This window comes from Chryseobacterium lathyri (assembly GCF_003290185.1).
Lineage (GTDB): Bacteria > Bacteroidota > Bacteroidia > Flavobacteriales > Weeksellaceae > Chryseobacterium > Chryseobacterium lathyri.
Genome location: NZ_QNFY01000001.1, coordinates 57672 through 115342 on the forward strand (window position 1 = coordinate 57672; position 57671 = coordinate 115342).

Annotated in this window: 58 protein-coding genes (2 of these 58 cut by a window edge); 33 read left to right on the top strand and 25 right to left on the bottom strand. The window is 36.6% G+C overall.

The features are described from left to right. The 4 genes from DRF61_RS00185 to DRF61_RS00200 all read left to right on the top strand — a co-directional run. Positions 1–637, top strand: the 3' portion of a protein-coding gene (locus DRF61_RS00185) for a transketolase family protein (RefSeq protein ID WP_111952835.1). It extends 320 nt beyond the left edge of the window; only the last 637 of its 957 coding nucleotides appear in the window; the start codon falls outside the window, past its left edge; it ends in the stop codon at positions 635–637. A 52-nt stretch (positions 638–689) separates the two neighbouring features. Further along, on the top strand, positions 690–1877 hold the full coding sequence (galK, locus tag DRF61_RS00190) for a galactokinase (protein WP_111952838.1): 1188 nt from the start codon (positions 690–692) through the stop codon (positions 1875–1877). Then, positions 1861–2910: a UDP-glucose--hexose-1-phosphate uridylyltransferase gene (locus DRF61_RS00195; protein WP_228452543.1), complete on the top strand. Its 1050-nt coding sequence runs from the start codon at positions 1861–1863 to the stop codon at positions 2908–2910. The genes galK and DRF61_RS00195 overlap by 17 nt, the downstream gene beginning before the upstream one ends. An 84-nt stretch (positions 2911–2994) precedes the next feature. Beyond that, positions 2995–3792 carry an HAD family hydrolase gene (locus DRF61_RS00200; protein WP_111952844.1) on the top strand — a complete coding sequence of 266 codons (798 nt, stop codon included), beginning with the start codon at positions 2995–2997 and terminating at the stop codon, positions 3790–3792. A 141-nt stretch (positions 3793–3933) separates the two neighbouring features. Here DRF61_RS00200 and arr read toward each other — a convergent pair whose 3' ends face one another. Then, on the bottom strand, positions 3934–4374 hold the full coding sequence (gene arr, locus DRF61_RS23075; protein ID WP_373865958.1) for an NAD(+)--rifampin ADP-ribosyltransferase: 441 nt from the start codon (positions 4372–4374) through the stop codon (positions 3934–3936). A gap of 358 nt (positions 4375–4732) precedes the next feature. Further along, positions 4733–5572: a GLPGLI family protein gene (locus DRF61_RS00210; protein ID WP_111952850.1), complete on the bottom strand. Its 840-nt coding sequence runs from the start codon at positions 5570–5572 to the stop codon at positions 4733–4735. A 419-nt stretch (positions 5573–5991) separates the two neighbouring features. Here DRF61_RS00210 and DRF61_RS00215 point away from each other — a divergent pair, with 419 nt between their 5' ends. From DRF61_RS00215 to DRF61_RS00225, 3 genes are all read left to right on the top strand, one after another. Then, on the top strand, positions 5992–6561 hold the full coding sequence (locus DRF61_RS00215) for a Crp/Fnr family transcriptional regulator (protein ID WP_111952853.1): 570 nt from the start codon (positions 5992–5994) through the stop codon (positions 6559–6561). A gap of 78 nt (positions 6562–6639) precedes the next feature. Continuing rightward, a complete protein-coding gene (locus DRF61_RS00220; protein ID WP_111952856.1) occupies positions 6640–7377 on the top strand; it encodes an SDR family NAD(P)-dependent oxidoreductase in 738 nt (245 codons plus the stop codon). 307 nt (positions 7378–7684) lie between these two features. Next, positions 7685–8242: a sugar O-acetyltransferase gene (locus tag DRF61_RS00225; RefSeq protein WP_111953577.1), complete on the top strand. Its 558-nt coding sequence runs from the start codon at positions 7685–7687 to the stop codon at positions 8240–8242. Between the two features lie 270 nt (positions 8243–8512). Here DRF61_RS00225 and DRF61_RS22765 read toward each other — a convergent pair whose 3' ends face one another. Together DRF61_RS22765 and DRF61_RS22515 are read right to left on the bottom strand one after the other, a co-directional pair. Then, positions 8513–8659, bottom strand: a complete 147-nt coding sequence (locus DRF61_RS22765) for a bacteriocin-like protein (protein ID WP_167409388.1) — start codon at positions 8657–8659, stop codon at positions 8513–8515. Positions 8660–8681: 22 nt separating this feature from the next. Next, positions 8682–8825, bottom strand: coding sequence for a bacteriocin-like protein (locus DRF61_RS22515; RefSeq protein ID WP_157963349.1), 144 nt, complete (start codon positions 8823–8825; stop codon positions 8682–8684). A 286-nt stretch (positions 8826–9111) separates the two neighbouring features. Between DRF61_RS22515 and DRF61_RS00230 the strand changes: the two genes are divergently transcribed. The 3 genes from DRF61_RS00230 to DRF61_RS00240 are packed head-to-tail and all read left to right on the top strand — an operon-like array spanning position 9112 to position 11018. Continuing rightward, positions 9112–9978 (top strand): alpha/beta fold hydrolase, encoded by an 867-nt coding sequence (locus tag DRF61_RS00230; RefSeq protein WP_111952859.1) that lies wholly within the window; start codon positions 9112–9114, stop codon positions 9976–9978. A gap of 30 nt (positions 9979–10008) precedes the next feature. Continuing rightward, positions 10009–10602, top strand: coding sequence for a dihydrofolate reductase family protein (locus DRF61_RS00235; RefSeq protein ID WP_111952862.1), 594 nt, complete (start codon positions 10009–10011; stop codon positions 10600–10602). Between the two features lie 44 nt (positions 10603–10646). Further along, on the top strand, positions 10647–11018 hold the full coding sequence (locus tag DRF61_RS00240; RefSeq protein WP_111952865.1) for a VOC family protein: 372 nt from the start codon (positions 10647–10649) through the stop codon (positions 11016–11018). A gap of 130 nt (positions 11019–11148) precedes the next feature. On the opposite strand, the gene DRF61_RS00245 is transcribed toward DRF61_RS00240, so the two are convergent. Beyond that, on the bottom strand, positions 11149–12645 hold the full coding sequence (locus DRF61_RS00245; RefSeq protein WP_111952868.1) for a hypothetical protein: 1497 nt from the start codon (positions 12643–12645) through the stop codon (positions 11149–11151). A 440-nt stretch (positions 12646–13085) separates the two neighbouring features. Here DRF61_RS00245 and DRF61_RS00250 point away from each other — a divergent pair, with 440 nt between their 5' ends. Beyond that, positions 13086–14555 (top strand): alpha-amylase, encoded by a 1470-nt coding sequence (locus tag DRF61_RS00250; RefSeq protein WP_111952871.1) that lies wholly within the window; start codon positions 13086–13088, stop codon positions 14553–14555. Positions 14556–14581: 26 nt separating this feature from the next. Here the strand turns inward: DRF61_RS00250 and DRF61_RS00255 are convergent, their stop codons facing one another. Further along, on the bottom strand, positions 14582–15205 hold the full coding sequence (locus DRF61_RS00255) for a hypothetical protein (protein ID WP_111952874.1): 624 nt from the start codon (positions 15203–15205) through the stop codon (positions 14582–14584). A gap of 343 nt (positions 15206–15548) precedes the next feature. On the opposite strand from DRF61_RS00255, the gene DRF61_RS00260 reads away from it, so the two are divergent. Then, positions 15549–16154 (top strand): DUF4142 domain-containing protein, encoded by a 606-nt coding sequence (locus DRF61_RS00260; RefSeq protein WP_111952877.1) that lies wholly within the window; start codon positions 15549–15551, stop codon positions 16152–16154. Positions 16155–16244: 90 nt separating this feature from the next. On the opposite strand, the gene DRF61_RS00265 is transcribed toward DRF61_RS00260, so the two are convergent. The 7 genes from DRF61_RS00265 to DRF61_RS00295 all read right to left on the bottom strand — a co-directional run bounded on the left by DRF61_RS00265 (position 16245) and on the right by DRF61_RS00295 (position 24079). Further along, complete coding sequence (locus DRF61_RS00265) at positions 16245–16586, bottom strand: nuclear transport factor 2 family protein (RefSeq protein ID WP_111952880.1); 342 nt, start codon at positions 16584–16586, stop codon at positions 16245–16247. A 74-nt stretch (positions 16587–16660) separates the two neighbouring features. Then, complete coding sequence (locus DRF61_RS00270; protein WP_111952883.1) at positions 16661–17020, bottom strand: prevent-host-death protein; 360 nt, start codon at positions 17018–17020, stop codon at positions 16661–16663. A gap of 370 nt (positions 17021–17390) precedes the next feature. Continuing rightward, positions 17391–18317, bottom strand: a complete 927-nt coding sequence (locus DRF61_RS00275; RefSeq protein ID WP_111952886.1) for a hypothetical protein — start codon at positions 18315–18317, stop codon at positions 17391–17393. Between the two features lie 158 nt (positions 18318–18475). After that, the gene (locus DRF61_RS00280) at positions 18476–19588 is read right to left on the bottom strand and encodes a hypothetical protein (RefSeq protein ID WP_111952889.1); all 1113 of its coding nucleotides are present in this window, start codon (positions 19586–19588) and stop codon (positions 18476–18478) included. Positions 19589–19862: 274 nt separating this feature from the next. Beyond that, positions 19863–20477, bottom strand: coding sequence for a response regulator transcription factor (locus tag DRF61_RS00285; RefSeq protein WP_111952892.1), 615 nt, complete (start codon positions 20475–20477; stop codon positions 19863–19865). Continuing rightward, entirely contained in the window at positions 20470–23481 is a 3012-nt protein-coding gene (locus DRF61_RS00290) for a sensor histidine kinase (RefSeq protein ID WP_111952895.1), read from the bottom strand. Before DRF61_RS00290 ends, DRF61_RS00285 begins: the two co-directional genes overlap by 8 nt. A 181-nt stretch (positions 23482–23662) precedes the next feature. Continuing rightward, positions 23663–24079 carry a hypothetical protein gene (locus DRF61_RS00295; RefSeq protein ID WP_111952898.1) on the bottom strand — a complete coding sequence of 139 codons (417 nt, stop codon included), beginning with the start codon at positions 24077–24079 and terminating at the stop codon, positions 23663–23665. 437 nt (positions 24080–24516) lie between these two features. Here DRF61_RS00295 and DRF61_RS00300 point away from each other — a divergent pair, with 437 nt between their 5' ends. The 3 genes from DRF61_RS00300 to DRF61_RS00310 all read left to right on the top strand — a co-directional run bounded on the left by DRF61_RS00300 (position 24517) and on the right by DRF61_RS00310 (position 28256). Further along, positions 24517–26274, top strand: coding sequence for a sensor histidine kinase (locus DRF61_RS00300; RefSeq protein ID WP_111952901.1), 1758 nt, complete (start codon positions 24517–24519; stop codon positions 26272–26274). After that, entirely contained in the window at positions 26258–26911 is a 654-nt protein-coding gene (locus DRF61_RS00305) for a LuxR C-terminal-related transcriptional regulator (protein WP_111952904.1), read from the top strand. Before DRF61_RS00300 ends, DRF61_RS00305 begins: the two co-directional genes overlap by 17 nt. A 790-nt stretch (positions 26912–27701) precedes the next feature. Further along, the gene (locus tag DRF61_RS00310) at positions 27702–28256 is read left to right on the top strand and encodes a thermonuclease family protein (RefSeq protein ID WP_111952907.1); all 555 of its coding nucleotides are present in this window, start codon (positions 27702–27704) and stop codon (positions 28254–28256) included. A gap of 58 nt (positions 28257–28314) precedes the next feature. On the opposite strand, the gene DRF61_RS00315 is transcribed toward DRF61_RS00310, so the two are convergent. The 4 genes from DRF61_RS00315 to DRF61_RS00330 form a co-directional block, all read right to left on the bottom strand. Then, complete coding sequence (locus DRF61_RS00315; RefSeq protein ID WP_111952910.1) at positions 28315–28731, bottom strand: hypothetical protein; 417 nt, start codon at positions 28729–28731, stop codon at positions 28315–28317. 401 nt (positions 28732–29132) lie between these two features. Then, positions 29133–29744: a response regulator transcription factor gene (locus tag DRF61_RS00320; protein ID WP_111952913.1), complete on the bottom strand. Its 612-nt coding sequence runs from the start codon at positions 29742–29744 to the stop codon at positions 29133–29135. Next, a complete protein-coding gene (locus DRF61_RS00325; protein WP_111952916.1) occupies positions 29741–30061 on the bottom strand; it encodes a hypothetical protein in 321 nt (106 codons plus the stop codon). Before DRF61_RS00325 ends, DRF61_RS00320 begins: the two co-directional genes overlap by 4 nt. A gap of 428 nt (positions 30062–30489) precedes the next feature. Further along, the gene (locus DRF61_RS00330) at positions 30490–31137 is read right to left on the bottom strand and encodes a DUF1349 domain-containing protein (protein ID WP_111952919.1); all 648 of its coding nucleotides are present in this window, start codon (positions 31135–31137) and stop codon (positions 30490–30492) included. Between the two features lie 81 nt (positions 31138–31218). Here DRF61_RS00330 and DRF61_RS00335 point away from each other — a divergent pair, with 81 nt between their 5' ends. The 12 genes from DRF61_RS00335 to chrI all read left to right on the top strand — a co-directional run bounded on the left by DRF61_RS00335 (position 31219) and on the right by chrI (position 42305). Continuing rightward, positions 31219–31962 carry a response regulator transcription factor gene (locus tag DRF61_RS00335; RefSeq protein WP_111952922.1) on the top strand — a complete coding sequence of 248 codons (744 nt, stop codon included), beginning with the start codon at positions 31219–31221 and terminating at the stop codon, positions 31960–31962. Positions 31963–32069: 107 nt separating this feature from the next. Further along, the gene (locus tag DRF61_RS00340) at positions 32070–32426 is read left to right on the top strand and encodes a helix-turn-helix domain-containing protein (RefSeq protein ID WP_111952924.1); all 357 of its coding nucleotides are present in this window, start codon (positions 32070–32072) and stop codon (positions 32424–32426) included. Between the two features lie 424 nt (positions 32427–32850). Next, positions 32851–34107 carry an aminotransferase class I/II-fold pyridoxal phosphate-dependent enzyme gene (locus tag DRF61_RS00345; RefSeq protein ID WP_111952926.1) on the top strand — a complete coding sequence of 419 codons (1257 nt, stop codon included), beginning with the start codon at positions 32851–32853 and terminating at the stop codon, positions 34105–34107. 6 nt (positions 34108–34113) lie between these two features. Further along, positions 34114–34755: a TetR/AcrR family transcriptional regulator gene (locus tag DRF61_RS00350; RefSeq protein ID WP_111952928.1), complete on the top strand. Its 642-nt coding sequence runs from the start codon at positions 34114–34116 to the stop codon at positions 34753–34755. A 97-nt stretch (positions 34756–34852) separates the two neighbouring features. Continuing rightward, positions 34853–35938 (top strand): DNA polymerase III subunit gamma/tau, encoded by a 1086-nt coding sequence (dnaX, locus tag DRF61_RS00355; RefSeq protein ID WP_111952930.1) that lies wholly within the window; start codon positions 34853–34855, stop codon positions 35936–35938. A gap of 2 nt (positions 35939–35940) precedes the next feature. Next, a complete protein-coding gene (locus tag DRF61_RS22845; protein WP_228452541.1) occupies positions 35941–36549 on the top strand; it encodes a hypothetical protein in 609 nt (202 codons plus the stop codon). A gap of 434 nt (positions 36550–36983) precedes the next feature. Then, a complete protein-coding gene (locus DRF61_RS00365) occupies positions 36984–38063 on the top strand; it encodes a chorismate mutase (protein ID WP_111952932.1) in 1080 nt (359 codons plus the stop codon). A gap of 189 nt (positions 38064–38252) precedes the next feature. After that, the gene (rsgA, locus tag DRF61_RS00370; protein WP_111952934.1) at positions 38253–39179 is read left to right on the top strand and encodes a ribosome small subunit-dependent GTPase A; all 927 of its coding nucleotides are present in this window, start codon (positions 38253–38255) and stop codon (positions 39177–39179) included. 597 nt (positions 39180–39776) lie between these two features. Continuing rightward, positions 39777–40193, top strand: a complete 417-nt coding sequence (locus DRF61_RS00375) for a nucleoside-diphosphate kinase (protein WP_034707297.1) — start codon at positions 39777–39779, stop codon at positions 40191–40193. 271 nt (positions 40194–40464) lie between these two features. Next, on the top strand, positions 40465–40677 hold the full coding sequence (gene chrA / locus DRF61_RS00380; RefSeq protein ID WP_111952936.1) for an MNIO class RiPP chryseobasin precursor ChrA: 213 nt from the start codon (positions 40465–40467) through the stop codon (positions 40675–40677). Between the two features lie 3 nt (positions 40678–40680). Next, positions 40681–41775, top strand: a complete 1095-nt coding sequence (chrH, locus tag DRF61_RS00385; protein ID WP_111952938.1) for an MNIO family chryseobactin maturase — start codon at positions 40681–40683, stop codon at positions 41773–41775. After that, positions 41760–42305 (top strand): chryseobasin maturation helper ChrI, encoded by a 546-nt coding sequence (chrI, locus tag DRF61_RS00390; protein ID WP_228452539.1) that lies wholly within the window; start codon positions 41760–41762, stop codon positions 42303–42305. The genes chrH and chrI overlap by 16 nt, the downstream gene beginning before the upstream one ends. A gap of 325 nt (positions 42306–42630) precedes the next feature. Here the strand turns inward: chrI and rpe are convergent, their stop codons facing one another. Together rpe and chrP are read right to left on the bottom strand one after the other, a co-directional pair. After that, on the bottom strand, positions 42631–43281 hold the full coding sequence (gene rpe / locus DRF61_RS00395; RefSeq protein ID WP_111952940.1) for a ribulose-phosphate 3-epimerase: 651 nt from the start codon (positions 43279–43281) through the stop codon (positions 42631–42633). 125 nt (positions 43282–43406) lie between these two features. After that, positions 43407–44480, bottom strand: a complete 1074-nt coding sequence (gene chrP / locus DRF61_RS00400; RefSeq protein WP_111952942.1) for a chryseobasin maturation metalloprotease ChrP — start codon at positions 44478–44480, stop codon at positions 43407–43409. Between the two features lie 51 nt (positions 44481–44531). On the opposite strand from chrP, the gene DRF61_RS00405 reads away from it, so the two are divergent. Next, entirely contained in the window at positions 44532–45236 is a 705-nt protein-coding gene (locus DRF61_RS00405) for a DUF4294 domain-containing protein (RefSeq protein ID WP_111952944.1), read from the top strand. Between the two features lie 66 nt (positions 45237–45302). Here DRF61_RS00405 and DRF61_RS00410 read toward each other — a convergent pair whose 3' ends face one another. Both DRF61_RS00410 and mnmC2 read right to left on the bottom strand, forming a co-directional pair. Then, on the bottom strand, positions 45303–45719 hold the full coding sequence (locus tag DRF61_RS00410) for an NUDIX domain-containing protein (protein ID WP_111952946.1): 417 nt from the start codon (positions 45717–45719) through the stop codon (positions 45303–45305). A 97-nt stretch (positions 45720–45816) separates the two neighbouring features. Continuing rightward, positions 45817–46515, bottom strand: coding sequence for a tRNA (5-methylaminomethyl-2-thiouridine)(34)-methyltransferase MnmC2 (mnmC2, locus tag DRF61_RS00415; RefSeq protein ID WP_111952948.1), 699 nt, complete (start codon positions 46513–46515; stop codon positions 45817–45819). 85 nt (positions 46516–46600) lie between these two features. On the opposite strand from mnmC2, the gene DRF61_RS00420 reads away from it, so the two are divergent. From DRF61_RS00420 to DRF61_RS00440, 5 genes are all read left to right on the top strand, one after another. Further along, positions 46601–47674 (top strand): branched-chain amino acid aminotransferase, encoded by a 1074-nt coding sequence (locus tag DRF61_RS00420; RefSeq protein WP_111952950.1) that lies wholly within the window; start codon positions 46601–46603, stop codon positions 47672–47674. 105 nt (positions 47675–47779) lie between these two features. Further along, positions 47780–49060 carry a spondin domain-containing protein gene (locus tag DRF61_RS00425; RefSeq protein WP_111952952.1) on the top strand — a complete coding sequence of 427 codons (1281 nt, stop codon included), beginning with the start codon at positions 47780–47782 and terminating at the stop codon, positions 49058–49060. A 383-nt stretch (positions 49061–49443) separates the two neighbouring features. Beyond that, positions 49444–49956, top strand: coding sequence for an FKBP-type peptidyl-prolyl cis-trans isomerase (locus tag DRF61_RS00430; RefSeq protein WP_111952954.1), 513 nt, complete (start codon positions 49444–49446; stop codon positions 49954–49956). Positions 49957–50037: 81 nt separating this feature from the next. Continuing rightward, positions 50038–51078, top strand: a complete 1041-nt coding sequence (locus DRF61_RS00435; protein WP_223559865.1) for a peptidylprolyl isomerase — start codon at positions 50038–50040, stop codon at positions 51076–51078. A 146-nt stretch (positions 51079–51224) separates the two neighbouring features. Continuing rightward, entirely contained in the window at positions 51225–52397 is a 1173-nt protein-coding gene (locus tag DRF61_RS00440; RefSeq protein WP_111952956.1) for a retropepsin-like aspartic protease, read from the top strand. A gap of 200 nt (positions 52398–52597) precedes the next feature. On the opposite strand, the gene DRF61_RS00445 is transcribed toward DRF61_RS00440, so the two are convergent. The 4 genes from DRF61_RS00445 to DRF61_RS00460 all read right to left on the bottom strand — a co-directional run. Continuing rightward, positions 52598–52861, bottom strand: coding sequence for a hypothetical protein (locus tag DRF61_RS00445; RefSeq protein ID WP_146896919.1), 264 nt, complete (start codon positions 52859–52861; stop codon positions 52598–52600). Positions 52862–53655: 794 nt separating this feature from the next. Beyond that, positions 53656–55014 carry a M20/M25/M40 family metallo-hydrolase gene (locus DRF61_RS00450; protein ID WP_111952960.1) on the bottom strand — a complete coding sequence of 453 codons (1359 nt, stop codon included), beginning with the start codon at positions 55012–55014 and terminating at the stop codon, positions 53656–53658. Between the two features lie 3 nt (positions 55015–55017). Then, the gene (locus DRF61_RS00455) at positions 55018–56376 is read right to left on the bottom strand and encodes a M20/M25/M40 family metallo-hydrolase (protein WP_111952962.1); all 1359 of its coding nucleotides are present in this window, start codon (positions 56374–56376) and stop codon (positions 55018–55020) included. 1 nt (position 56377) lies between these two features. Then, on the bottom strand, positions 56378–57671 hold the 3' portion of the coding sequence (locus tag DRF61_RS00460; RefSeq protein ID WP_111952964.1) for a M20/M25/M40 family metallo-hydrolase. Its footprint extends 110 nt past the window's final position; 1294 of the gene's 1404 nt are visible here — the last part of the coding sequence; its start codon lies beyond the right edge, outside the window; it ends in the stop codon at positions 56378–56380.

Consider the following 57671-nt stretch of genomic DNA (forward strand, 5'->3'; position numbering starts at 1 on the left):
AATCTGTGCTTCGCATGCGGGTCTTACCTTAGGCGAAGACGGCGCAACACACCAGATTCTGGAAGATATTGGGCTGATGAAAATGCTTCCGGGAATGACTGTTATCAATACCTGCGACTACAACCAGACCAAAGCAGCAACCATTGCTATTGCAGATTATGAAGGTCCGGTTTATCTGCGTTTCGGAAGACCTGTAATTCCTGTTTTTACCGATGAAAATCAAACTTTTGAAATCGGGAAAGCCTGGATGATAAACGAAGGAAAAGATGTGACAGTCATTGCAACAGGACATTTGGTTTGGGAAGCGATAAAAGCCGGAGAAATCCTGGAAGAGCAGGGAATTGATGCTGAAATTATCAATATCCACACCATCAAACCTTTAGATGCTGAGGCCATTCTTAATTCGGTTAAAAAAACAGGATGTGTGGTTACTGCTGAAGAACATAACAGATTAGGAGGTCTGGGCGCCAGCGTTGCACAACTTCTGATCACGGAACATCTTGCGCCACAGGAATATGTTGCCGTAAACGACAGTTTTGGTGAAAGCGGAACACCTGATCAACTGATGGAAAAATATGGGTTAACGGCCAATGATATTGTGGAAGCAGCAAAAAAAGTTATAAAAAGAAAGAATTGAATGCTTTTTAAATTATGCTCAATTCACCTAAAAGTATAAATTGCAGTTATTTATGAAGGAGAAATTAGTTAATGATACAACAGAAGCATTCCAGGCTTTCTTTCATTCAGATCCGGAAAATATTTTTCTGGCTCCGGGAAGAATTAATATTATTGGTGAACATGTTGATTACAGCGATGGTTTCGTACTTCCAGCAGCTATTGACAAATACATTTGCTTTGCTGTAAAAAAAGTTGAGGACTCGGAAACCTGTACCTTTTTTGCTAAAGACTTTGATGATTCTTTTAGTTTTAATATCAACCAAAAGCAAAATCCTGTTTCGCAGACCTGGGTCAATTATTTACTGGGTGTATTTAATGCTGTTCAGGAAAGTGGGAAAAAGACCGGTGGTTTACAAATTGCTTTTAGCAGTACCATTCCGATGGGTTCCGGCTTATCTTCATCAGCAGCGCTGGAATGTGGATTCGCCTTTATTCTGAACCAGATTTTTGATTTAAATTTAAGCAGAAAAGATCTGGCTCTTATAGGTCAGAAATCCGAACATACCTTTGTTGGAGTACAATGCGGAATTATGGACCAGTTTGCCTCTGTTTTCGGTAAAGAACATCAGGTGATCATACTGGACTGCCATTCTCTGGAACACCAGTATTTCGAAGCTAATCTGGAAGGTTACAGCCTGGTGCTTTTCGATAGCTGCGTAAAACATACCCATCTCACTTCCGGCTACAACAACAGAAGAAAAGATGTGGATCAAGGAAAAAGGATATTGTGGGAAAAATTCCCTGAAATCGAGAAGTTCAGAGATTTCAGTTTTTCAATGCTGGATGCAGTCAGATCGGAAATAGGAGAGACCTCATACAAAAGATGCCGGTATCTTTTAAAGGAAATCAAAAGAGTCGAAAAGGCTGCCAAAGCTTTATCAGAAGGCGATGTAGAATATCTTGGTAAACTTCTTACCGAAACCCATTCCGGACTTTCTACTGAGTTTGAAGTGAGCTGCGGAGAGCTCGATTTTCTGGTAGAGAAAACGGTAAAAGAAAATGGCGTTTTAGGTGCAAGAATAATGGGCGGCGGCTTCGGTGGATGCAGCATCAATTTGATTAAAGATAAAAATGTAAATGAAGTAATCAAAAAAATCAGTGCAGCGTACAAAGCCGGTTTTGGCATCGAAATGAAAGTGTACCATGTAAAAATATCGGATGGAATTAAAGAATATAAAAGAAATGAATTCGTCATTTAATCAGAAAAAGCATCCTCACCGAAGGTATAATCCGCTTTTGAATGAATGGATTCTGGTGTCTCCGCAACGGGCAAGCCGGCCTTGGCAGGGACAAACCGAAAAAATAGCCGAAGAAAAACTCCCGGTTCACGACCCTGATTGCTATTTATGTTCCGGAAATCTCCGTGTAAATGGAGAAAGAAACCCCAATTACAAAGGTGTTTATGTTTTTGAAAATGATTTTGGCTCTTTGATGAGAGATGATGTTGAATTCTCTGATGAAAATTCAGATTTCTTTACATTGAAGCCGGAGCTGGGAATTAACAGGGTGATTTGTTTTTCAGAAAATCACAGTCTTACTTTACCGGAAATGGAAGTCGGTGACATCAAAAAAGTAGTTGATGTGTGGCAACAGCAATATGAGGAATTGGGAGCTGAAGATTACATCAATCATGTTCAGATTTTTGAAAATAAAGGAAGTGTGATGGGATGTAGTAATCCGCATCCTCACGGACAAATATGGGCACAATCTTCTATTCCTTCGACGGTCTTGAGAACGCAGGAAAATCTGAAACAATATTTTGAAAAAAATGAAAGTTCTCTGCTGGAAGATTATATCAAAAAAGAATTGGAAATCGAAGAAAGAGTCATTCTTGAAAATGAGGATTTTGTAGCTGTTGTTCCATTCTGGGCAGTATGGCCTTACGAAACAATGATTGTAAGCAAAAGAAAAGCTGAAAATATTCTGCAGTTTTCTGATTCAGAGAAGTATTCATTAGCGTCAATAATAAAGGATTTAACAATTTTATACGACAATCTTTTTGAAATTTCTTTTCCATATTCAGCGGGAATTCATCAAGCACCAACGGATGGAAAACCGCATCCGGAATGGCATTTTCACATGCATTTTTACCCTCCTTTACTCCGAAATGCTGAAGTGAAAAAATTTATGGTAGGCTATGAAATGCTGGCAGAACCACAGCGCGATCTCACACCGGAACAAAGTGCGGAAATATTACAGCATCTTTCAGGGTTACATTACAAAAATGTATAAATAAAAGAGCTTACCTTTGCATTGTAAATTTTAATTGAATTACCATCAAAAAATCCAAATGGAATTTTTGTAAAGAATACTATTATGACAGATATTAAACTGATTGTCACAGATATGGACGGTACTTTTCTCAATTCAGATTATGAAGTAAGTCCCAACTTTCCTTCCGTATTTAAAGAACTGAAAAAAAGGAATATCCTGTTTGTTCCTGCAAGCGGCAGGCAAATGCCGGGTATTACCCAATATTTTGAGGACATTAAAAATGAGATCGGTTTTATTGCAGAAAATGGAGGATATGTTATTTACAAGAATAAAGAGCTTTTTGCAGATAAATTAGACCATCAGTTTATTGTTGATATTACAGCAGCTGTCCGGGAAATTCCCGGTGCCAGAGCAGTTCTGTCTGCAAAAAAGAAAGCGTATTATGAAAGTGATGATCAGCAATTTATTGATTATTTTACAAAATATTATACTGAAAATCAAAAAGTAAATGATTTGGGAGGAGAAGTGGATGATGATGCGTTCAAGATCGCCGTTTATCATCCAGAGGGTTCTGAAAAGAATCTTTACCCTTTCCTGAAAAAATTCCGGGAAAATAATCTGGAAGTCGTTGTATCTGGAAAATACTGGCTTGATATTATGAATAAAGATATTAACAAGGGTAATGCACTGGAAAAATTACAGAATCTTCTGAATATTACGCCGTCCCAAACCATGTCTTTTGGAGATTATATGAATGATATTACGATGCTGGAAAGGTCAAAATATTCTTATGCAATGGAAAATGCTCATCCTTCTGTAAAGGTGGCTGCCAGCTTTTCTACACTTTCAAATGATGATTTTGGTGTCTTAGAAACCATCAGCGAATATTTAAAAATCTAATCCTAAGAATTTAGAAAGATTTTCTTTTAGTTCAATTACTTGGATCAGGTTTTATTTAATAGAATACTTGAATTTAGCTAAATTGAAATTGTGAACGAACTATTTGCTTTTTATGCTGTCATTTTAGAAAATGGTCATGATTTAATTAATAATCTCTCCTTTATTATTAGCTAATTTTTCCCGCCATTGCTGTAATTGCTCAGGTGTTAGTCTTTGCCAGTCTCTTATTTCACCAACTATTTTTAACGGTTCGCTGGTGCGGTAAGAACGTGTCGGATTGCCGGGAAATTTTTTGTTGGTGACATTGGGATCATCCTCAAAACGACCACTGGGCTCAACAATATATACATGTTCAGTACCATCGCCTTTGGCCAAAGCTGCAGCAAGACCCGCCCCGTTAACCAGTGCAGTAAAATAAATATGATTCATGACTAGTTCCGACTGATAATTGGAAGTACGCCCGCCGGTCAATAGATCACCTGCTTTTAGGTCCGCTTTTGTACCATGGTAAAAGGGACCTTTATCCGAAGGCTGGCTTACGGATGCTAACGCTAGTTCATGATATCTTTTTGCATTATTCATGTCGCCAACATTTTCATAGCATTCAGCAATGTTTGTGTAAAGAGCAATAAAAGCTCCTTTTACCGCTTCATTATCAGCTTTTAAGGCAAATTCCAGAGCAGTTTCATACCAACTTAATTTGTCAGCAACCTTTGCCTGACTTCGGGCAACATACCAGGCGGCAAGGAACTTTTCAAAGTCGTTTGTTGCCTTGTTCCAGGCCTGAAGAAATAATTTACCGGCTTCTTCCAGATTTGCAGTTTCTTCCATATGCATACCTTGCATACAGAGCTGTATAACGGGATTGTTGGGATTGAATTCCATTTTCGATGATTATTTTTTTTTAAGAACGTAAAAATAGTGTTTTATGCATATTACACTAGTATTCTTTGTAATGAACCGCTTTATCAATCTCAATAGGATTGTTATATTTTCTGATGATTTGCTGCATACTTTTTGTCTGAGTATTCAACTCGTCTACAGTATGGATCTCTTTTCCATTGATATTGATCTTCAGATTAGTATTTGCTTTGCTGAAATTATTTCTTTCAAAGGCAAAAGGATCATTGTAAAAATCTAGGGTCAGCTTCACTTTCTGTTTTTCATTGATAGGGATTGCCTTGTTTCCGAAGTTAGATTCTACAAAATTATCAGTTGGAAAAGTACCTGAAAGCTCCTGGCTTTTTATCAGATTATAAATAAAATTCTTTTTTGAATCCGAAAGCTCAAAAATCAGTCCCGGAAGTCCACGGAATTTATAAGGACCTTCATTAAAAGGAATATCCTTACAGAACCAAGCCGTCCAATTCCTGCCTCCAAATCGGGTAAAAGCTTTCTGCAGGGTATAATTTTCCACTTTTTTTGTCTCATCCGAAATTACCCAGCTTATTTTATCTGTTGTTTTAAATGAATAATATCCTTCTTTAATCGCAATGAAATTAGTATTGTCATACGTGTTGATCTTTCTTTTCACGATCTGTCCGGACATGTCGGTATGGCTGTTGTTGGTTCCGAACTTTTTATTTAAAGAATCGGTTACCAGTAAATTATGGCCATAAAATTTGACCTCCTTAGGGCTAATGTCAAGAAGCATATTCAGTTTTTCATATCCTGCTTCGGCCGAATCCATTTTGTACTGTAGTTCATAAACAAATCTATGCGTCTGTGATTGAAGGAATATAATAAAGAACAATGCTGGTAGGGCAAAAATATTTTTCATAATTAATTATTTTAAGATAATAAAAAAGTCTTATAGGTGATCTTGCCCTTCATATGGGTTAGTATTAAATGATTTCTTAATAAAAATACAAAATTATTAAGTGCTGGAAAAAAATAATGCTTAGAGAACTAATGCATTAGCTCATAAATTATTAAATGCTATCAGACGTTAATAAATCCGTACACAACATATAAAGAATATTTTGAAACTCATTTCATGCGGCAATTTGAGGATAATCAATATAATTAGTCTACTTTAAAATGTCGGTCTGAGTTACTCACTTAAATTAATAACAGCTTTTTTGCTTTCTTGTTGCATGAAGTTTCAAAATATTCATGTGACAAAACTATAATCATCATTTTTCATTTATTTTACCAAATGACAAATACTGTGAAACTGACTTTAGTTAACTTGCACTTATGAAACAACTATTTGACTTTATTTTAAGGTTTGGAAATCTTAATCAGCAACAGATTGATTTTATTTCAAGTAAAGCCCAGGAAATACACCTTCCGAAAGATGAATACTTTTCAGAGGCAGGTAAAATTGCTCGTCAGGTTGGATTTATTGTAGACGGGATATTACGGGTTTGCTATTATAATAATGAAGGCGAAGAAATCACCAAATACTTTATTGAAGAAAATAATCTGGTGGTGGATCTGGAAAGCTTTGATAATGAAATTTGCTCAAGCACTTATGTACAGGCAATAACCGATACCAAAATAATCGTTTTTTCAAGAAAAGACTGGATGGAGCTTTTACAGACCATTGTTGGATGGGATGCAATTGTACATAAAATTATTTCAAGGGCGCTGATCCAGAAAGTGGAGAGAAGAAGTCCGTTGGTTTCCGAAGATGCAACAACCCGTTATCTTAAATTTTTGGAAATCTATCCTACTGTTGTCAACCGTGTCCCATTGTCATATATTGCCTCTTATCTGGGTGTTACACAGTCTTCACTGAGTAGAATAAGAAAAAATATCCGCTAAAGTTGCTTTTTGCCAAATGGCAAACGGTTTTATTTTTAATTGGCGGAATTTTACATCATCAATTAAAACAAAAGAATAATGAATTCAGCATTAATTACAGGAGCCAACAGAAGTATTGGCCTGGAAACAGCAAAGCAACTTTCAGAGAGAGGGTATTTCGTTTATTTGGGAAGCCGTGATCTTGCAAAAGGTGAAGAGACCGTAAAAGAATTGGCCGAAAAAGGATTTCAAAATATCAAAGCGGTTGAAATAGATGTTACCAAACCTCATTCAATTTCTGAAGCAAGGAATATCATCGCGAAAGAACAGGGAAAGCTTGATGTTCTGATTAACAACGCAGGGATCTTGGGCGTAAACCCTCAAACGGCATCGGATACTTCCATTGAACATATTCAGGAGGTGTTTGACACCAATTTCTTTGGGGTAATCAGCGTGACACAGGCATTTTTAGAACTGCTCAAAAAATCGGACACTCCCAGAATCAGCAATATAACTTCCGGACTTGGATCACTAACATTGCACAGCGATGCTACTTGGAAGTATTATGGTGTGAAAGGGGCGGCCTATGGTCCTTCAAAGTCAGCTTTAAATGCATACACCATTGTATTGGCTTATGAATTGAAAGATTCGCCTTTTAAAGTGAATGCCATTGATCCCGGCTATACTGCAACAGATTTTAACCACCACAGCGGGCCAGGATCTGTAGAAAGTGCAGCAGCGTTTATTATTAAACACACACTGACGGATGAAAATGCACCTACAGGACAGTATTTTAGTCATGATATAGAAGATGGGACAGAAATAAGTCCATGGTAGTATTTATATCAAAATTTACAGGATAAGATGTGATTAAAGAGAAACTGAAAGGTTTCTCTTTTTTGTTATGGTTATGAATTAAGACAACATGGAAAACCCGGATTGATAGCTGAATAGCTCATGACTAATAAATAAGTGTAATTTTAGCGGAATTGCATACATTTTTGAGGCTGACCATTTGCATTTATAGGCTGACACCGCAATTATCGACTAAAAAAGGTAATATTTGACATTTTTCGAGTACATAATGTAATCATTGAGAATAATGATGATCGTACCTTTACACGGTCAGTTAATTAGAAAAAATATGAGCAATACAATTTTTGATGAGTTAAAAAACGGAACGACCGTAACCCCTCAGCATCCACAGATAAAAGATTTAAGAGATAACTCTTATGCTACGATCAGTTGGTTACAAAAGCTTAATGCTTCTTCCAATCCTGAAGAAATAAGAAAAATATTGAGCGAAATTACCAATACAGCCATTGATGAGACTGTAGCGATATTTCCGCCAATCTATATCAACTATGGCAAACATTTGGAGATTGGTAAAAATGTATTTATCAATTTTGATTGTACTTTTCTAACGTTAGGCGGTATTGTTATAGAAGACAATGTAATGATAGGACCTAAAGTAAGCATGCTATCCGAAGGCCATCCTTTACCTTCAGCTGAAAGACATTCCTTAGTGCCGGGGAAAATTCATATTAAACAAAATGCCTGGATTGGTGCCGGTGCCATCATTCTTCCGGGAATAACCATAGGGGAGAATTCTGTCGTTGCTGCCGGTGCTGTCGTAACTAAAGATGTACCCGCAGGCACAGTTGTGGCCGGCACTCCTGCGAAAATCATCAAATCAGTATAAAGCAGACATACCTGCATATCGATACTATATATTTTTTAAGGTAAAACATGACATCACTTGCCTTACACTTTTATTTTCTACAATATGGATTGCAGTACTTAAAAAAATTATACACAAACCTTTATTAAAAATATCTGTAGAAAGATAAATACAATAGGGCAGGAGCTTTAATTATAGAGGCCTTCTCCTACAAAAAAACCTTAGGATCAACGATTCTAAGGCTTTTTTCTTATTTCTGAAAAGTATAGTATTCAGAAAGTAGTTTACTTTTTAACTCAATATATCACACGGTGCTACACAAATAACCCACGGACATCTTTTTATTCCCGGAGGTGGGCAGCATGCTTGGGAGCAGCTTAATGCTCCGCCATTAATATTTTTCAGCTGCTCTCTTGAAATTTTCTTAAAATTTTTCATAATAAAGTAATTTGGGTTAAACTTAAGGCTGGTTTCCACCGCCACATCCATCGTATGGCATACATTGCCATTTTCCGCTGATTAAGCATAGCTGACCACCCGGGCAGTTAATCCCTCCTGTAATTGACTTCATTTCCTGTCTTTCGATTTTCTTTAAATTTTTCATAAAAATAAGGTTTAGTTCTGTCCGAAATTAATAAATTTTCTTCAATTCGGTGTAATTATTTATAAAATGTTTATCTTCAATAAGTGTTTTGGTGTTAATATTTTTACTTTAAGCTTTTTAAGCCAGGTGAAATATAAGGCTTATGAAGATGTTTAGAAATAATTTTTTAATGTATCCACCCAAAATGACTTCATCAGATAAAATCTTGTCTTGTGGCAAGTTAGCTTTCGTGATGACTTATTAATTTTGGATAAAAGTTTTAATCAACCTAAATCCAGATAACATTATGAAAAATTTATTCAGAATCCTAAAGCCATTACTAACGTTAGTGATTATTATGCTTACAGCATCACCGTTATACGGCCAGAAAGTAAAACCTTCTGCTAGTGGCTATGTACCTGTTAACGGCATCAAAGTATATTATGAAGTCTACGGAGAAGGTAAACCTGTTGTATTGTTGCATGGTGCTTTTATGACCATTGATATGAATTGGGGCCAATTGATTCCGGAGCTGTCGAAGAACCGGAAGGTAATTGCCATAGAATTGCAGGGACACGGACACACGCCGTTTTCAGACCGCAAATTATCACACACTACATTAGCCGGTGATGTAAAAGGAGTCATGGATGAGCTGAAAATTGATAAAGCAGATGTAATAGGATATAGTTTTGGTGGTGCTGTAGCTTACCAGTTTGCTATACAAAGCCCTGAAAGATTAAACAAGATGGTGATTATTTCTGCAACCTATAAAAGTACCGGTTGGATACCCGAAGTAAATAATGCCTTTAAAGGGATGAAACCTGATCTTTTTATAAACAGCCCTATGCAGCTGGCCTATGACGCTGTGGCACCAGATAAAACAAAATGGACAAAATTTTTGGAGCAGATGATTGCTACTGCCAAACAGCCTTTTGACTTAGGTGATTCCAATATTTCTAAAATTTCGGCACCCGTTTTAATCATTTCCGGTGACAATGACGGACTGGATAAAGTTGAGCTGGCAAAAACCTATACATTATTGGGAGGTGGCATTTCTGCCGACCTTGGCTCTATGCCAAAATCTCAGCTGGCAATCGTTCCCGGGCAGGGACATGTCAGCCTGATGATGCAGAATGCAACGATCCTGAGCTACCTGGACAGTTTTTTAAAGTAATACCATAACTGAAATAATAAATTTATCAAAATGAGAAAAATAACTGTTTTATCAATGATTACGCTGGATGGTGTTATGCAGGCACCTGGCGGTCCTGATGAAGATGTTTCCGGAGACTTTAAATATGGTGGCTGGACAGTATCTTATGGTGATGAGCTTTTTGGACGGATCATGCAGGAAGAGATGAAGCCCGCCGACTATCTTTTGGGGAGAAAGACATTTGATATTTTTTCATCTTACTGGCCGGACCATGCTGATTTTTGGCCGGCTGTTAATGAGGGGACAAAATATGTCCTGTCTCAAACCACGGAAAATTCAGATTGGAAAAATACAGCTTTCCTCAAAAGCCTGGCAGATATACAGACGCTAAAGCAATCGGAAGGGCCTGATCTTCAGGTTTGGGGTAGCAGTGAGCTTATTCACCTGTTGCTAAAGCATGATCTTGTAGATGTGCTTCGACTCAAAATTTATCCGTTGGTCCTGGGTAAAGGGAAAAGATTATTTGACAGTGATACGGTTCCGGCAGCCTTTGCCTTAACAGAAAGCCATGTGACATCAAAAGGAGTGATTATAGCCAATTACAAGCGTAATGGGGAGATTATAACAGGTGATATTGAACTGTAAATTTTTGATCAAAGAATAACTTTACAACTCTTGGAGACTCTAAAATGAATACAAAATTTGAAGCAGGAATTAATATAGCCATAAAAATTCCGAAAAATAAATATGAAAAAACAGTTGCTTTTTACAGGGATATTCTAAAGCTGGATGTTGAAGAAAAGCCAATTAACAATCCTACCGTTTCCCGGACGCATGAAGTAAAATTCGGCAACAATATTATATGGCTGGATTGTGTGGACAACTATACCCATTCTGAAACTTGGTTACAGCTTACCGTTCCCAATATAGATGAAGCGACAAAATATTTGCAGTCAAATGGTGTGGAAACCTGTGACGAAATTGAGGAGCTTCCTGAAAATATGCACTGGATTACTGACCCGGCAGGCACAGTTTTTAATCTACAGGAAACTCCGGAGTAATAAAAAAGCTGTAATCTGACTGATTGCAGCTTTTTTGTATCCTATTGAAATGTAATTTTTTATACTCTTAATTATTTGCAGAATAATGACCGTTTTTATAGACTGAAATTCACCATAGAATTGATTTCAATTACTTGATTGTGATCGTCATATTCGGAACCACAATGTCGCCATTAGAGCCTGAATACCGCTGAGCAAATATTTCAACATAATCATTATTGAGAAGCTCAGTAGTTCCGTTTATTGGCAGTACAACAATATCATTGGTAGATGATCCTCTTCCGTACACTTTATATTGACTTAAAACAGTTCCGTTCTTGGCAATATATATGATATAAGTTCCTGCTGCGGGAACCTGAAAAGAAACTGATCCTGTTATTTGAAAAATTCTTTTCTTTTTGCCCAGATATCTTAATCTGTTGGGAACACCGTCTGTTGAAAACCTGAATAAATTGGATGAGGTGGAAACTGAAGATGCAGTACCGATCTTTACGATATTGCTGGGGTTTGCATTGTTGGTAAAACTGACACCAATGCCGGTTCCTACAGGATAGTCTACAGAAAAATCTCCAACAGCATTGGTGTCAGCTTCAGTAGGTATTCCGGCAGCTCTTACCGTCCAGCTATTGTTAAAATTATACCCGGGATAGGTTCCTGTAGCATATGGCCTGATATAACCTGCAGTATTGGTTCCCGTAAAAACGACAGATTCCATAACAGCATCACCGGTTATTGTAAGACCGGATGTTGATACATCAAATCCTGTGGCAGATCCATTTACCTGGCTGAATCCGCCTTGTTTTTCTATCAATGTAAAAGTACCCGTCAAACGCTCATAAGTCCCGGAATTATTGCCAAACCAACCTATATTACTGAGTAACAGCTGTGTTATATTGTTATAGGTGATACCGTTGCTGTTTCCTGTAAATTGAATGATGCTCAAAAATACCAGCCCAAAGCCAGAAACAGTTCCAACAGTATTGGAATTAGCAACAACACAGTCCCGGAATATAAGGTTTTGAGCAGGAGATCCGTTTAAATTGAAAACATTTCCGCCTGGTGCTGTAAGAGTTAAGCTTCTGATGCTCCCGCCCGTGGCTCCCTCAAAAATATTGCCCGAAGTTCTCCGGATAATGTCATTATTGCTGTCATGGCCGGTTATGTAAGAATTATTAATATCAATGGGCAGATCAAATGTTACCTGTCCATTGATCTCATACAGTGTATTAGCATCCATAAGATATTTCCCACCGCCTCCGGCAGCAAGTTCTTCAGCTAAAACTGTATTCAGTACATCAGTAGATTTTATGCGTTTAAAGTTAATTCTCTCGGTCACACTGCTTGCCAACGGAGCCCATGATGATGTAGAATTTATGTAATAATAGAATAGCTTCAATGTAGTATCGTAAACCAGGAGTCCATCGGCGGGAGCTACTATCGCATTTCTTTCGGCTGTTGTCATTCTTGGAGCCAGCATTCCTCTGGTTGTGGAACTTACGTCCAGCATAGCACTTGCATTGGGAGTGGGAGTTCCAATTCCAATCTGACCTTTCCCTGCATAAAACAGAAATATGAAAAACAGCAGGAAAAAATTCTTGTAATAGTGGAGGGTAAATTTTTTTTTCATGGTGAATTAATTAAGTTATTAATAATAGGATTGGTCCCGGTATGGGCCGAAAATGTTTCAGTGATGGATTCGAGCTGTATACTTAGTTGATCAGTTAAATTTTAATAAATAATAGCAGTAAGAATTGATAAGTAAATTTAATAAATCCCAAATTATTGAATTATGATTATAATCATAAAAATATTAATTAAAATTCACCGAAATATGATGTTTTATGATCTTAATCATGATGGCAGTGAAGGATACACCTTAGATTTGTAAATGATTATGCATGTATACTATCTAAAATGCTACACTTTGCCTTTCATCCTTTGAGAGGTTTTTTAGTATTGCTGGAACAGACAGGATGCAAACTATGGTGCATCATATTCCTGATCTATTTTGAGCAATTATCAGTATAAATAAAGCTTTTAATGTTTAACAGAAAACCGAATTAAAATATGAATGGAGTTATTATACAATTCTTTCATTGGTATCATAAAGGAAATTTATGGAATGAATTTACGGAAAAGTGTGAGTATCTTAGGAATCTGGGATTTACAGCAGTGTGGTTTCCACCCGCAACAAAATGTGTGTTAGGGCAGGAGGGCAGAGGATATGATATCTATGATTTGTATGACCTGGGAGAATTTGATCAGAAAGGAGGTATTCCCACAAGATACGGAACCAAAGATGAATACCTGTCCGCTATTAAAAAAGCCCACGAAGCTGGCATATCCGTTTACGCTGATATTGTACTGAATCACAGAATGGGGGGAGACGAGGGTGAGACTGTTACCGTACAGCAAGTCAATGAGGAAAACCGGAATGAAACCATTGGTGAACCTTTCAGTGCAAAGGTATTTACGAAATTCCTTTTCCCGGGACGGAACAGAAAGTATTCGGATTTTATCTGGGATTATACTTGTTTTAGCGGAATAGACATTATTCAGAAAGATCATGAAGAAATAAAAGGAATTTTCAAAATCCATAACGAATACGGAACAGAATGGAACCAGGCGGTAAGCCACCAGTTCGGAAATTATGATTATCTGATGGGAGCTGATGTAGAATACCGTAATCCTTACGTCGTCGAAGAAATGAAAAACTGGATCAAATGGTATCTGGAAACTACCCATGTGGATGGATTGCGCCTGGATGCCCTGAAGCATATTTCCGTTGATTTCTTACAGGAATGGATTACCTATATAAAAACCGAATTGAATCCGGATTGTTATATTTTGGGCGAATTCTGGAAGTCGGAATCTGGAAAAATATCTGATTTTTCTGATAAGATTAATGATATGATCTCCTGTTTTGATGCACCTCTCCATTACAATTTTTTTGAAGCATCAAAGGAGGGGAAAAATTATGATCTCAGCCAGATTTTAAAAGGCAGTTTTCTGGAGAAAAAACCGGTCTTTTCCGTTTCATTTGTTGAAAATCATGATACGCAGAAGTTACAGGCTTTAGAATCAGCTGTACAGGATTGGTTCAAGCCTCTGGCTTACGCTGTTATTTTATTGTCAGAAGAGGCATATCCCTGTGTTTTTTATCCCGATCTTTTCGGAACAGAATATACGGATTCGAAAGATGGTGAAGAAATAAAAATCATTATGCCAAAGGTGGAAGTTCTGCCTAAATTGCTTGAAGCGCGGCGGCAGTTTGCTTATGGCGAGCAGGTTAGCTATTTTGATCATCCCAACTGCATTGCGTGGGTCAGAAAAGGGAATAATGAATATCCCGGCTGTATTGTGATCCTATCTAACAGCGAAGACGGCTATAAAGATATTGAGCTTGGAAAAGAAAACGCAAATTCCGTATACCGGGATTTTACCGGGCAAAGAAAAGACCCAATTGAAACAGATGAAAATGGCAAAGCCAGATTTGTGGTCAATTCACAATCTGTAAGTGTGTGGGTGAAAGTTTAGATTCCAGCTTACTGACTTAATATTGGCTAAAGAGTCATTCTTAAATTGACGTCTTCCACATCGCCATCTTTTTTAATGGTAACGGATTTTCGGATGTTTGCCTCACTAAGAATCTTAAAGTAATGATGCCCCTCTATTTCTCTTGAGCTTTGAAGAGTATTATTGATATAGGTATTCTCATAACCCAAGGTATAAGTCTGCTGCTTATCCTGTATGTAGTTGAACCCTGTGATCAGTAAATATTGTCCGGGCATAAGATTATTGATCTCGAAGCTGCCTTTATCATCCTTTACCTGTATTACTTTAATGCAGGCTCTGGCCTCTTTGTGCAATTCTACTATCTTACCTTCCTTTTCATACTTTTTGCTTACTTCCTGCCATTCTTTAAAATAGGCAGTTTGTGGCATTACAATAATAGACGTTCCTTTAGGTGCATATTGTCTTTTGTTGATGTTAAGAACTGCAATTCCTCTGATGCCCGATTGATTATCTTTAGCAAAAGCCTGCCCTTTAATTGTTGATTTGCCGCCTGTCATCAACTGTATGGTTTCACTTTTGTTAAATTGGGCTTTCTGCTCAACGGTGAATGACTGGGCACCAGCGATAGAAGAAAGCAGAAAAAAAGCTATGATATAGTAATGTTTTTTCATAACAATAATATTTTAGGTTTAAAACTGATAGGTTGTACATGACAAATATATCAAAAATACAAACACCGATATTAAATAGCTAAAAATCTGGATATTAATATTAAACAAAAAATTTATATCCTTTATTCAAAGCTTTTGGTCAGCTAATTTATCATTCAGGGTTGGAAGTTTATCTACCGCAAGATTCAGTTTAATTATAAACTGTATTTGTAGAAGATCGTAAGTTCAGTTTGATTATAAAAGACTTATTAAGTGCTGTTTATAAACGGATTGGCATCGCAGAAATATGAATTTTGGCAAATAAATTGTTGTATTTATTGATCATCACTTTAAAATTATTATTATGAAAAATTTTGTTTTAACACTTTTTGCAGCTGCTGCACTGATAGCCTGCAAAAAAACTGAAACCAAATCTGTAAATGAATCTACAGATGAGCAAATTGTATCTGCCCCTGCTGAATCTGGAATGACGGTTACTGATTCTACCAAAGTTTCTGAGGTTACTACAAATTCTCTGAGTGATCAGGACAAGAAATTTGCAGATGCCGCAGCAAAAGGAGGCCTGATGGAAGTAATGATGGGTCAGCTTGCAGCCACTAATGCTACTAATGCAAAAGTAAAAGCATTGGGAGAAATGATGGTAAAAGATCACAGTAAAGCCAATGACGAGCTCAAAAAATGGGCTGGAACAGCAGGCTACACACTGCCAACTGGCCTGGATGCCGACAAACAGAAGGAATATGATGATCTGAAAGCAAAAAAAGGTGCTGAATTTGATAAGAAATATACCGATCTGATGGTGAGTGATCATAAAAAAGACGTAGAAGAATTTAAAAAACAGGCCTCAGAAGGTAAGGAGGCATCATTAAAATCTTTTGCGAGCAAAACACTGCCCACTTTGGAGCATCATTTAATGGAATCTGAAAAAGCAAAGAATGCCGTAAAATAATATATAGTACGTATAGAATAAGCTCCTCTGTCATTAGAGGAGCTTTTATTTTTCAGAATGCTATCAAAATTCATTGGAATGGCTGAAGAATTATCTCTGGATAACAAAGCCTCTCAGCTCTGCCATTTTTCCGTCCTGGAATCTCCATACATCACAGTAATCATAGTCTGTCCATTGGTTGTCTTTGTTCAGCAGGCTTATTACACCTACTGCCGTTACATAGTCTCCTTCACTTATCATATATTCTACATCAAACTTTGGAGGCTCTCTGTAGGCATCTGCCAGATACTTCCATACCTCTTCCTTCCCGGAAAGAACCTGATCTCCTATAAATACCCACTTTGTATTTTCGCTGCAATACGAAAGAAAGGTTTCATGATCCCCCATTGATATGGCAGCATTGGCTTTCTCCAGAACAGTTTTATTATCCATGAGGCAGGTATTAAAAAGTATATAAATCAATAATGATTATCAGTATCCGGGATAATCATTTGGAAATAAAAGATTTAATTAAGCTGATAATTAACGATGACTAAGCTCAAAATGAAATGGACATAATCCTCCTGAGCTTCTTTTACATTCATCAGTTTGTTTTTATAGGCATAAGAATTCAGGACCTTTGTCAGTTTCTGGTAAGTTTCAAAATGGTCTCCTTTAATTTTGACTCTTCCATTGCCGTCTCTTGTTTTAATAATTTCATTATCCAGGGTTCTGACTTTAAATAAAGCATATGATAGTTTTGGCTGGAAATTCATTCGCCCTGTATATCTTTCAACTATATTAACCTTGAACGAGTCAAATACGATTGTGTTAAAAACAATTGTAGAGTAAGCATCCTGAGTATTAAGCTCAAGTGTATAGTTCATTTATTTTTATTTTTTACAAATTTACTCAGAAGCTTAAAACAATCAAAGTAAAATAGAAATTTAACTTTTTAATAACTACTAATCAATAGCTTTTTCGCTTACGGTTAAACATTTATGAAAAATAACTATGTCCGGTATTGGGCAGGACAAAAAATAATGAAGATAGTCTCTAAGCCTGATTCTAAAGTCTCCAGATAAGTAGATTCTTAATTCCAATGCCTGAGTAACAATTTATTGATAACATCCTTCAACCATAAATATAAATTAGAATCCCCCTTTTGTTTGGGAACAAATTGTTTTCTTTCTCATCATGTATGGCGTCATGTAATGATAGGAGGGGGATTAACTAATTTATATAATATTGTGCAGTTTAATTAGCAATTTTGTAACCGTAAAATGAACTTACCACTACCTGGTAAGTCGTCCCGCTGGTTACAGCTGCTGCTGAAGCCATACTCACGGTTTCTCCGGCATTCAGATAGGTGATGCATGAAACATTGGTTCCTACCAATATGCCGGGGCTCGACTGGTAAGACTGGACCAATATATTATTGGGAGTGGTACTGAAGTTTTTTACAAGATATAATATAGCCCATGCAAAATTGGGAGCACCTGCAAGCGCACCATTATCAAACTGGGTGGAGCCGTAGAACATATAATATCCGCTGGTAGCAGCTGTAAACCTTCCATTGGCTGTATTCATTACATTTCCTGTATTGATGACCGTTCCTTGAGGATAATTAATTTCAGCATTGATAAAGGGTCCGCTGGCTGTAGCAGGAAGTGACTGTCTTGTTGTAGTGCTTATGGTGGAAAAAGCATAAGTGGACGCTGCTGCGGGCAGACTGCTGGAGCTTGAGAGTAAAATAAGCTCCCATGTTGTATCGGTAACTGTTCCTTTACTTATAAAAAAGGCATAGTAACCCGGAGGTACGCTGACAGAAGCTACTCCTGCACCGCTTTGATTGTCAATGAGCTCTGTTCCGCTGGCGGCAATAGATAATGTTGCGGTACCGGTATTTTTGAAATGGTAGGTTCTTCCAATAAAATTGCCGGATCCGCTTACAGCGGCGGGTAGAGTTAAAGTACCATTGCTGTTGCCAGTGTAGGCTATATAGTAATCATTGGCGTCAACAGGACCGCTTGCTCCAGTAGTTTTATACGTTGCAGCAAATGAGCCATTAACGGTTAGCTTACTGCCCGGATCGCTGGTATTAATGCCTATATTTCCGGATTGAGAATACATCAGACTACTGTTTAAAAGGGCCATTAATGGCAGGAAAAACATTTTTTTCATATTAATAAGATTAAATGAATAAATAGCAGGTAAATAAATAATTATTAGTTTGATAAGGGAGAGTTGATTTTAAATGAACTGCTGCAGGAATGAGGGAATTTTGCAGCAGTTCAATTTTTCAGCTTTATGTATTTAGAATCATGGTTATTATCGTTTCCTTAATTTTGGAATTTTACAAAACTTAAGTAAAATGCAGGGTTACCTATGTTGAATCCTGCTGGTACATTTGCATTAGTTTTTACAGCGACAATGGAATAAGTACCGGGAGTAGAAAAATAAAGTACTCGGTTTTGATCTCTTGGTGACATCATCTGAACATCTGCAACGTTACAGTAAGTCCTCCAAATCTCACCGATTCCATCAATATAAAATCCATAATCATTACAGTTTGATTGTATTGTCACCCCACAACGGAAAAAATACCATCCTTTTGCAGGAATAGTTACTGAAATTCCCGTTGGAAGAAGGCCTCCTTGGCTTCCGGTAAAAGGATTTACGAGTGTTCCTGAATATGAAGTCCAGTTGTCGGCAAACGCAGTAGTAACAGTTGATGACCAGGTGGCTAAACCATTGGCGTCACTGGTCAGCACGTAGCCCAGCTGCTGGGTACCGTCTTTAATCTGTAGCGCACCATTGGTGGTTCCATTATCTATAACGATTTTAGAATTGGCGGCTCCGGCAGGTACCGTATTGGTTCCGATCAAAACTTTTCCGGTTCCGTTGACGCTCAGGTTATTTCCGGCAGTAGCAATATTAGTGGGTTGGGATAGAGTACCTCCTAATTTAACATCTGTGCCCGACAGATTAAGACCATTACTCGCTGTTATTGCACTATTGGCTGTTGTAACTTCCCAAGTGCTTGTAGCTCCTGTAAGTCCTGTATTAATTAGCTGAACACTTTGATTCGCTGGTACTGTAATACTCGCACTTCCATTAATGGTTTCCGGGGCAGCAGAATTTACCGTTATGGTAAAGTTTGTATTATTCTTGACCGTATACATTCGTCCCTTAAAATTTCCCACTCCGCTGATGGCTGCCGGAAGATTGAATACCGCATTGGCGGTACCATTATAAGAGACATGAAAATCCGACGAATTTAAATTGTAAACGGCTGCAGTTACTGCAAGATAATGGGCAGCTATAGAACCATTGACATCCATTGTAGATCCCGGATTTGGAGTATTTATTCCTACATTTCCAGATTGTGCAAAAATGACAGATGAAGTCACCAGCCCCACTATTTGTCCTAATTTTGTAATTTTTTTTAGCATTATTTTCAGTTTTATTTCAGTTTTACAGATTAGCTTTTATCTTAATTTGCTATGTATTACATAATGAAATTATTTTATAATGGGTTAATTATATGTTACTTAATGTTTAAAAAATTATGAATTTGAATGTTTTTTGCTTAAAAATTTTGAACATCTTTATTCATAATGTAAAAATATAGAAATATTACTACAGAAAACAGGGTGTTTCGTAGAATAAAATAAAGAAGCATGTAGAAAATTTTCTACATGCTGTGATTTATAAAAGGCTTATGAATCAGGAAATATAAGTTTGATATAATTTGATAAGGTCGGCTAGGTTCTTGGTTTTTAATTTATTGTGGATCCTTTTTTTATACGTGCTGATCGTTGGCATCTGTATCCCCATCTTATTGGAAATTTCTAAATTGCCGTTGCCCTCTACCATTAAAATAAAAATTTCGTACTCTCTCGTGGATAGATTTTTTATAGAATCTAATGGAGATTTCTGAAGCAATTGCCGTACAATAGATGGAGGATAATAAAAGCCTTCAGAAAATATTTTGTTTACGGCATCCGAGATTTCCTCAGATTTGCTGAGCTTGCTGATGTATCCGTTAGCGCCTTCTTTGATATACTGTACGGCCACTTCTTCTTCATAAGCCGAAAATATCAGTATTTTTATTGCAGGATCCAACGCCTTAATTTCGGTGATCATTTTTTTATTTTTGCTTTCCGGCATATTGATATCCAGAATAACAAGATCGTATTTCCGTTCTGAAATTTTTCCAAGGGCTTGAGGATAATCTTCAGCCTGGTCTATAACGACCCCCGGAATCCGTGACTCTAAAATCATGCTTGTACCTACCAGAACAATGTCGTGATCATCAGCAATAAGAATATTCTTAATCATTTTTTTTATTCGTTAAAATCAGTTTGAATGAAGTTCCTTTTAATTTATTTTTTTTAAAGACAATTTTCCCTTCTATCATTTGCAGAAGCTGTAAAACAAGGTGAAGTCCCATCCCGTATTTTTGCAGCAATAATTTTTCATTCTCAATATTGTCCTGAAGCTTTGTATAATATTCTATCTTCTTTTCGTCCATCCCAATTCCGGTATCTCTTATCAACAGGGTAATGGTGTTTCCTTCCGCATGGCTCTCTATTGTGATGAAGCCGTCTTTTGTGAACTTTACAGAATTATCCAGTAGATTATGAACAATTGCAGACAGGATATTCTTACTGATCCAGACCCATAGCGTTTTGTCTACATTATTGATGATGAGGGTGTTATTGTTCTCTGCGATAGCATTGAAAAGTATTTTCTTTTCCTCTATCAGCTTATGCAAAGAGTAAAGCTCTGTTTTATCAGACCGGTGATGCGTATAGATATCCGCATATTCTTTCAGGGTAATAGTAAAATTATATAACTGATCCGAAGATTTGTAAATAGAGTTAAGGATCTTTTCACGATGCTGTTCATTAAAGCCATTCCTGTTCAAAGCTTCCTTTGCGGTGAGCGCAATAAACTTTACCGGAGTTGTAATGTCATGGGTAATCGTTCCGATGAGTTTTTTTTGCTGTTCAATTTCTTTATGGAGTTTTATTTTTGTAATCTCTAGTTTTTCTACAGTATCAGAGAGGCTTTTTGTGCGGGAGTTTATAATTTCTTCCAGTTCATGGTTTTTCTTTTCCAGGAAATGTATTCTCCACTTGACCAAAAAGTACAGCAGCAGCAGGATTATGGACGAAAGAAATATTTTAAACCATACCGTCTGATAAAAATAAGGCGGAATGATAATATGTATTTTTTTATAAATGTATTCTCCCTTATCGGAAATGAGTGTTCTCACTACGAAAGAATGATTTCCGTAAGATAGGTTTGAAATGGAAAATTTTCCGTCTTTTCCTATAGGCTCCCAGTTGGCGTTGGGTATTCCGCTCAGCTTTGCTTCTATAATTAGATTGTCGGGATTTGAATAATAGGGAACATCAATAAAAATATCAATACGATTGGATTCTGGTTTTAAATTGAGTACTTTATCGAAATATTGTTCTTTGTTATCAATAACGGCCCTTTCTATATAAACGTTTCCGGGATAATAGCTTTTTACTTTCAATGGATCGAAGAAAACCAGACCATCTAAAGAAGGAAGTACAAATTCTCCATTTTTTAGCCTGTTACCACATACATTACTACCGCCATTGAATTCGTTGGTTTTGAAACCTGAATCTTTTGAAAAACGGTAATAATTGACTTTTAATTTCCTATTCCGAACATACTGAAGCAACTGGCTTTCCGGAACTCTGTAAAGTCCGTTGTTGGTAGGGATCCAGAAAAATCCGCGTGAATCCTCTAAAATGGTATGTGAAGAAGAAATATTGTTGTTGGTATCATAAGGCATTTTGATCAGGCGGTTGTTTTTCAGCAGATAAAAGCCTTTCCCTAAAGTGGTGATCCAGAAATTACCGTCTTTTGACTGTATAATACTGCGGATTGACAGCTCGTTGCCGGGATTTAGCTGGAGTATTTTATTGGTTTTTAATGATACTTTGTACAGTTCTTTCGTGGTGCCTACCAATATATGTTCTTCATCAAACTTCAAGGCTTTGACAGGCTCATTATTAAAAAAAAACTTTTTTTTCAGTGAATTGAAAGACAGGTCCTTATAGATCAGAAGGAATCCGCTGTAGGCGGGAGTTCCACTTTTTTTAGGCTGCAGCTCTAGGGCATAATACCTCTGGGCGTCCGAGAAGAAGTCTACTAAATCGAATTTTTTTTTAAAAGTACTTTTCGTATAATAAGATTTTTTCTGATAGGTTATCAGATCGCTTGCCTTACGCGCAATGATGTTTTCTTTCTCATCATAAGCCATGAAGAATGGAACGATACTGTTAAATTTTTTGTCTTCTACAAGTCCGTTACGGTCATAGATCTCTCCGAAAGTGGTAATAACTGAAGAATGACTGTAAGGTAAAGTATTATAAAAAACAGATTCAGGTTTTGAAGGGGGTCTCTGGATGGTAACAAAATCTGGAAAACTGATAATCTGCAGGCCGTTGGTACTGCTTCCCAGATAAAGCTTCTTGTAAACTGTATCATAATATATGCTGATGATATTTTTTGCAATATCATCAAGCTGTACAAGTTTTGTTACTTTTAATGTTTTTCCTTCATATTGGCACCTGTAAATGCTGTTTTTATTGATGATAAAAACCTGATTATTAATCAGGCTCCAGTACACCTTGCTATGGATGTCCGTCAGTAATGGCTCATGGTAATAATCAGCGATTTTTCCCTTTTCTATTTTTTGAATGTTTTTTGACTGATAATCAATAAAGAACACTGATTTATCAATTACAAAGATTCTGGCAATGTTCTTATAGAATGCCTTGATATTTAGATTCTCTTCTTTTTTAGAAGTGGCATCTATATATTGAAGAGAGTTCTGCTTTATAAAATAGGTACCTTCTTTAAGGGGAAAATACAGATTCATGCCTGGCGATGTAGTGTAAGTGTAATTGGAGCTATATAAAAAGTAATTCATGTGGTCTTTAAATATAAAATGCGAATTCTTTTTTATGGAGCGTATTACCTTAGGGGACTTTTGGTGTATAAGCACGGTTTTTGCGTAATCTGCTGTAGTATAGATGCTGTCTTTTTCGGGGGAGCCGTAGAAATACCTAAACCGTTGACTGTTTAGCGGAAGATTCCTGTAAACCAGGAATTTCATTCCATCATACCTTACAATTCCGTTTTCAGTGGTCAGCCATATAAAACCATATCTGTCTTTAATAATATCTTTTACACTGTTCTGTGGAAGCCCGTTGTCTGTATTATATGACTGAATGTTATATTGTTGGCTGTAAATAATGAAAAAAAAGAAGAACAGAAAAGCGGAAGTATATTTTTGCACAAATCTTTTTATTTTAATGGTACGGCAAAGTTATTACTGAATTTGTAAAAACAATATCAATAAAAGGTTTTTTTTTAACATTTGGCAAAAAAAAATAAAATAGAGTATTGTCTGTATTATTTTTCGGTTGACAGAAATTTAAGTTTTTTGGTTTCAGGTATTTAACAGTTTTCTATTCTTGTTAATTAGCTTTGGGAGGTGGTGGAGGCGGCGGATTCATCTTGTTGATCTCTTCTAGGGTCGGCGGAACAATATGTTCCAGGACAACCGTTTTCCTGAAAGGAAACTGTTTTTTTGAAAGCTTCTCATGATAATCAAAATAATAGACATCTTGATTATAATATGAGGCTTCGATAATCAGTAAGCCGTTTTCATCAAAATAATCTTCAGAAATTGTATGCTTTAAAACACCTTTATTGTCAGCGGTAGCCTTCTCAACTATAATACCGCCTTCTTTGGTGTCTTTAATGAAGATCACGCTAACATTGGGCGCATGTTGATTGCTGTCAGTCACAAAACTGAGTTCCAAACTGTATTGCTTTTGTGCCGGAACATATAAAAAGCAAAATAAAAAAAACACAAATGACAGAATTTTCATAGCAGAAATTTATGTTAAGTTAGAATAATTATTCCGAATTATAATGTATATTGCCCATCTTGAGATTGATTTTCATTTCAGGGGTTGTAAAGCCTATTAAAATTATGTATAACATGGAAATTGACATTTTTTTTACCATGAAAAATTATGTACTTAGAAAAAACTAACGATTATTGTTTTCAATATGTGTGTCTGAACAGGAAAATATACTTACACTGAATGAAATCCTGGAGTTTTCTTAGATTTTTGTAATTTCAAATAAAATTAGTTCTCTGTATTTATCACCTGTTTACTGTTATGAGAAGACAAAAATTACTTTAACTTTGCCAAAGGAATGATATAGACATTAGCATGATTTTGGTAATGTGATGATGGCGTTAAAAACTAATACCTGCAGACTTAGATAATCAGAAAACTATTTTAGCTGATAAAAAGATATGAAATATAAATTCTTAGATTTTAAATTGAGAAAAGTTGTTCATTACTCATTAATCCTGTGTATATTGTTGATACAGGTTATTATAGCCATATTTTTTTACAACGAATTTGTCAATGAAAAAAAGCTTCAGTTTATTAAAAATCAACTGGACGAAAGTAAAGCATTGGGCGGTTTAACGGATAATTCGAGGAAAGATTTCATGGATGCACAGAATTACTTTCAAAAGTATGTGATCAGCCAGGATGACAAAGATCTGAAGCTATACTTTGAATCTCTTAAAAGATTAAATAGCAATTTCGAAAAAATAAATGATTATGGAGATACAAATCTGGGACTGAAAAATAAACTGGCAAAGCAAAAAAAAGATACTCTGAAAATTGTAAAGCTACAGACGATTATAGACTCTGTATATCAATATTCTTTGAAACCGCCTGTAACAATCATCCCGGATCAGCATTGCGAGCTGGAAAGGTATAAAAACATGGACGACTTTGAAGATCTGAACATACAAACCCAAACCTATTCAGATACCATCAAAAAGAAAGGCCTCATGGGGCGTTTAAAAGACGCAATATCAGGTAAGGTAGATGTACAAAAGGAAAGTACCGTGATTACCATGACCAATAAAAAGCCGGCTAATCTTTCTAAAATAAAACTTAGGATGGATAGCCTGGCGAAATCTATGGATAAATATTATACCACCGAGGTTAAAAAAATCCAGCGTTCTACAGTTCAGAAGCAGCAATCCATGGCAGAAAGCCAGCGTGAAAATATAAAGTTCTACGGTAATTTCAGTAAATTATTGGTATACAGCAACGGACTGATCAATGTTTATGAAAAAGCTATTAAAGAATTTAAATCCGATTTAGAAAAAGAATATAACAAGCAGAGCTCCAGGAACAACAGAATCAGGACCTATCTCGTACTGGGATTAATGGTCTTAATGTTTATTGTATCCATTCTGATTATGTATTTTACAAGAATAGCATTCATATACGAAATGAAGCTTAATGCCGCGAATAAGGAGATTAAAAAGAGTCTTAATTTCAAAAACAGAATTCTTGGAATGCTGAGCCACGAGCTGATGTCGCCTCTGAAGATTATCAATATCTTTATTGATAAGATCAACAGGACCACAAAAGATGAGACCACCAAAGACTACCTTAAATCAATAAAGTTCACCAACAGTACCTTGCTTATACAGTCCAACCAAATTCTTGAATACACAAAAAACCAGGAAGTTGAGAAAAAACTGGTAAAAACCGTCTTTAATCTTAAGGATGAGATAGGGTCTATTGTAACAGCTATTACGCCTTATATAGAAACAAGGAACAATAAATTTCTGGTAACAGACAGAATTCCTGCGGATTTAGTTGTAAATTCAGATAATATAAAAATTAACCAGATATTTATGAATATCCTGGGAAATGCCAACAAGTTTACAGAAAACGGACAGATCGATCTTTCTATGGCAACTGAGAAAGTAGATGAAAATACCATTTCTCTGATCACAACAGTAGGGGATACCGGTGTGGGAATTTCAGATTCTGATCTGGAGAAAATTTTTGAACCTTATTATCAGGGGATGATCTCTGATAAGATTGATAATTTCGGGGCCGGATTGGGATTGAATTTATGCAAAGAAATCATAGAGCTGTTTAATGGAGAAATATCAGTTTCAAGTAAGCTGCATAAAGGGACAAAGGTAACATTCAGAATAAATTTAAGCATTAATCATCATGGAAGCACCAACTGAAAATAAAGAGATTATATTTCTTTTAGCGGATGATCACAGTATCGTTCGCCAGGGAATTGCGATTCTCATCGATGAAATTGTTCCAAATTCTAAAGTTTATCAAACCTCATCATCACAGCAGATCGTAGAGCTGGTACAGTCAAAAGGAGTGGAAATAGCTATTATTGATGCTCATTTTCCGGACGGCAACAGTCTCCATGTTTTACCATTGATGAAAGCTGTGAATCCGGATATTAAAATTTTAGTCTTCACGGGTCTGGAAGAAGATCTGCATGTGCTGAAATTTATTAAAGCCGGAGCCAGCGGATATGTAAGCAAATTAAGTGAGGAAGAAGAAATAAGACAGGCAATTTCAGATATTGTACATAAGGGAGAATATTTCTCTCCGCTTTCTCGTAACTTGATGCTGCAGCTGGTTCAGAATCCGGATTTAATCAACCCGCTTAGCCGTTTAACCAAAAGAGAGCTGCAGATTGCAGAAATGTATGCAGAAGGTTATGGCAACCTGGAAATTGCAAATGATCTGGATATAAAACAGAATACTGTGAGCACCATAAAGAAGAATATTTTTGATAAATTAAAAATAGAAAACCTTGTCGAATTGATCGATCTCATCAATACTCATCACAAAATATAGGATTTTCTAAGATCCGTTCCTCATTTCTTCCCCGTTAAAGCGTTTTATCGATAAACATCTATGGCTTTATCGATATATATCGATGTCAACTATAAGAAATATTTCCTCCTAATGTTGTTACTTTGTCTCAGTAAAATTAACCAAAGATACTTTCTGATTTTAGTACAACGGTAAGTTTTATAACACACACATAAATGATGAGATAAATATAAGTGTATGCATGGCCTTGAAGAAACTTCTCGAAAGCTGATTATTAAAAACACAAATTAATATAGAGAAGCAGGCTTGGTCTTTGTAGGTCATTTTATACATAAAAAAGGGAGACAATAGTCTCCTTTTTTTATTGGGGTAATGCCAGGATAGAATTACACCCGGGATAAACTTTTATTTGAAAAATATCTATGGCTTTATCGATATATATCGACGCTAATTACAGAGAATATTATTCCTTAATGTTGTTACTTTGTCCTAATAAAATTTACCAAACGGAATATATTAACTGAAAAAGTTTTTTAATACAAACGGTAGGCTTTATTAGAACACAAATGATGAAACAATATTAGGTATGAATGATCTTTAAGTAACTTCTTAAACTCGACTTAAAAAAACACAAAATTAATATAAAGAAGTTTATAGATCATTGATACAGAAAAAGGGAGGCAATTAGCCTCCTTTTTTATTGAGCGGTAATTCTGAGCACTTCATATACTTTTTGTTTTTTCAGAGTGGATTAAATAAAAAAACTTCGTCTGGTAAGGGGATTTGGAAATAAATTACATAATTTCGCATCATGAGAATATTTCTTTCGGCACTACTGTGCTTTCCTCTTTTATTCTTCTCACAAACAACAGCTAAAGTAGTTGGGATTTCAGACGGAGATACAATTACGGTCTTACTGGACGGAAATGTACAGAAAAAACTTCGGCTGGCAGAGGTAGACTGCCCCGAAAACCGGCAGCCATTTGGAAAAAATGCGAAAAAGTTTACCTCAGATCAGGTTTTTGCAAAGCAGATCAGGTTTATAGAAACCAATAAAGACCGCTATGGACGTTCAGTAGCTAAAATATACTATGACAATGGAAAATATCTTTCCGCAGAAATTATAAAAGCCGGGTATGGATGGTGGTACTATTCCTATTCTAAAAATGCTGATCTGGGAAAAATGCAGGAAACGGCAAAAAATAAAAAGCTAGGACTCTGGCAGGATAAAAAAGCAGTCTCTCCCTGGGATTTCCGTAAAGAACAGCGCGAAAATGCTAAAAAAAAACGGCTTCAAAAACAACTGCTGGAACATCAGGCACAAAAAGAAAAAGAACAGGGCTTCGGGAATAATAAGACGGTATAAAATAAGAAACCGCTGCAAAAAAGAGCAGCGGTTTCCTTATAATCAACATAATAATAAACTAAGACTCTGTCTTTAACAGTCCTAAATTAAAAGCTGCAGGTTCCTTTCCGAAAAGACACGAGAAAATATTCTGAAACTCATGAATATATTTGCATTTAATGGAGTTTCCATATATTTTCAAACCCTCAAGGATTTTCCTTGAACTTAAATCAATATCATATTTAATAAATGGTTCGGGTCTTTCATAACGGATTCTTTCATTTGAGCTGTAGGTTCTCAGGAACCCAAATTTTTCAAGCCATTCCTCTGTTATGCAAATGGGTTTAAGAGAATCTGCCGGAACTGAAATGCTGTGGATGTCATTTTCTATTTTTACAAAATAATCGTGACCTCTACCCTGAAATATTTCAGTGATGGTGTAAATCTGATTTTTGTACTCAACTAAGTTTTTAATTTTAAGATCTGCTGCATTCATAATATTTTGAGTTTAGAAAGGTGTGTTTGTGAATATTTAATTGCAAATATTATGCCCTGACTAATAGTAAATATCCTGTATTGTTAATGTTTTTATTAATTTTTAACATAAATAATTAATTATATGTTAAAATAATACGGAAATTAACTGAATTGGTAGAAAAATAGAATATTTTGTGTGGTACCTATGTGGTATCTATTGTTTCGTTAAAGAGTTTTAATATCTCTTAATCTTCTGTTCCAAGCAGATCTGAAATAAAATTTCACATTTATCTCAAAATAAACCATTATAAATAAAATGAATACTGGAGAATAAGAATATTGCCATTTTCAAAGCAGCAAAATCCGAGGCCGGATATATTATACATTCAATTTCGGTTAAATTGGATGTTTTCCCGTATCCTAATGCATCATTTCATGTACTTTGATGAGCTCGGCGATATTCGAAACATTAAGTTTTTTAAAGATTCTTTTTTTGTAGGTACTTACGGTAGACATCTGAATGTCCAGTTTATTCCCGATTTCAAGATTTCCGGATCCTTTGGCCAGAAGTTTAAAGATTTCATATTCCCTTGAAGACAGCTTTTCTGCAGGATTACTTTTTTTATTCTGGATAATAAGCCCGATCAGTTCACTGGGATAGTAATAACCCTTCTGAATGACTGATCTTACAGCTTCCCGGATTTCTTCTTCACAACCCTGTTTGCTGAGATAACCTTCAGCACCTTCCCGAATATATTGTATCGCCACATCCTTACCATGTCCGGAAAAAACAAGGATTTTAAGATTTTCCTGGATACTTTTAAGCTCAGAAATCATTTTTTTATATTGTGTTCCCGGCATATCAATATCAAGAAGAAGGAGATCATAAAGGGTCTCAGATATCTGTTCTTTTACCTGGTCATAATTTTCTGCAAAATCTATTTTGAGCTTCGGATAGGCAGACTCTAAGACCAGAGCAGCTCCTGCTCTTACTACATAGTGATCATCAGCGATTAAAATTCTTTCATTCATATAAAATTTTTAATAGGAGTTGTTTCAACGAATACTTCCTTTGAAATACCTGCATTTGAATTTGATGTTAGCGGATATTTCAATTCCGTACCGGTGGTTATCGGGGTTAGTTTTTGATTATTTTGAAAGGTATGAAAGCGGAAGGTTGTGCTTGCGGTTGCTATAATAGCTGTAATTTTTTTTTGAACAGCTTCAGCAACGAGCCCTGTAAAATCATGATCATCCTTGACAATGGCTTTTGCATCATTATGCAGAAATCCGTTGTCAGTAATAAACCTCGTGAAAATATGACGCTGTTTGTAAATGCTTGAAAACATAATTACAAAAAACAAAGTCCGGGCTTTCATAAATACATAAATGATCTATGCTTTCCGCTTGATTAGGGCGAAAATTTATTAATAATAGTCATTATACAAGCCGAAGTTTTTTAAGTGTTGGGAATACTGAATGCATTTCTTTTCATTAATTTTTTTGTGTTTGATGTCTTGCCGTTAAAACAAGTTGAATTTGGACTGTAAAATTAGTAATTTTATAAACATAAATTACCATAGCGAGATGTATTTGATATGAATTTTATCTAATAACCAGACACATTAAGCATAATTTTATATTTTTTTTATCTTCATGCAGTGAAATAGTATGATTTTTTTAATCATAATGCTGCTCAGAAAAAAATTAAAACAAAAGCCTCCCCGAAAAAGGGAGGCGAATAAAAATTGACTGTATATTGAATAAAATTCAATCGCTATTTGTTATTTTCAAGCCATTTCAGCCTGCGCTGATCGGGAAGATGTTTTACCGTGAAGTTTTCAAAGGCTGCAGTAAAGCCGTTTCCATCCGGACAGGCAGCCATTAAGCCCACCATTACAGGAGTATTGTCCTGTAAATATGCATTGCGCATCATTGTATAATTCTTGTCATCAAAAGAATAAAATATTTCTACAGCATCCAGTCTTCTTACGGCTTTTATCCAGACTGCAGAAGGAGTGGTGTTTAGTGTAATAACACTCCAGTCGCTTGTTCCATGCGTAACTACAGTACTGAGGTTGTATTTACCATCTACGAATTCAATACCCGCCTTTATGTAGTTCTCTTTATCAGTCCTTAGCATAAGCCCTGTCTGGTCAAATCTTGTCTTATAGTTTCCACTGATCTTTACCTTCGCTTCAAATTCTCCGCCATAGGTCGTATAATAAAAAGGAGCATCATCTACTGTAAATCCATAATGGGAAATCCTCCAATAATCACTTTGTGGCGTAACATTCATTAGCAGGCTGTTGTTTTTAATTTCCCATTTTTCAGGCTCATTAAACCAGTTCATCTTTTCCAAAGTCTGTGAAAGCGTTTTCTCGGCCATAAGAACAGCGCAAAAACTTAAAATCAATCTCTTCATCCTCTTAGCTGGGTGTAAATTATTATTTTAGCAAAAGTATAATTATACCCATATTTCATCAATACTTATAAATAACCATTTATGGAAATCGTAGAAAAACTGAACAGCCGGCTTTTGGACAGATCATCTCAGAAATGCAGGCTTGATATAGAAGAGTATAAACAGAGAGCATCGATATATTCCCAGATGGAAGGTGCCATATCTGTTTTGAGCGACATGCAGGCAGATAAAAGTTATGTGTATAAATCTAAAGCTGCATGGGAATTAGGTTTAAGTATGGAGGAAAACCCGTCAGAGATCAATTCTATCTGGGAAGAAGAGATCATTAAAAAGATACATCCGGATGACCGGCTCAAAAAATATATCCATGAACTGCGGTTTTATGAAATGATGGATTCTATGGATACAGAGCTTCGGGCGGATTATTCTGTACTTTCTAAAATCAGAATGAAAGATAAAAATGATGAATACAGGTTTGTAAAGCACCGGATGTTCTATATTTATTCTCCGGATAACGGAAAGTTGAGATTTGCATTTTGTCTTTATCATATTGCGCTGGATCAGACGCAGCTTCAGGTTTCCGATTTTATGATCATTAATACAGCTAAAGGTGAAATTATTGTAAAAGATAAGCTCAACTATCAGAATATTCTCTCAAAAAGAGAGCTGGAAGTTTTAAAATATGTAGGCCAAGGCTATGCCAGTAAAGAAATAGCAGATTTTCTGTCTATAAGCATCAATACAGTAAGCAGGCACCGCCAGAATATCCTCGAAAAACTGAAAGTGAAAAATTCTGTACAGGCATTTAAAGACGGCTTTTATTAACGGTGGTTCTTTTATAGGGCAAACTCCGGAAAGTTCACCATGCCTTTTTTATTCTTATGCTTAATTTTATAGATTAAATTTTTACTATAAACAAATGATGATAACAAATGAAAAGAAGTGAAGAGATCACCAGGCAATATTTTGATTTTCTTGAAAAGCATATTCAGGATGTAATTACCGGAGCTGTTCAGGAATTTATGGAACTCAATGAAATTGCCGGCCAGCTTGCTGTTTCACATCAGCACCTCACGGATACTATAAAAAAAGAAAAAGGACAGCATCCGTGCTATTTTTATGATGAGAAAATCATAAACGAAGCCAAGGAGATAATAGCAAACTCAGATCGGTCTATTGCAGAAATTGCAAGAATGTTTACCTATGACCCGTCCAACTTCTCCAAGTTCTTTAAAAAGATGACAGGAATTACACCGGGAGCATTCAGAAATAAGAGTAGATTACAGTGATTAAGATTCAGTATTTTTTCCGTGACAGGACAAAATAGCATAAAAAAATTCCTTTTTATAATTCCTGGATTTTAATGAATTTTAACATCCAAAAAACATATCTGAAAAATAAGATTTTAATAATGAGACAATTGTGAAATATTTGTCCTTTTTTTGTGATTTATTTGAAAATAGTGATTTATTGTTGTATTTTTTTTGTTAAATTTAGATTCATTAAAAAAAATAACTAACCCTTGAAATACTCAACAGCTATATGGATAATAAAGTGATTTGATTATCAGATCATAAAGTAAAACGTCTTATATGATGTATAATATTTAATATAATTGATAGATTTTACAAGCTTTAAATAATCATATATTTGTTTCTTCAAACAACTAAAACATACACTAAACACTAACAATTAACACTAACAACATTAAGGATGAGTATCGATTTTGAAACAGCAACTTTTAAAGATTTTGAGAATATTTCAGATTATGATATTGCTCAAAGAGCTAATTATTTTTATGAATTCCTTGACCATATGAAATCCAGAGGTCATATGAATTACAGACTGAAAAATACTTCAGGAAGCAATGCAACATTAAATATAGATATTGCAAACCAAAATAAAAATTATGTAAGTTTTGTCTCCAGCGATTATTTAGGATTTACACAGCATCCTAAAGTTAAAGAGGCAGCAATTGAAGGAATTGAAAAATATGGAACAGGTACAGGAGCATCACCTCTGATAGGTGGATATTTTGATTATCATAATGCGATAGAAAAAAAGATTGCTGATTTTTTTGGAAGAGATGAGGAGGAGGTCATTTTGTTTACAACTGGATACGCCGCTAATAGCGCTACTTTACAGATTTTAATGCAGAAGGAAGATATCGCTATTTTAGACATGGGAGTACATGCCAGTGTACATGAGGGATGTGCTTTTACCAATAAAAAAACATTTCCGCACAATAATTTGGAAGCTTTGGAACATGTTTTGAAGGTATGTGAGAATACGTACCGTACAAAGCTGGTTATCTTAGATGGAGTTTACTCTCAGGAAGGGGACACTTCACGGGCTAAAGAAATATACGATCTTGTGAAAAAGTATAATGCTTATCTCATGGTAGATGATGCACATGGGGTAGGAGTGATGGGAAAAACCGGAAGAGGAGCTCTTGAAGACGACGGTTTATTGGATAAGATAGATTTTATAACAGGAACATGCAGCAAGACTTTTGGCAACCTCGGAGGATATGTGATTGCTAACAAAAAAATAACATCATTTCTTAAGTTCCAGTCCAGACAGCATATTTTCTCAGTAACAGCACCACCTTCTTCCTTCGGAATTTTAAAAGCAATTGATTTGATTGATGAAGAACCTTTCTGGAAAGATAAACTATGGGATAATATCAATTATTTTAAAACAGGGCTTAATGATCTAGGCTTAGATACCGGTATTACCTGCTCAGCTATTATTCCTGTGAAAATTGGAGATCAGAATAAAATGTGGGATATTGGGAGAATACTGCTTGAAGAAGGAGTCTATACAAACCCTATTATGTATCCCGCCGTAGCCAGAAAAGATGCACGTATCAGGATGACTGTAACAGCACGACACGAAAAAGAACATCTTGACAAAACACTGAATGTTTTTGATGATATAAATAAAAAATTGCATATTGCAAAAAAATAATAAATTATGCCCAGAAAAGTAGTCCAAGGCCCTATTAGGGACAAAGAAAAAACAAAACAAAAACTGCTGGCAGCAGTTGGTAAAATTTTGAGAGTAAAAGGTTACTCCGGTTTAAAAGTAAGTAAAATTGCAGCAGTAGCCGGGTTCGACAAGAAACTCATCTATGAGTACTTTGGAAGTACAGATAAACTTATTGATGAGTATATAAAATCCCAGGATTACTGGAGCAAGTTCAGCCCGGATATTGAGGAAGAAGTACAGGTTGGAAAAGGTAAAGAAGTCCTAATTCAGGGGATTCTTATGCAGTTTGAAAGTCTGAAGAAAAATAAAGAATTACAGAAAATTATTCTTTGGGAGCTTTCCGAAAGCAAGCCGATACTTAAAAATATACTAAAGCAAAGAGAAGATGTAGCGGCCAATCTATTTGAAAATGTTACGGATCCTTATTTCGGGGAAAACGCTAAAAACGTAAGAGCTATGTTAGCTTTAATAGCGGCTGGAGTTTATTACCTGAACTTGTTTCCTGCATACAATGGAACAGAATTCTGCGGTATTGATATGAGAACTGATGAAGGAAGAGCCGAAGTGGAGAAAGTGATCGTTGAGATTATAGAACACTACTACAAAACGAAAAAAGCAAAAGAATAATGATTAAAAGTTTTCCAATTTTCCGAAAATAAATTTTTGTTGATAATTTGAAAACTTTTAATTTTCAGATTAAAACTATATTTCTTATTTTTGACCAATGGAAAATTTTATCGTATCTGCAAGAAAATACCGCCCCCAGCAGTTTGATACTGTAGTAGGGCAATCTCATATTACAGATACCTTAGAACATGCTATTGGAGAAAATCAGCTGGCTCAGGCCTTACTGTTCTGCGGTCCTAGGGGTGTGGGTAAAACCACATGTGCCAGAATCCTGGCCAGAAAGATCAATGAAAAGGATGGTTCAGTTTCAGAAGACGGCTTTGCTTATAACATCTATGAATTAGATGCGGCATCCAACAATTCCGTGGATGATATCAGGGAGCTGATAGACCAGGTCCGCTTTGCGCCTCAGGTAGGTAAATATAAAGTCTATATTATCGATGAGGTGCACATGCTGTCTTCTGCAGCGTTTAATGCTTTCCTTAAAACCCTTGAGGAACCGCCGGCACATGCTATTTTTATTTTGGCGACTACAGAGAAGCATAAAATAATCCCTACTATTTTATCACGTTGCCAAATTTATGACTTCAAGAGAATTACCATTGAAGATATCCAGGGACATTTAAGAAACATCGCTCAAAAGGAAAATATCCAGTATGAAGATGATGCCCTGTATCTTATTGCCCAAAAAGCCGATGGTGCCCTAAGAGATGCGCTTTCTATCTTTGACAGGCTTTCTACATTTTCCCAGAAGAACATTACATTGGCCAAAGCTGCCGAAGTGCTTAATATCCTTGATTATGATCAGTACCTCAATATAGTGGACCTGGCCAAGGAGAACAAAATTCCAGAAACGCTTTTCGCTTTCAATGAAATTGTAAAAAAAGGCTTTGATCCGCATATTTTTATTGCAGGATTGGGAAATCATTTCAGAGACCTTATGATGGCCCAGAACGCCAGAACAATAGAACTTATTGAAGTCGGTGAGAGGACCAAGGTGAAATTCGTAGAGCAAAGCCAGAAATGGAATGCCCAGCAGCTCATTGACGCCGTCGAGATCTGTAACCATGCGGATATTAATTATAAGAACTCCAAAAACCCAAGACTTACAGTAGAAATTGCACTGATGCAGCTGTCTTCCCTGACAGCCAATTTAGGTGATACTAAAAAAAAAAGTTCTTAATATTGGCTCCGTTTCTCAGTGAGAAGCAGGAAGTAAAAATACAGGAGAAGGCTCCCGAAAAGAAAGAACCCGTAGCAGAACAACCCGTTCAACGGCTTGAAACCGTTCAGGAAACCACTGTAAAAACAACAAAACCTTTATCAAGACAGGGAATCTCTTCAGGTTTCAGCATCAACTCTTTCCTCAATAAAGAAGAAAAAGTAGAGAAAGAAGAAACAGTAGCTGTAAAAACAGAACATCTTCCCCAAAACCATTTCACAGATACGGACCTGCAGATGGAATGGAATCTGATGCTCAAACAGCTTCAGAAAAAAAACAGCTTTATCTTTAATGCTGTAAAAACATTCAAACTGATCAAGGCAGGAGAAAATACCATTAAAGTTCTGTACCCTTCAGATTCTGCCAAAGTTGAGTTTGATAAGATCGCCGGAGAATTTTTCAATCATTTTAAAACTAAGGTTCACAACCATGCTATTGAAATAGATTACCAGCGGGACTTTGACAACCTCAAAATTGAAGTGGTTACCAAAAGAAAAATATTCGAAAAGTTTATCGAAAAAAACCCGCTTTTAAAAGACCTTGATGATTTAATGAAATTTGACCTGACATAAATTATTGTATTTATCACAGTTTTTTTTTGTTAGATTGACTTTTTTTATATCTTTGTCAAAGATTTTTGTAAAAAATAAGTTTTTGACAAAAACAAATTAGATTTAAAAAACTAGACAACAGAAGTTTCAGACCCAAAGTGGAAAAATTATTCATCCCATATCTGTCTCATTTTGTACCCGCTGATTTCTTTAGCGGTTATTTTAGTTTTTCTGCTTTCTATTATAGAAATTTCAGAACGTATTATCGATTTTATTGGTACTGCTAACTGAATTTCTTTCCAAAAAATACAGGAGAATTAAAGTCCTTTTATTTTCCTGATTCCTTTAAAAAACTTTGAACGGCATTTTTTGAAAAGAATTATAAAAAATCAATTTTATAATCAAAGGACTATTGCTGTTAATTCAAGAAAAATAAAAACAATAAATTTAAAAATATGAATTTAAAAGATGTAAAAAACGAGTGGATCAACGAGCTTTCGCAGCCATTAATGATCGCAGGGCCATGCAGTGCGGAAAGTGAAGCTCAGATGCTTGAAACTGCTAGAAGGATAAAAGAAACCAATGCTCAGGTACCTATTTTCCGTGCAGGGATCTGGAAGCCGCGTACCAAACCGAACGGATTTGAAGGAGTAGGGGTTATCGGTCTGAACTGGCTGAAAAAAGTAAAGGAAGAATACGGATTCAAGACTGCTACAGAAGTAGCCAACGCCCACCACGTATTTGCAGCTTTAGAAGCAGATGTAGATGTCCTTTGGATCGGCGCGCGTTCTACAGTAAACCCTTTTACCGTTCAGGAAATTGCAATGGCTTTAAGGGGGACTGATAAGCCTGTATTTGTTAAAAACCCTGTAAACCCGGATCTTGCTTTATGGATCGGTGCGTTAGAGAGACTTTTAGGACAGGATATTAAAAATCTGGGGGTAATTCACAGAGGATTTTCAACGTACCAGAAAACAAAATACAGAAATAACCCGAACTGGCAGATTGCCCTTGACTTCAAAAGCCAGTTTCCTAATATTCCAATGCTGATAGATCCTTCCCACATCTGCGGAAACAGAACAGGTCTGGCTGATATTACACAGGAAGCATTCAACGTAGGATACCAGGGAGCAATTATTGAAACCCACTGCAATCCTGATGAAGCGTGGAGCGATGCTTCACAGCAGATCACTCCTGAGGTATTGGCAGAACTGATCGGAAACTTAAAAGTAAGAAATTCAGGTTTGGCAGGCTTCGACAATGAGATGGGAAGACACAGAACACTGATTTCTGATCTTGACTTCCAGCTGATCGAGCTTCTTTCCCAAAGAATGAAGATCTCCGAAAAGATCGGTAAGCTTAAAAAAGAAAATGATATTGCGATCTTCCAGCCTGAAAGATGGAAAGTGATCACAGAATATGCTACGCAGAAAGCCAGGGAAACTGGGATGTCTCAGGAATTTATTGAGAAAGTTTTCAAAGCAATCCACGAAGAATCTATTGAAGTACAAAATAGTATCATGATTGATAGATAATAGGATAATAATAGAAATTAGGGATTAGGGATTAGGAGCTGGAGAAACTTTCTTAAAGTTTTTACCCATATATAACATATATAAATAATGGAGCTTGAAATTTCATGGTCAGAGGAGAATTGTTAATATGTTTTCAACTATATCCTGAACCCTACTCCCTAATTCCTTATATTTGCATCCATATTATCTATGAAAGGAAAAATCATTAAATCTACAGGCAGCTGGTACCAGGTTATGGAATTCGAAACAGACAAAATTTTCGAGGCCAGAATCCGCGGCAAATTTAAATTGATCAAGACCAGACTTACCAATCCGCTTGCTGTAGGAGATTTTGTGGAATTTCAGTTAGAACAGGATGACATCGCTTGGATCACTAAAATAGAGCCGCGTACCAATTACCTGATCAGAAAATCCGTTAACCTTTCAAAAGAGGCTCATATCATTGCTTCCAATATAGATCTGGCCTGTTTTATTTTTACCCTGAAGCACCCGGAAACTTCACTTGGATTCCTTGACCGCTTTTTGGCATGCTGTGAAGCTTACAATATTACTCCATTGATTCTTTTCAATAAAATTGACGTTCTGAACGAAGAGGAAATAGAGCTTGTGAAAGATATTGAATTTCTTTATCAGGAAATTGGTTATGATACTTTGGAAATTTCATCCTACTCCAAACTCAATTTTGATCAGCTTCAGGAACTTCTTAAAGATAAAACTTCTGTTTTTTTCGGGCATTCAGGATGCGGAAAGTCTACACTGGTTAATGCATTACAGCCCGGTTTAAATTTAAAAACTTCTGAAATTTCAGACTCTCACCTCAAAGGAAAACATACTACAACTTTTGCCCAGATGCATTTTTGGGATTTTGGTGGTAACGTTATTGATACTCCCGGTGTACGCGAGTTTGCCATGATAGATATTGAAAAAGAAGAGGTGCAGCATTATTTTCCTGAGATCTTCAAAAAAAGGGAAGAATGTAAATTTCATAACTGTCTTCATATTAATGAGCCGAAATGTGCGGTTCTTGCTTCCCTTGAAACCGGAGAAATCCAATATTCCCGCTATGCCAACTATGTAAAGCTGATGGAAGAGGCTGAAGAAGCTTCCCAAAAATAGAACTTCCTCAGGTTTTTTATGTCTGTAACCCTGATTTTTAATAATATAAACTTTTGAGGTAATCCCGACCAGATACTTTAGCATAAAGCTTAAGCATTTATAATAAAATTTACATTTTTTACAGCTGTCAAAAAATGATTTTTTTTCTTAGAATAATATTTCCTTAGAATAAAAATGCTTCCACTTTTACAATAACTCTACTTTTTGTCTTAATTATTTTTGTCAAATATGACTATTTTGAGGAATTTGAATTCTGTTCAAAAATCAGTCATGAAAAAATATCAAAAAATTAATTTTATTTCATTGATTGCAATTGAAGCAATAAGATATTAATATGATTTTAATGTGGTTTTTAAATTATTAAATTCGCAATATAAACTTGATTTTATTGTAAATAAAAAACCCAGCCGAGGCTGGGTAAAAACTAATAACCATGAAAACTCAAATTAAACATGAGAATCGTAATAGAATTAACAATTACTGTGCCAAAACTTTTACGCCAATTCTTAATAAAAGTTATTTTTATGTTAAAAAAAAATTAAAATAAAAATGAAAGATATTTTTTGTAATTTTGCGGCATTAAAAAAATATACATTTATGTCTAACATTACATTCACTATGATTAAGCCTGATGCAGTAGCAGACGGACATATCGGTGCTATATTAGGTAAGATCGCTGAAGGAGGTTTTAAGATCAAAGCATTAAAATTAACTCAACTTACGGTTGCTGATGCTAAAAAGTTCTATGAAGTACATGCTGAAAGACCATTTTATGGTGAGTTGGTAGAATTCATGAGTTCAGGTCCTATCGTAGCTGCAGTTTTAGAAAAAGACAATGCAGTAGAAGACTTCAGAACATTGATTGGTTCTACAAATCCTGCAGATGCAGCAGAAGGAACAATCAGAAAAATGTTTGCAAGAAGCATCGGTGAAAATGCAGTTCATGGTTCAGATTCTGACGAGAACGCTCTTATCGAAGCTCAATTCCATTTTTCAGGAAGAGAGATTTTCTAAGAAAACCCACCTCAAAAAATATAAAACCAGAGAAGATTCTCTGGTTTTTTTATGCCAAAATGTCTGAAATGGCAGATTGTAAATCGTTGCAATATCTTTTTGAGATATAATAATAAGAAGGTCTAATTTTAGCGAAATGGATTAAATTCGAATACGATAGTAAAAGAGGAAAATTTTGATATAAATTCTGAAATAATCTCTAATAAATTGTTGTATTTTTAGCATTATCATAAACGGAATACTTATTGTAAACTCCTTGAAAAGAAATGTTATGAAAATTCCAGCATTAGTAATGGCCAGTTTATTAGCCGTAAGTGTATCAGGACAGGCTACGAAGCCGGTTAAGAAAGCGAAAAAACCGGTAAGTAAAATTAAAAAAACAGAATCTCCCAAGCCGATAAAAACAGCCGAGACTAAGTTTGTTCCGAAGAAAGATACTATTCTTAGAGGCGGTGGTTACTGTCCGGCCTGTGGAATGGGATAAGATATGAAAAAACCGTTGTTCGGATTATCTATGATGCCGGAAGCAGATTTTGTTTCCGCTATCCTTCCTATTCTGCAAAATAATTCTGTAGATGTATTGGAATGGTCTTTCGATACATTTTATGATGCACAGGAACCGGAATGGCTTTCCGGACTCTTGGATTTTTATTCAGCAAATAACAGGCTTCTTGGTCACGGTGTTTATTATTCTCTTTTTGATGCCAAATGGACTGAAAGACAGGAAGGCTGGCTTAAAAAATTAAAAGAGGAGTTCAGACATAGAAAATACAATCATATTACCGAGCACTTCGGATTTATGAATACTGAAAATTTTCATCAGGGGGTTCCATTGCCCGTACCACTTCATCCTAAAACACTTCAAATAGGGAAGGACAGGCTCAAAAGGCTTCAGGATGCTGTAGAAATTCCTGTCGGAGTAGAAAATCTTGCCTTTTCGTTTTCCATAGATGATGTGAAAGAGCAGGGAGATTTTCTTGATAAACTTATAGAAGATATTGACGGTTTTCTTATTCTTGATCTTCATAATATCTACTGCCAGTCATGGAACTTTGAGATCAGTATGCAAGAAATTATCAGACTGTATCCTTTGGAAAAGGTGAGGGAAATTCATCTTTCAGGTGGAAGCTGGCAGGACAGTGCTTACGGAAAAAAACCGGTAAGAAGAGATACTCATGATGAAAGCATTCCAGAAGAAATACTAAATATACTTCCTGAAGTTTTATCCCAATGCCACAATCTGGAATACATCATTATTGAAAGACTGGGGCATACGTTAAATACAGATTCAGAGAAAGATGCTTTTTTTGATGATTTTAACCGTGTAAAAAAGATCATCCAAGCTTCAGATTCTCTCCCAGGGAATAAAAGGGTTTGGCATAAAAAAAATGAAGAATCTTCAGTACCTCTTGAAGATCTGCTGTTGTATGATGAGCAGACTGAGCTAACTAAAATGCTGTTTGATGGAATCCAGATTCATTCTGTAAAGAAACATGATTTTCATTATTTTAAACCTGAAAACTGGGATGAAGAAATGATTACGACTGCACAGCAAATTATCAAAAAATGGAACCCTTACTAATGACTTTTTTCAATACATCACAAATCAAAATATATGAAATGACAACGGTATTTTTACTAATTACGGCCGTGCTTACGGCTTTGATCGCCGGGCTCTTCTATGCCTATTCATGTTCTGTGGTTCTGGGATTGGGAAAACTTTCTGATACGGAATATTTAAGGGCCATGCAGAGTATCAACCGCGAAATCCTTAATCCTGTGTTTTTTATGAGCTTTATGGGAACTGCTGTATTGCTTCCGTTAACTACTTTTCTGTATAGGGGAGAGCAGCCGGGGTTTCTTTTTCTTTTGCTGGCAACTGCCGCTTATCTGATAGGTGTTTTTGGAGTGACGGTTGTTGGAAATGTCCCTTTGAATGATATGCTGGATCAATTTGATATCAGTAACTCAACAGCAGAAGCAGTTAAACAGATGCGGGAAAGTTTTGAGAACAGATGGAACCTTTTAAATAACATCAGAACTGCATTTTCGGTAATAAGTATTGTTCTGGTCATCTGCGCATGTATCTGGAACGGGGAATTACCCAAATAATTTGATCTATGCGTAGAAATACTTAATGGTGAAATTCAGTATTTATACGGATGTCTTATATATGATTTTATTTGCAAATTTACATCAGCAATAGCACAAGGAATATTAAGCATTTAAAGTTTTAAGACAAAAACTAATAACCACATAAGCTCAAATTCCGCAAGAAGAAGGCAGTCTCCCAAGGGCTGCCTTTTATTTTTTAGACTGTTACCTCAAAGGAGTATTTTATTGATGCTCTACTTAATGTAATAAAAGATCCAGACTCGTCTTAAAGAAGAAAGGCAGCGGATGAAGCTGCCTTTTATGTGAGATCAATCTGAAGAGATTAGATCTTCAGCAATTCGATTGTTCTTTCAGGACTTTCTGCAGAGAAAACAGCATTTCCTGCTACCAGGACGTCTGCTCCCGCTTCGAAAAGTTTTGAAGCGTTGTCTAGATTAACTCCGCCATCAATTTGGATAAGCGCTGTGGAATTATTGCTCAGGATAAGATCTTTAGTCTCCGCAATCTTTTTGTATGTATTTTCAATAAATTTCTGACCCCCAAATCCAGGGTTTACACTCATTAAAAGAACAAGATCTACATCAGCAATGATATCTTCAAGCATCAGTACAGGAGTGGAAGGATTTAAAACAACCCCTGCCTTTGCCCCTCTGCTCTGGATATGGTGAATCGTTCTGTGAAGATGTGTGCATGCTTCATAATGTACAGAAATAAGGTCTGCACCATGATTGATGAATTCATCCACATATTTTTCAGGCTCTACGATCATCAAATGGACATCCACAAATTTTTTGGCATGCTGCTGTACCGTTTTCATTACAGGAAAGCCAAATGAAATGTTGGGAACAAATCTTCCGTCCATCACGTCAATGTGGAACCAGTCTGCCTGGGAATTGTTCAGCATTTCAATGTCTCTTTGCAGGTTCCCGAAGTCTGCGGATAAAAGGGAAGGAGCAATAAGCTTAGTTTTCATTTTTACTTTTTATTAGATATTTAGAGCCAAGAACCAGGAGCCAAGATCGGAACTAAGCGGATATTAGCTATCCTTATTGCTTGATTTTAAGCGTCTTGAATCTTGTGTCTTGCATCTTGATTCTCTTAATGATACTTCAATTTCATTTCCGGCTTAATCTTCAGAAGGGTTTCATAGATCAGCTGGATTACATTGCCTACATCTTCTTTAGACACCATTTCTACCGTGGTATGCATATAGCGCAAAGGTAAGGAAATTAATGCACTTGGTACTCCGCCGTTAGAATGCGCAAAAGCATCGGTATCTGTTCCTGTTGCTCTGCTTGAGGCAGCTCTTTGGAAAGGAATCTTTTTAGCTTTTGCTGTATCAATGATCAGTTCTCTGATGGTATGATGAATGCTTGGAGCAAAGAAGACCACAGGTCCGTCACCACATTTCTGATCGCCTTCTTTTTTCTTTTCAATCATTGGAGTGGTGGTGTCGTGGGTAACATCTGTTACGATGGCGATATTAGGTTTAATGGTGTCAGCGATCATATCTGCCCCATAAAGTCCTACTTCTTCCTGTACAGAATTCGTGATATACAATCCGAATGGAATTGTTTTTTTGTTTTCTTTTAAAAGTCTTGCTACTTCCGCAATCATAAAGCCCCCGACTCTGTTATCCAGTGCTCTGCAGACAAAATACCTGTCGTTCATTTCAAAGAATTCATCCGGGTAAGTGATCATGCATCCTACATAAATTCCCATTTCCTCAACTTCTTTTTTGGAAATGGCTCCACAGTCGATAAAGATATTCTCAATTTTCGGGGCCGGTTCGTTCTGGTTGGTTCTTGTATGGATTGCAGGCCATCCGAATACGCCCTTTACTATTCCTTTTTCACCATGAATATGAACAACTTTTGAAGGAGCTATCGTTTGATCTGAACCTCCGTTTCTAATCACGTAGATCAATCCTTCATCTGTAATGTAATTCACATACCATGAGATCTCGTCAGCATGGGCTTCAATAACTACTTTAAATTCAGCATCGGGATTGATTATCCCATAGCAAGTTCCGTAATGATCTATTTCTATTTTATCTACATACGGTCTGATATAATCCATCCAGATTTCCTGGCCTTTGTGCTCGTAACCTGTTGGTGAAGAGGTGTTTAAGTATTTTTCTAAAAATTTCAAAGATTTCTTTTCAAATTTCATAAAAGGGAATGATTTTTGCGGGTAATTTTTGTTATTAGAAGTGTAAAAATAATGAATTTTAGCAAGATTGTCTGTCTTTTTATCCTCTTTTTTGGAGTCAGTGTTTTTGGTCAGAAGGATTCTATCATTGCAAAACCCCTCAACCAATATCCTGCTGAATCTTTAAAAACGGATGAGTTCGGTAATAAGTACTATTATGACGAACGTCAAAAGGTAAAGATTTATGAAATTAACGGTGAGCCTGTGGTAGTGCTGGATGAGCTGGTCCTGGTTAATAAACCGCGGTTTAATAATCAGCTGGATAAAAATTACTATTATTTTCTTAATAAAAAGCTGAACAGGGTTTATCCGTTATTTGTCACTGCGCTTGAGCAATATAGAGGTATCCAGGCGGATATGACAGATATGGACAGCAAAGCCAAAAGGAAATTTATAAGAGAAAGGCAGAATATACTTGCGGATCAGTATGAAAAACAGCTGAGAGATCTTACCACAACAGAAGGCCAGGTTTTTGCCAAGCTGATGAACAGAGCAACGGGAAAAAATGTTTATGAGATTATTAAAGAGATGAGAGGCGGATGGATCGCTTTCTGGTGGAATGTAAAAGGGAAGGTGGCAGATATAGACCTGAAAGACCAATACAACCCGCACAAAAACAGAACGGATGAATTTATAGAATCCCTGCTTCAGTCCAACTGGAATTCCGGTTATTTACAGCCTTATCCCGGTGCCTCCGATTTTAAGGTAAGAAAATAAGAACCGGTTTAAGCTTATTAAAAAATAAATCTGAACAGACTTTAAATATAAAATTCCTGTAAATTTTTACAGGAATTTTTCTTTTAATTTATCGAATACAATTTGATCTATTGGAAGCGGAAAAGGATTATCGGGTCTATTGATATCGATCCATTCTATTTTCTCAATGCATGGATCAAGGATCAGAAAATCTTCCTCTGTTGTAATATTGACTATATAATATATGGTAAGCAGCTGCTCATTTTCTCTGAAACGTGAAACCAGAAAATCTTCCTGAGTATAAAAATGTTCCACAACTTCAATTTTTACATTCAGCTCTTCATCAAATTCGCGGTGAAGACATTCTATAAGCCCTTCGCCAAATTCCAGGCCTCCTCCCGGAAATTTCATTAATTGTTCACCGGCATACTCTTCAAACAGCGTCAGTACTTTTTTATCCTTTACTGCACAGGCATACACCCGAATGTTGATCTTATCAATCATATGTAATATTTTGTATAGCTAAAATAAGGAATTTAGTAGAAAGAGCCAATAAACCCATTTGCAAATTAACTCTTATATAATCTGTTGTTTCCCTTTTCTAATTTTCTCTGTTTTCCTCACTTTCCATCTTTACCGCATTAATCATTTCTCTCTTTCCGGGAGGGCCCTGCTTTTTCTCTACTTTAAAATTCAGTTCCTGAAGAATCCTTCTTACGCTTCCTTTAGAAGAATAAGTTGTTAACAATCCGTTAACGGACATTTTGTCGGAAACCATTTCAAAAAGCGGTTTTTCCCACAGATCAGGCTGTACTCTCGCACCAAAGCAATCGTAATAAACCAGGTTGATTTTAGGTAAGTCTATGTCTTTCAGCTCGAAAAAGTCACATTTGATCTTTTTTAGGGTAAAGCCTTTAATGATTTCAGATGGTTTTTCCCATTCTGCCTGATGAATTTTTTGATAAATATTTTTGAATTCCGGATTATCAAAATGCTCAAAATAGGCAAGGTCATTCATTTCAGCTTCATTTATCGGGTATTTTTCAAGAGAAAAATAATTGATGACATGATTTTTGTCAGTTTTTAAATATTCATTAATTGTCACCAAAACATTCAAACCTGTTCCAAAACCGAGTTCTAAAATATTAATTTCGTAATCATTTAATTGATTTAGTCCATTTTTAATAAACACATGTTCTGCTTCCTGAAGCGCCCCATGATGAGAATGATAGTTTTCATTTAAATCGTTGATAAACAATGTTTTACTACCGTCGTTTGTGGTCTTAATCTCTCTTTTCAAGCTATTTTTTTGTCAAATTTACTCTAAAATTTTTATATTTAGAAAATTATATTAAATTTGTAGAACATCGTAAAAATTTTAAAAAATGATAATTCAAAAAACTGAAAACTCCAGACTTTCGGACTTTGATCCGGACAATTTTTCATTTGGAAATACTTTTATCGACCATATGGTTATATGTGAGTATGAAAATGGAAAATGGGGTGATGTGAAATTGGTTCCTTATGGTCCAATACCATTTACGCCAGCCATGATGGGTGTAAACTACGGGCAAGCTTGTTTTGAAGGTATGAAAGCTTATAAAGACAAAGACGGGCAGGTTTTCCTTTTCAGGCCGGAAAAGAATTTTGAACGTATCAATAAATCAGCAAAACGTCTGGCAATGCCTGAAGTGACTGAAGAAATGTTTTTAGACGGATTGAAGGCATTAGTAGATATCGACAGAAATTGGATCCCGCAGGGAGAAGGGATGTCATTATATATCAGACCATTGATTTTTGCCACAGAGGAAGCTTTGAAAGCAAGAGTTGCTAATAAATATATGTTTGCAATTGTTGCGACACCAGCGAAAAGTTATTATTCAGAACCGGTTTCTGTGAAAATTTCAGATCATTATTCAAGAGCTGCCAACGGAGGAGTAGGTTCTGCTAAAGCAGCAGGAAATTATGCCGCTTCTTTCTATCCTACACAGCTTGCTATTGAAGAAGGGTATGAGCAGATCATCTGGACTGATGATTCTACTCATGAATATTTTGAAGAAAGTGGAACAATGAACGTATTCGTAAGAATTAACGATACGATCTATACGCCGCCTACTTCCGAAAAAATCCTTGACGGGGTAACAAGAGACAGCTTCATCCAGCTTGCCAACAAAAGAGGAATCGAGGTAAAAATAGAGCCTGTAGCTGTGAAAACAGTTATAGAAGCTCAGAAGAACGGAACGCTGAAAGAAGTTTGGGGAGTGGGAACAGCTGTTGTAACTACTGTATTCCAAGCCTTAGGATATCAGGGCGTAAAGCTTGAACTTCCTAAATTGTCGGATGAAGAAAGCTTTGCAGCTCTTCTTAAAAAAGATCTTACAGACCTTCAGAACAACCTTAGCGAAGATCCTTTCGGATGGAGAGTTATGGTTGAAAAAGACGTTCTGGAAACTGTTTAATTTCAATATTATTTGATTCATGATACGACCGGCAGAAATTTATTTCTGCCGGTTTTTTTATTTTCTCGCCAATTATTGGTAATTTTTCACAAAATTTAGAATACTATGCAATTCCTAAAGTTCAAATTACCTCTTGGTCTGCTTTCTGTGATCAGTCTTTTAGCTGTTTCCTCCTGCAGTAAAGATGATGACGGAGAAATGTTGGTAAACGATGCGGCCACAATAACTGTAGAAAATATAATTGAAAGTAAAGCATTGACACAATTCGGAACTTTCCGGAATGCAGGGTCATCGCCTGTCATTAATCCCGGGGAATCAGCCTCATTTACATTTTATGCAGGAAAAGGACAGACGGTAAGTTTTGCTGCCATGTATGGAAACAGTAACGATTTATTTTTTGCCCCGGCCAACCCGGGACTGAAACTGTATCAGGATAACGGAGATCCGGTAACAGGAAATGTTTCTTCACAGATCAAGCTTTGGGATAACGGGACACGTAAAAATGAACCTACGGGCCCTGGTGTTACTCATCCCGGTGTAGCAGAAGGTACTCCGTTGAATGTTACAGAAATTGCAGTGGCAACACCCGCTTCACAATTGCTGAAAGCGGAATTGACTCATGAGGGAGGAACCAAATTTACTTTGAAATTAACCAATACTTCAGGCAGTACAGCCAATGAAACGCCAATAAGTGCCGGAGTCTGGGCTGTTTCCCATATTTCAGGGACAACACTTTTGAAGGAAGATCCTATTTTTTCACCAGGAAAGCCGTCAGCTAACGGATTGACAGACCTTGCTGAAACCGGAAAAACGACGCCTCTGGAACAATACCTTACAGGTATAACAGGTCCTAATTCTGCATTTTCACCGGTACTGGTCGTAGTATACAGCGGTAACGATAATCCTATCTTTAAAACCGGGGAGAATGACCGTGGAGAAGGTTTGAAGGAGCTTTCTCAGCAGGGTAATGCTGATGTTTTGGCAGCTTTCCTTAAAGGCAAGCCGGGAATAAAAGAAGTATTCGTCCTTAAAGATCCGGCTACAGGTGTTTTACGACCTAGAATAAACGGAAATAACGGCGGTAAGGCTTCACAGGTAATATCTGCACGTAAAGGAGACCGTATTGCACTGGCAACAATGTACGGACAATCCAATGACTGGTTTATTGCAGCCATGAATAACGGGGTAGACGGCTCAACGCGTGGCGATATCTCTTCGATCATTGGGCTTTTTGACAGTGGAACCTTACAAAGCTCTTTTCCTGGTGCCCACATAGGGTCGGAGCCGGCTGAGGCTGAAAGCCAGCCGGTACAGCAGCTTGCCAACCCGAACCAGTTCAATACACTTCCATCACTTCCACAGATGATTAAAGTGACGATTCAATAATATTTGAATATCAAAATATAGGATCACCTCTTTTCGGGGTGATTTCTGTTTTAAATCCCCATCTGTTTAACCACAAAAGTCACAAAAGCTTTTTTAGTTATAAAAGTCTTGCCATCCCGGAAACAATAAGATCACATAAGCAGAAAATCAAAGATTTTCATAAGAATTTAAATGTACTTTTTGCAGTTGGATTTTAAACTTTAAATGCACTTAAGTGTTTCAAATCTTTTGTGACTTTTGTGGTTGAAATTTTTAAATCCTTGAATTTTTAAATTTTAAATCCCCATAATTCCATTCCCTGGAAATACTTCACTATTTTCTCCAAAATTTTTTAAAACCTATTGAACAATATTTCCCCGAAATGCGTATTTTCGCAAAAGTTTATGAAAAAATTACTCTTCATATCAGCAGTAAGCCTGCTAAGCTGTAACCGGAATGCACCCACGGCGCATCCTCCCGTAGGTGGAGTATTGAGCCAGAAAGACCTGGATGTTTCCAAGGAGAGAATGAGAAATCTCAATACGATAGAGCGTGGCCAGATTCAGAATTGGATTAGTGGTCAGCCTGTAAAATATTATCCTACACAGCTTAATTACTGGGTAAGTGTTGAAGGTTTTGATCAGAGAGAAAGAAGAGCGGATAATACACCCATCTCTTATTCTTATGATCTCTATGATTTTGATGAAACCAAAATCTATGACAAACCTTTTGAAAGAAGAGATGCCAGATTCGGGCATTTTGATGAACTGAAAGCGGTAGAGAATGCTTTGCGTTTTATGCATGATGGAGAGGAAGTGACGCTTTTGGTACCTTCTTCACTGGCCTATGGAACCTTTGGAGACGAAAAGAATATAGACAACGATATACCATTAATCATAAAATTAAAAGCGCTATAAATAATGAAATTGTTTAACAAGAATATAATTCTGGCAGCGGCAAGTATCTCGCTGATGAGTTGTACCCCAATCTATAAAAAAATGAACGTAGACAAAGAAACTTACGAAGGTCTTCATGACGGACTTTATGCAAATCTTCAGACTTCTAAAGGAAACCTGATCGTGCAGTTCGAAGACAAAAAAGCACCGGTAACTGTAGCCAATTTTATTGGTCTTGCAGAAGGAAAAATAGACAACAAAGCTAAGGCGAAAGGAGTTCCTTATTATGACGGGACTATTTTCCACAGAGTGATCAAAGATTTCATGATCCAGGGAGGTGATCCTCAGGGAACAGGAATGGGAGATCCTGGATATAAATTCGAGGACGAGAAAAACGATCTTAAGCATACAGGAAAAGGAATCCTTTCTATGGCGAATTCCGGACCTAACACAAACGGTTCTCAGTTCTTCATCACTGAAGTGGCTACACCTTGGTTAGACGGAAGACACACCATCTTCGGAAAAGTAGTTAAAGGTAATGATGTGATCGATGCCATTGCTAACGTAGAAAAAGGAGCTCAGGATAAGCCTAAAACAGATATCGTTTTAGAAAAAGTTTCTGTTTTCAGCAAAGGAGATGAATACAAAAACTACGATGCAGCAAAAACTTTCACGGAAGGAAAAGCTAAAATCGCAGAAAACAATAAAGCTTACATTGCTAAAGAAGAAGCTGACAGAAAGAAAAAAGAAGAGGAATTCAAAGCTAACCAGGAGAAAATGGTTGAAGACCTGAAAGCCGGAATGCAGAAAACTGAATCAGGATTATATTACAAGATCACTAAAACAGCTCCGGCTGGAAAGGCTCCTAAAGCTGGTGACAATGTATCTGTACACTATGCAGGTAAATTAATCGACGGTACAGAATTCGATTCTTCATTCAAAAGAAATGAGCCTATCGAAATTCCAATCGGAATGGGAAGAGTAATCAAAGGATGGGATGAAGGGATCCTGTTACTTAAAGAAGGCGAAACGGCTACTTTATTGATCCCGCCGGCAATGGCTTACGGAGAAAGAGGAGCAGGAGGGGTTATCCCGCCAAATGCCTGGTTAATCTTCGATGTTGAGCTTGTGAAAGTACAGTAATTGAAGTTTTAAAATATACTGAAGCCGTCCGTGAGGACGGCTTTTTTTGTTCGCTGGAGATTTAAAATTATATAAAGATTCAGTTAAAGTAAAAGCTTATACTTTTAGTTTAATGTAATTTCTCTATTTTCGTGTAAAGTAATTTTATGAAAAAAATCCTCTACACCCTTCTTATTCTTTCCACAACCACTTTTTCCGCACAGGGAAAAAAATTCTTCAAAAGCGGTGAGGTACAGCTTCAGAATTCAGTAGAAAAGATCAACCTGAGATATGCCAATGATCTGCCTTTTGTACAGGTCAGCATTAATGGGAAGCCTTACAATTTTCTGTTTGATACCGGAGCGCCAACGGTGATCTCTACAGCAGTATACACTGAGCTGGGATTGGAGAAAAAACATAAAAGTAACGTAAAGGATTCACAGAAAAACAAACAGGAACAGATCTTCACTATTCTGCCGGAAATGACCGTTGATAAAGCTGTTTTCAAAGATGTGGGAGTTGTCGTGATGGATTTCAGTGTTTCTGAGTTGAGCTGCTTCAAAATCGATGGTATTCTTGGAGCCAATCAGATGGCAAAACTTTTCTGGAAAATTAATTATTCGGAAAACTTACTTGAAGCTTCAAAAGATCTTGCGCAGTTTAACCCGGCAGATTATGATATTGTCATTCCTTTCAGCCCCAGAACACAAAAAACACCCGTTGTAGAAACTGATCTGCAGGGAAAAAAAATAGAGCTTACCTTCGATACCGGATTTTCCGGAAGGATGAAGATCACAGATGGTGCATATGAGGCTCAAAAGGCATTAAAGAGTATAGAAGTCTATGGAACAAACTCTATCGGCGCTTATGGGGCCGGAAAACCTGCACCGGGATATATTTTCCGGACCGCAGCTCTGTCATTAGGTAATAAAAGCTTCTTTAATGAAATAATTGCCACAGGGGGTACCAACCTGATTGGGAATGATTTCTTTAAAAATTTTGTATTCATCCTCGACTGGTCAGGAAATAAGATCTATATGAAACGGATCAAAAATGAGCCTGCTAAACTGGAGTCTTTCGGTTTCGGTTACCGTTTTATAGATTCAAAACCAACAGTGGCCTTTGTATTTCAGGAAGAAAATTTTCCATTGAAAGTTGGAGATGCTATTATCAGCATCAATAACATTAATCTGGATAACCTTAACAAAGAAAGTGCCTGTCATTATTTTCTTAATAGAGTAGAAAACAGGCAGAATTCAATTGATCTTAAAATCAGGAGAGACGGAAAGGAAATGCAGGTGAAGCTGGATAGAAAAGAGTTTTTGAAAGTAGGGGTTTAAATTTGAGTGTTAGAGAATTTTTAGAATTGAGAACAGGAAGTGTATAGATACTGTTTCAGTGTAAGAGCTTTTATTTTTTTTACTATTAATCCTATATACTTTGAATAACAGTTGATTATAGGTTTTTATTTAAAGTAATTTTAATAAAGAAAAAGCCGTTCAATACATTGAACGGCTTTCTAGTAAAGTAGAAATTAAAGTTATGCGTGTCTCGATTTCTTCCTTGTATCGGAAGAATTCATTTTTCCGGCAAGGGAGCTGATAAATACAATTCCAAAGCCGAGGTATGCCGCAAACGCGGTAAGGTATACAATTAAGCTGTTAAAATCTGGTTTTGAGGCATATATAAAATACACCAGCACGGAAAAAACAGCAAAACTCAACAGGAGCATCAGGCTCCAGATATTCATTTTTGCAGCATCTTCATTTCTCTTAAAAATCATTTCAAAAAAGTCTCTCATCATTAATCACTTTTTAAGGGTTATACATCTGTTTTCCGTTCTCCAATAGAACGGTCCGGAATCATTTTCCGATATAAATTAAATGGCATACGGATCATAGTTAAACTTGGCTAAGGTTATGATCTTATGGCCGTTTGATTGTTTACATCAGGGTATGCTTTAAGCTGCCCAGAAAGTTTTAATTAAAAAACAGTATTGAATTCCGGAAGGAATTCATGAGCTTTATGACACCGTACACAATCATCATCGTAAATGGAATTGATAAGGGACTATCTTTTCCGATGCATACGGTATCTAAAGAAAAGGCCATATTAAAATATGAAACCTTTATTCGACTCAATGGAAACTGAAGCTCCCACGGAAACCTTTTCTCATCGTCTGTGTTTTAAATAATTTTTTTTCAATGATTTAGCTTGCGAATTTCATGCCAAAGTGAATTTTCCTGCTTGTTTTTAGCATTAAGTAGGTTTAAGTTTGTAGATGATTAACAGAGAAATATAGAAATTGAAAGACAAAAGAATTGAATTCAATTTTTTTAAAGCAACAAAGATTACAAAAATTGTGGAGTACTTTAGAATTTTCAGGTTCAAAGCTTAACATAGAATTATCACAAAAGCTTAAAAAAATCAAAGATTTGATAAAAAGTATGTGTAATCTGAGAGACCTATGGGAGGTATGCAAAAATTGGGTCCCTATATAAGAAGTCAACAAGTTGATTAGGAAAGAAAATAAAACTTCCCCTTTGAATCAACTTGTTGACGTAATTTTGCGGTAAAAAGCTGGCTTAGAACAATACTTTACCAGTTCTTATCAATCATATAAATGATCTGTGTCATAGCTGCAGCGCCCAACAGAAGCTCTCTTCTGTTCACCTTATCAAAGGTATCTTCTTCCGTGTGATGGATGTCAAAATACCTTTGGGAATCCGGTACCAGCTCTGCCGTAGGGACTCCCATATCATGAAGCGGATAGATATCAGTCCCTGAATATTTTCCTTCAAAATTATATACTCCGTATGGAATGAATAAACCAGCCCAGCTCTTGATCTGGTTTCTTTTCACATCATCCATTTCCAGGGCAATTCCCCTTGGAGCAAAGCCGCCCGCATCGGATTCTATGGCGAAAAGGTGCTTCTCGTTCTTTTCCTTGGCCGTTTTTCCATATTGAATGCCTCCTTTTACGCCATTTTCTTCATTGGCAAAGCAAACAACCCTGATCGTATGATTATTTTTAATCCCTACTTTTTTGAATGTTCTTAAAACCTCAATACTTTGTACAATTCCTGCTCCGTCGTCATGAGCACCTTCACCCACATCCCATGAATCCAGATGTCCACCGACTACAATCACATTTTGATCTTTCTTGCCGGTGATTTCGCCAATGACAGAGTGGGAGAGCTTTTCTCCTTTCATCCCGCAGTTGGAATTAAGCTTTGCAGTGACTTTCTGTGTCTTTAAAAGAGCTTCAAGTTCATCCGCAGTTGTTGCTCCAATGGCTACGGCAGGAATTTTTGAAACTTTATCTTCATAGCGCATGGCTCCGGTATGCGGAACATCGTCAAAAGCAGAAGAAAGAGATCTGATGATGGCAAATTTACCTCCTTTTTTAGCCGTTAAAGCAGCAGCCGTTACCCTGTATTTTGCAGCATCGCTGTAGCCTCTGAATGTTTCTACAAAAGACTGACTGAAAGGGTAGTTAAAGAATACAATCTTATCTTTTACTTGATCTGCCGGAAGTCTGTCATATTCTTCCATAGATTTTACGATGATGATCTCGCCGGAAACATCTTTTCCGCCGGTACCTTCAGAATTTCCGAGAGAAAGCATCTTCAGGTTCTTCCATTTGCCTTCAGAGGTTCTGATCTGCAGGGATTCTTTTCCGCGGGTCCAGACCGGAACCATTACTTCCTGAAGCCAAACTTTATCGGCGCCGGCATCACGGAGCTTCTGTTCTGCCCATTTTACAGATTTTTCATAAGCGGGAGAACCACTTAAGCGATGTCCAATATTTTTAGTCAAATCTTTAAGGTCTGTATAGCCTTTTCCGTTGTTCAGGATTTCTGTGGAGATTTTGCTGAACTGGACAGAATCTTCCTTTGACTGGCCAAAAGCAGCCATTCCCAGGAATAATAATGAAGTTCCAATTATCTTTTTCATAGTTTACCAATTTTTATCGATCATATAAATAAGTTGTGTCATTACCGCAGCACCGAGAAGTAATTCTCTGCGGTTTACTTTCTCAAAAGTATCTTCTTCTGTATGGTGAATGTCGAAATAACGTTGCGGATCTGGAACCAGTTCTGCGGTAGGAACACCCATCTCATGCAGTGGAGCGATATCTGATCCGGAATATTTGCCTTCAAAATTGTATACTCCGTAAGGCAGGAACAGATTTACCCAGCTTTTGATCTGATTTCTGTTTTTATCATCCATTTCGAGGGAAATGCCTCTTGGAGAGAAGCCTCCCGCATCCGTTTCTATCGCAAAAAGATGTTTTTCATTGTTTTCTTTTGCTGCTTTTCCATATTGCTTTCCGCCTTTGGTCCCGTTTTCTTCATTGGCGAAACAAACAGCCCTGATGGTATGGTTATTTTTAATTCCAAGTTTTTTAAATGTTCTCAGAACTTCAATGCTTTGTACAATTCCGGCACCGTCATCATGTGCACCTTCACCCACATCCCATGAATCCAGATGTCCACCGACTACGATGACGCTCTGGTCTTTTTCCCCGGTAATCTCACCAATCACAGAATGGGAGAGTTTCTCCCCTTTCATTCCGCAGTTGGAATTGAGCTTGGCAATAATCTTTTTGTTTTTTAACAATGTTTCCAGTTCATCTGCGGTTGTATTTCCGATAGTCACTGCAGGTACTTTGGAGACGTTGTCGTCATACCGCATATTACCTGTATGAGGAACATCATCAAAAGCAGAAGATAAAGATCTGATCATGGCAAATTTTCCTCCTTTCTGAGCTGTTAAATTGGCTGCAGACCTTCTGTATGCTCCGGCTTCCCGGTATGAAATGAAAGTTTGCACATGTGATTGATTAAAAGGGTAGTTAAAGAACACGATCTTATCCTTTACTTGATCTGCGGGAAGCCTGTTGTATTCCTCTAATGATCTTACCATAATGATCTCGCCGGAAACATCTTTTCCGCCCGTTCCTTCAGAGTTTCCGAGAGAAAGCATCTTCAGCTTCTTCCACTGCCCGTCTGCTGTTTTAATCTGCAGGGATTCTTTACCCCTGACCCAGACCGGAACCATTACTTCCTGAAGCCAAACTTTATCGGCGCCGGCATCACGGAGCTTCTGTTCTGCCCATTTCACAGATTTTTCATACGCTTCGGTACCGCTTAAACGGTTTCCGATGTTTTTGGTAAGGTCTTTCAGTTCATTGTAAGCTTTCCCATTATTCAGTATTTCTGTAGAAATTTTACTGAACTGTATTGAATCCTCTTTAGTCTGCCCGAAAACAGCCATGCTTACCATTAAAAGTGAAAGAGTGACGGTTTTTTTCATTTTACCAGTTTTTATCGATGATAAAAATAAGTTGCGTCATTGCTGTAGCCCCTAACAGTAGCTCTCTTTTGTTCACCTTATCGAAAGTATCCTGTTCAGAGTGGTGGTAATCAAAATATCTTTGTGTATCTACAACCAGTTCAGCTAAAGGAATATCCAATTTTTTCAGCGGAGAAATATCCTGAATAGCTTCAGTTTGGTCAAAATCATAAATACCGTAAGGAAGGAAATAATTTTTCCATTCGAAGATCTGTCTTCGTCTTTGTGGTGACATATCTAAGGAAAATCCTCTTGGAGAATATCCTCCTGCGTCTGTTCCTAAAGCAAAAACATGTTTTTCTCCTTTCTTTTTTACATAGGCTGCATACATTTCACGTCCTTGTCCCCCGTTTTCGCTGTTTGCATAAAAAACAATTCTTATCGTATGATTATTTTCGATCCCAAGAGCTTTGAATGTTCTTAAAACTTCAATGCATTGTGCAACACCGGTTCCGTCATCAATAGCCCCTTCACCGAAATCCCACGAATCTAATTGAGCTCCTAAAACAATCACTTTAGAATCTTTTTTACCCTGAATTTCAGCAATAATATTCGGATTGGTAGTATCGCCTTTTGATTGCGCCGTCATATTCAGTTTGGCGGCAACTTTCTGATTTTTTAATAATTTTTCTAATTCATCAGCGGATTTTACTCCAATGGACACGGCAGGAATTCTTACTTTGTCATCAGGTTCGTAATATACCATTTTTGCATGTGGTGTATCGTCCATAGCTGTTGTTAAAGATCTTATAATTAAAGCTTTTGCTCCTGTTTTAGCAATCACGGAAGCGGAAATTAATTTAGATTTTGCGGTAATTAAATAAGAATCATTTGTATTAATGATCTTCGGATCCATCGGAAGATTGACGAAAACGATTTTATCTTTCAATTGTCCAACCGACATAGCATTAAGCTCAGAAGTTGAATTAATTAAAACAATTTCGCCTGTAAGATCTTTCCCGCCAGTTCCTTCAGAATTCCCGAAAGACAGCATTCTGATATTTTTCCAATCTCCATTCGCTGTTTTTATTTGCAAAGATTCTCTTCCTCTTATCCAGACCGGAGCTTTGGCTTCCATTCTCCAGATCATCTCAATACCGATAGATTTGAGTTTTTTTTCTGCCCATTCCACCGCTTTCATATAACCGGGAGTAGCACTGAAACGGGGACCGATCCCTTTGGTAAGTTCCCCAAGATTTTCGTAAGCGGTACCATTGGTCATTACCTCGTCTGAGATTCTTTTGAATTCATCATGA

Coding starts and splice junctions, on each gene's coding strand:
- dnaX (WP_111952930.1), top strand. CDS start 34,853: ATGGAAAATTTTATCGTATCTGCAAGAAAATACCGCCCCCAGCAGTTT.
- DRF61_RS00305 (WP_111952904.1), top strand. CDS start 26,258: ATGGAAGCACCAACTGAAAATAAAGAGATTATATTTCTTTTAGCGGAT.
- chrA (WP_111952936.1), top strand. CDS start 40,465: ATGAAAATTCCAGCATTAGTAATGGCCAGTTTATTAGCCGTAAGTGTA.
- DRF61_RS00295 (WP_111952898.1), bottom strand. CDS start 24,079: ATGAAAATTCTGTCATTTGTGTTTTTTTTATTTTGCTTTTTATATGTT.
- DRF61_RS00195 (WP_228452543.1), top strand. CDS start 1,861: ATGAATTCGTCATTTAATCAGAAAAAGCATCCTCACCGAAGGTATAAT.
- DRF61_RS00300 (WP_111952901.1), top strand. CDS start 24,517: ATGAAATATAAATTCTTAGATTTTAAATTGAGAAAAGTTGTTCATTAC.
- DRF61_RS22765 (WP_167409388.1), bottom strand. CDS start 8,659: ATGAAAAATTTTAAGAAAATTTCAAGAGAGCAGCTGAAAAATATTAAT.
- DRF61_RS00365 (WP_111952932.1), top strand. CDS start 36,984: ATGAATTTAAAAGATGTAAAAAACGAGTGGATCAACGAGCTTTCGCAG.
- DRF61_RS00225 (WP_111953577.1), top strand. CDS start 7,685: ATGAGCAATACAATTTTTGATGAGTTAAAAAACGGAACGACCGTAACC.
- DRF61_RS00220 (WP_111952856.1), top strand. CDS start 6,640: ATGAATTCAGCATTAATTACAGGAGCCAACAGAAGTATTGGCCTGGAA.
- DRF61_RS00410 (WP_111952946.1), bottom strand. CDS start 45,719: ATGATTGATAAGATCAACATTCGGGTGTATGCCTGTGCAGTAAAGGAT.
- arr (WP_373865958.1), bottom strand. CDS start 4,374: ATGAATAATGCAAAAAGATATCATGAACTAGCGTTAGCATCCGTAAGC.
- DRF61_RS00235 (WP_111952862.1), top strand. CDS start 10,009: ATGAGAAAAATAACTGTTTTATCAATGATTACGCTGGATGGTGTTATG.
- DRF61_RS00230 (WP_111952859.1), top strand. CDS start 9,112: ATGAAAAATTTATTCAGAATCCTAAAGCCATTACTAACGTTAGTGATT.
- DRF61_RS00215 (WP_111952853.1), top strand. CDS start 5,992: ATGAAACAACTATTTGACTTTATTTTAAGGTTTGGAAATCTTAATCAG.
- DRF61_RS00425 (WP_111952952.1), top strand. CDS start 47,780: ATGCAATTCCTAAAGTTCAAATTACCTCTTGGTCTGCTTTCTGTGATC.
- DRF61_RS00345 (WP_111952926.1), top strand. CDS start 32,851: ATGAGTATCGATTTTGAAACAGCAACTTTTAAAGATTTTGAGAATATT.
- DRF61_RS00435 (WP_223559865.1), top strand. CDS start 50,038: ATGAACGTAGACAAAGAAACTTACGAAGGTCTTCATGACGGACTTTAT.
- DRF61_RS00405 (WP_111952944.1), top strand. CDS start 44,532: ATGAATTTTAGCAAGATTGTCTGTCTTTTTATCCTCTTTTTTGGAGTC.
- DRF61_RS00330 (WP_111952919.1), bottom strand. CDS start 31,137: ATGAAGAGATTGATTTTAAGTTTTTGCGCTGTTCTTATGGCCGAGAAA.
- DRF61_RS00260 (WP_111952877.1), top strand. CDS start 15,549: ATGAAAAATTTTGTTTTAACACTTTTTGCAGCTGCTGCACTGATAGCC.
- DRF61_RS00255 (WP_111952874.1), bottom strand. CDS start 15,205: ATGAAAAAACATTACTATATCATAGCTTTTTTTCTGCTTTCTTCTATC.
- DRF61_RS00440 (WP_111952956.1), top strand. CDS start 51,225: ATGAAAAAAATCCTCTACACCCTTCTTATTCTTTCCACAACCACTTTT.
- DRF61_RS00340 (WP_111952924.1), top strand. CDS start 32,070: ATGAAAAGAAGTGAAGAGATCACCAGGCAATATTTTGATTTTCTTGAA.
- rsgA (WP_111952934.1), top strand. CDS start 38,253: ATGAAAGGAAAAATCATTAAATCTACAGGCAGCTGGTACCAGGTTATG.
- DRF61_RS00245 (WP_111952868.1), bottom strand. CDS start 12,645: ATGAAAAAAAAATTTACCCTCCACTATTACAAGAATTTTTTCCTGCTG.
- chrI (WP_228452539.1), top strand. CDS start 41,760: ATGGAACCCTTACTAATGACTTTTTTCAATACATCACAAATCAAAATA.
- DRF61_RS00335 (WP_111952922.1), top strand. CDS start 31,219: ATGGAAATCGTAGAAAAACTGAACAGCCGGCTTTTGGACAGATCATCT.
- DRF61_RS00210 (WP_111952850.1), bottom strand. CDS start 5,572: ATGAAAAATATTTTTGCCCTACCAGCATTGTTCTTTATTATATTCCTT.
- DRF61_RS00200 (WP_111952844.1), top strand. CDS start 2,995: ATGACAGATATTAAACTGATTGTCACAGATATGGACGGTACTTTTCTC.
- rpe (WP_111952940.1), bottom strand. CDS start 43,281: ATGAAAACTAAGCTTATTGCTCCTTCCCTTTTATCCGCAGACTTCGGG.
- DRF61_RS00325 (WP_111952916.1), bottom strand. CDS start 30,061: ATGTTTTCAAGCATTTACAAACAGCGTCATATTTTCACGAGGTTTATT.
- DRF61_RS00250 (WP_111952871.1), top strand. CDS start 13,086: ATGAATGGAGTTATTATACAATTCTTTCATTGGTATCATAAAGGAAAT.
- DRF61_RS00320 (WP_111952913.1), bottom strand. CDS start 29,744: ATGAATGAAAGAATTTTAATCGCTGATGATCACTATGTAGTAAGAGCA.
- DRF61_RS00455 (WP_111952962.1), bottom strand. CDS start 56,376: ATGAAAAAAACCGTCACTCTTTCACTTTTAATGGTAAGCATGGCTGTT.
- DRF61_RS00350 (WP_111952928.1), top strand. CDS start 34,114: ATGCCCAGAAAAGTAGTCCAAGGCCCTATTAGGGACAAAGAAAAAACA.
- DRF61_RS00270 (WP_111952883.1), bottom strand. CDS start 17,020: ATGAACTATACACTTGAGCTTAATACTCAGGATGCTTACTCTACAATT.
- DRF61_RS00375 (WP_034707297.1), top strand. CDS start 39,777: ATGTCTAACATTACATTCACTATGATTAAGCCTGATGCAGTAGCAGAC.
- DRF61_RS00275 (WP_111952886.1), bottom strand. CDS start 18,317: ATGAAAAAAATGTTTTTCCTGCCATTAATGGCCCTTTTAAACAGTAGT.
- DRF61_RS00420 (WP_111952950.1), top strand. CDS start 46,601: ATGATAATTCAAAAAACTGAAAACTCCAGACTTTCGGACTTTGATCCG.
- DRF61_RS00430 (WP_111952954.1), top strand. CDS start 49,444: ATGAAAAAATTACTCTTCATATCAGCAGTAAGCCTGCTAAGCTGTAAC.
- DRF61_RS00315 (WP_111952910.1), bottom strand. CDS start 28,731: ATGAATGCAGCAGATCTTAAAATTAAAAACTTAGTTGAGTACAAAAAT.
- chrP (WP_111952942.1), bottom strand. CDS start 44,480: ATGAAATTTGAAAAGAAATCTTTGAAATTTTTAGAAAAATACTTAAAC.
- chrH (WP_111952938.1), top strand. CDS start 40,681: ATGAAAAAACCGTTGTTCGGATTATCTATGATGCCGGAAGCAGATTTT.
- DRF61_RS00265 (WP_111952880.1), bottom strand. CDS start 16,586: ATGGATAATAAAACTGTTCTGGAGAAAGCCAATGCTGCCATATCAATG.
- DRF61_RS00285 (WP_111952892.1), bottom strand. CDS start 20,477: ATGATTAAGAATATTCTTATTGCTGATGATCACGACATTGTTCTGGTA.
- DRF61_RS00310 (WP_111952907.1), top strand. CDS start 27,702: ATGAGAATATTTCTTTCGGCACTACTGTGCTTTCCTCTTTTATTCTTC.
- DRF61_RS22515 (WP_157963349.1), bottom strand. CDS start 8,825: ATGAAAAATTTAAAGAAAATCGAAAGACAGGAAATGAAGTCAATTACA.
- DRF61_RS00450 (WP_111952960.1), bottom strand. CDS start 55,014: ATGAAAAAGATAATTGGAACTTCATTATTATTCCTGGGAATGGCTGCT.
- DRF61_RS00240 (WP_111952865.1), top strand. CDS start 10,647: ATGAATACAAAATTTGAAGCAGGAATTAATATAGCCATAAAAATTCCG.
- DRF61_RS00445 (WP_146896919.1), bottom strand. CDS start 52,861: ATGATGAGAGACTTTTTTGAAATGATTTTTAAGAGAAATGAAGATGCT.
- galK (WP_111952838.1), top strand. CDS start 690: ATGAAGGAGAAATTAGTTAATGATACAACAGAAGCATTCCAGGCTTTC.
- DRF61_RS00280 (WP_111952889.1), bottom strand. CDS start 19,588: ATGCTAAAAAAAATTACAAAATTAGGACAAATAGTGGGGCTGGTGACT.